A 56,554-nucleotide genomic window follows, 5' to 3' on the forward strand; every position below is an offset into this window, starting at 1 on the left:
CCGCTACCGGTTTTTCGGCTCACGCTGGTTCGAGTGGCTCTTGCTGATGCCGCTGGCGGTGCCGGGCTATGTCGGCGCCTATGCCCTGGTCGATCTTTTGGAATATGCCGGGCCGGTGCAGACCGCGCTGCGCGGGGTGATGGGATGGCAGAGCGCGCGGGACTACTGGTTCCCGGAAATCCGCTCGATGGGCGCCGCCATCCTGGTGTTGTCGGCCTCGCTTTACCCTTATGTCTACCTGCTGAGCCGGGCGGCGTTTCGCGAACAATCGGGCAGCTCCGAAGAGGTGGCGATGTCGCTGGGCGCAGGGGCGCTTGAGCGGTTCCGCCGGGTTGGCCTGCCGCTGGCGCGGCCGGCAATTGCCGCCGGGGTGGCCATCGTGATGATGGAAACGGTAAATGATTTCGGCACCGTGGATTTCTTTGCGGTGCAGACCCTGACCACCGGAATTTTCAGTGTCTGGCTGGAGAGCAACAACGCCGGCGGTGCGGCCCAGATTGCCAGTGTCGTGCTGGCGCTGGTGATCCTTCTGGTAACTCTGGAGAAGGTGTCGCGCCGCAAGGTGCGATTCTTTACCACCGCGCGGCAACACCGCCCGGTGGAGCGCAAACCGCTGCATGGCTGGCATGCGGTACTGGCCTTTTTCTTGTGTTTCGTGCCGCTGTTCGTGGGTTTCCTGCTGCCGGGCGGAGTGATTTTCCTACTGGCACTCGACAACGCCGGGGCCTGGGGTGACCAAGCGCTGTTCGATGCACTTTGGAACACCGTGAGCGTTGGCGGATTGGCCGCTATCGTCACCGTGCTGGCAGGGGTGTTCATGGTCTACGGCGCGCGGATCTCGGGACGGCGGTTGCCCCGGCTGCTGATGCCGGTGACGACGATTGGCTATGCCGCACCGGGGGCAGTTCTGGCGGTGGGAATCCTGATCCCGCTGGCGGTGCTGGATCACCGCCTGGCCGATACGGTCGAGGCGTTGACGGGGCATGATATCGGGTTGGTTCTGACCGGGACTGGATTTGCGCTGATCCTGGCGTACGGTGTGCGGTTCTTTGCCATTGCCCAGGGTGCGGCGGATGCGGCGATGGGGCGGGTGTCGCCATCGCTGCCAATGGCAGCCCGGTCGCTGGGCCGGACCCAGGGGCAAACCCTACGCGAGGTCTACTACCCGCTCATTCGCGGTTCGATCGGCTCGGCTTTGTTGCTGGTGTTTGTCGATTGCGTCAAGGAACTGCCGGCGACGCTGCTTCTGCGTCCGCCGTTCGGCTTCGACACGCTGGCGACCCGGGTACACGAGCAGGCCAGCCTTGAAAACCTGCCGGGTGCAGCCCCGGCGGCGGTTCTGATCATCGCGGTGGGACTGGTCGCGGTAAGCCTGCTGGCGCGGGCCAACAGATAAACGGATTTGGTGAATTTCGGGATTGCGCATTCGCGCACGTCAGCGTAAATGACGGCCCCGAGTGCCCCTATAGCTCAGCTGGTAGAGCAACTGATTTGTAATCAGTAGGTCCGCGGTTCGAGTCCGTGTGGGGGCACCATAAAAATCAAGGGCTTAGTCGAATGTCAGTGCAGCGCGGAGGGAAACCTTGTGCGTTTTTTTGTGCGGTTTGCGAAAAAATGCTAGAATGCGCTTCGTAGACTTGAGATGGCGCCTGAAGGTGTGAGCCACAAAGCTTTGTTCTTTCCGGCATGCCTGATGCCACCGATTGAAGGGAGGTACGTAAAAACGTGGCGAATTCGTACACAGATGAAAGCGGCAAATTCGCACCAGGCAATCCCGGCAAACCGCGCGGCGCACGTCACGCCGCGACAAAGGCGGTGGCGGACCTGCTTCAAGGCGAAGCCGAAGGTTTGACCCGTAAGGCCATCGACATGGCCCTGGAAGGCGATACAGTTGCGCTGCGTCTATGTCTGGAACGCGTAGCGCCGCGCCGGAAGGACACGCCGGTGCAATTTGACCTTCCCCCCATGGAATGCGCTCAGGACGCCGCACAAGCTGCTCAAGCGATTCTTCAGGCTGTCTCTGACGGAGGCCTTACTCCGGTCGAGGCATCAACCGTGATGAGTCTGATCGAGCAGTACCGGCGCACTTTAGAACTGACTGAATTCGAGACGCGCATCCAAGCTTTGGAGATGGGAAGATGAGGTTGCAGGCGCGTTTGGCAAAGATGGAGAAAGCGAATGTGATTGATCGGTCGTACTTGAGTAAACTGACCGATAAAGAACTTGCTGAAGGTTGGAGATTCGATTTGGAAGGAGTGGGGGTGGATTGGGAGGAATTCAAAAAGGATCCGTGTGGCTCACTCGAAAGGCGTTTCGAAGGGTATCTTGACGATGAAGGGTTGTTGGCCAGACTATTGGAACTGATCGATCAAACCGAGAGTTCGTGGTACGAGTTGGCAGATTAGAATATCACACCGTCTTCCGCACTACCTGCAGAGTGATGCAAAACGGCCCATTGCAGACATTCGTCAACGGTGCGGCGAACGGCCGGATTGAGCCCATACTGCTCAATGCTGCTAGGTGTGTGAAGGTCTGTTGTGGTCAAAAAAACGGCCCATTTGAATGGGGAACATGCGGAACAACTCCGAGGATTGCCTTGTCCAATGAAACGTTTCATTGGCTCGAAGGGCGTCGTAAGACGTTGTTGTAACTGCACCCAACGGCTTCAGTCCTCTTTTCGGTAAGCTAGGCTTACGGACTTTACCCAAATTGTTAAATTGGGTCACCATCCATCAAACTCGGGAGGATTGGGATGGCAGACCGCAAGATCGGATTGGGGACGATTGTCTCTTATGGCGTTGGCTCCGTCGCCTATGGGATCAAGGACAACGGGTTTTCCACGTTTCTGATGATCTATTTCAACCAGGTCCTGGGGTTGCCCGCGTGGCAAGTTGGTGTCGCACTTTTGATCGCCATGGTGTTTGATGCGGCGTCCGATCCCTGGGTCGGCTATATGTCAGATCGCTGCAAGTCTCGGCTGGGGCGACGTCATCCGTTCATGTATGGTGCCATTCTCCCGATTGCTTTGGCCTATTTCTGGTTGTGGAATCCCCCTGCAATCACCGGCTTGGCCTTGTTTGCGTTTCTCACTGTCATGGCGGTGGTTGTGCGCTTGGCGATTACGTTCTTTGAAATCCCGAACTCGGCATTGATCGGCGAAATTACCCATGATTACGACAAACGCACGGTGATCACCGGTCTTCGGCTGATGTTCGGCTGGATCGGCGGCGTGGTCATGGCAGTGGTCGTCTACCGCGTATTCCTGCCGGATTCGGTTGATTATGATCCCGGCATCCTGAACCCTCACGGTTATCGCGAGTATGCCTATGCTGCTGCCATCGTGATGTCGATTGCCATGCTGGTCTCGTCGCTTGGCACACACCGCGCCAATGCCCATTTCATGGCACCAGACCCGGAAAGCCAGGGCTATGGCTTCAAATTCATCGAAAACCTGCGCCACATTTTTACCGACACGTCGTTCCGCTCGGTATTTTTGGCGGCACTGTTTGCCAATCTGGTCACCGGTATCGTGATGACCCTGCAGCTTTACTTTGGTGTTTACTATTTCGGCCTTTCAACAACACAGCTGAGCCTGGTGACTCTGACCATGGTGCCGGCGGCCATCATCGCCTATCTCTCTACCGCCTTTGTTGTACGCGGGCGGGACAAGAAATCGGTGGCGGTGCTGCTCTCTTGGTTGGCAATGGTAGCCTCGATCGTGCTGGTGCTGGCCAAGTATCTCGATCTGTTGCCACCGGAACGTTCGACCAACCTGTTTTACATCATCGCAGCCACCACATTCGTGGCCACATCTCTATCGATTCTGCTCAGCGCTGTGACCTTTTCGATGATTATCGATCTGGTCGATGCCGATCACAAGGGCACCGGGCACCGGGCCGAAGGGCTCTATTTCGCAACCTTCTCATTCACCCGCAAGGTGGTGACGGGGCTGGGAATATTTGTCTCTGGCGTAATGTTAAGCCTTGGGGCCAAATCCGGCAATCTGATCACCTATGACACGTTGCATGGCATCGCTTTACCTTATGTCGGCTTATTGATCGCGATTTACCTGGTGTCGATCTTCTTTCTGCGGCGATACAGCCTGACCCGGTCAGGACACGAGGCCAATTTGCAGGCCATCGGCAAGCATGACGTCTAACTTTCTGGCGCCCGAAACGACTGGTCAAGGATTTTCTGCACTTCCGAGATCAGCCGATGCGCCGATGGTGGCAAGGGGCGCTCGTCCAGCCAGGCTGCGACGCCGGAAATAGTACCGCCATCGAATGGCCAGTTCTCCATGGTTAGGCGTTTGACGCGACCGGTTTCCAATTCATGACGCATCACAAACTCTGGTAACACAGCAACGGTATTGGTCTGCAACAACAACTGCCGCAGCAATCCGAAGTCCTGGGACGTCAGAAAGGTGCCTCGCAACGCTTCAAGACTGTCGAACTCGCCCGGGTAGGCGTCAAGGATCCGCCATAAAAACCAGTCGGGCACATCGCCGCCGATCACCGTATGGTTCGCCAGGTCACGCATACGAATACTATCGTGCTCAGCAAGCACGTGGCTGGCGTGACACATCAGGCCGGGCGGTTGCAGGATCAGCTTACGGTACCGAAGTTCGCTTGCTTCGCGGTCTGGCTGCAGTCCGAAATAGACATCGATCTCGCGCTGGATCAGACGCTTTTCCCAACGTTCGCGGTTACAGATGCGCACGGTGAATTGAAGCGACGGATACCGGTTCATCATCCGTGCCATCGGGATCGACAACAGGCTTTCACTTACCGATGGGTCAACTCCGACAACCAGCCGTCCACCTTCGAATTTCTCCATCAGCGCAATATCTCGGCTGGCGGCATCCATTTCGTTGATTGCAGCACGGGCCGAGGCGATCAGCCGCTCACCAAAGGCCGTCGGCACGGTTTTGCCGCGTGTGCGATCAAACAAAGGTACGCCATAGCTGTCTTCCAACCGTTTGATCGACTGGCTGACCGCCGAATGAGAAACGCCCAGTTTTTGCCCGGCTTTGCGAAAGTTCCCGGTGTCGGCCAGGGCGATCAGTTGGCGCAAATACCCGATGTTTTCCAAGGTGTTCTCCCGAATCGGTAAGAAAAGCTTACAACATTTACACAAATGGTAAGCCTGCCAAACTGCGCGTCAAAGGAGCCATGATGTGAAAGATTACTCGGGCAAGACTGCATTCATTACTGGCGGGGCTGGCGGGATTGGCTTGGCATTGGCGAAGGCTCTGGGCCAGCGCGGGATAAGGGTGATGCTGGCCGATGTCGATGCGGGCGGGTTGGCCACGGCCAAAGCCGCGTTGACGGCCGAAGGGGTCGAGGCCGATACGGTGATCTGCGATGTATCGGATGCCAAATCGATGGCCGATGCGGCACAAGCGACACTGGAACGGTTTGGCAACGTGCATTTTGTTGCCAACAACGCCGGTGTTTCCCTTGGCGGCCCGACGGGTGAAATCGCAATCGAAGACTGGAACTGGATCGTCAACATCAATCTGATGGGGGTCGTGCACGGGGTCGAGGCCTTTGTGCCAATCCTGATCGAACAGGGTGAAGGCGGTGCCATCCTGAACACCGCATCGATGGCCGGCCACCTCGCCATGCCTGGAGGCGGGCCATACAACGCGACGAAATACGCGGTGGTCGGCTATTCCGAAACCATCCGTCAAGAACTGGCGCCGCAGGGTATCGATGTCAGCGTGCTCTGCCCCGGCTGGGTGCGCACCGCGATCAACGATGCGGCCAAACTGCGCCCGTCGTTGCAAAACGGTGGCGAAGACCGCGAGGAAACCGAACAGGGCCGCGAAATCGCCGAAGCCATCGCCACGGGCCTTGATCCGAATGTGGTGGCTGACTGGACCCTCAAGCGGATGGATGAAGGGCGGTTCTACATCTTTACCCATCCCGAGTTGCAGCCTTTCGTCGAAGGCCGGTTTGGCGAGATCAGGACGGATATGGAGGCCAGCCGCGCGGTGGCCAATCTGGCGCTGGAACGCGAAGCCGAGGCCAACAACGGCCCGCTGGATGTTCTGATCATTGGCGCGGGCTTTTCCGGAGTCTGTGCCGCGATCCGGCTCAAGCAGGAAGGCATCACCAATTTCAGGGTCTACGACAAATGCGACGGCATCGGGGGCACTTGGTGGCTCAACACCTACCCCGGAGCCGCCTGTGATATCCCGTCGCATTTTTACTGTTACTCTTTTGAGCTGAACCCGGACTGGAGCCGGCTTTACGCGCCCCAGCCTGAAATCCAGAAATACATCGAGGATTGCGCCGTCAAATACGGCGTGCGCGACCGCATTCACCTCGGGCGAAAGATCACAAGTATCACGTTTGACGAGGAACAATCGCTTTGGGCCACCACTTTCTCCAATGGCGAGGTGGTGCGGTCGCGATTTGTCATCAATGGCAGCGGCGGATTGCATCAGCCCTTCACGCCAAAGATCGACGGCGCGGATGAATTTGCAGGCTTACAAATGCACACCGCCCGCTGGGATCACGATTTTGATGCCACAGGCAAGCGGATTGCCGTGATCGGCAGCGCCGCCAGCGCGATCCAGGCGGTGCCACAACTGGCCAAGGTGGCTGATCAGGTCACATTGTTTCAGCGCACGCCCAACTATATCGCCCCACGCGAGGATTTCGCCTATTCACCCGAGGATCAGGCTGCGTTCCGAGCCGACGCACAAAAAATGGAGCAGGTCCGCCACGAAATGTTCGTGGACCGTGACACGCGGCTTTATCCCATCGTGGTTAACCCAGCGATCCGAGAAATTGCGGCCAATGACATCAAGTCTTTCATGCGCTCGCAGATCACCGATGAGAGCCTGCAAGATGCGTTGATGCCCGAGTATGAACTGGGGTGTAAACGCATCCTGATCTCGGATGATTTCCTACCCGCGTTGAACCGGGACAATGTGACTGTCGAAACCAATGGCGTGGCGCGTATCACCAGCAACAGCATTGTCACGGACAATGGGCACGTCGTGCCCGTCGATGCGATTGTGTATGCCACCGGCTTTGACCTTGAGAGTCATAAACACGGCATTCAGATCGCGGGTCGAAACAAACAAACGCTCAGTGAGCTGTGGCAAGAGCGGACGGATGCCTACAAATCCTCGATGATTCCGGGATTTCCGAACTATTTCATGGTCACTGGCCCAAATGCCGGGGTTGGCACAACTTCGGTGGTCTATCTGATCGAACAATCGGTTGATTGGATCATCGATGTGATCAAGCTCGCCGGGCGGAATTCGCTGGTGGAGGTCAAATCCGAAGCCTGCCAGAGTTTCAGCGACGCTCTTCAAGAGCAACTCGGCAATACGGTTTGGGCCTCAGGCTGTGACAGCTGGTACATCGGGTCCAACGGCCGCATCGAAACCCTGTTTCCGGGCAGCGCTCAGGATTTCGCCACCCAGATGGCGCAGGTCACCACCGAGGATTTCATTCTTACCGACGTTCCAGACCGTACGGATCTGCCCACGCCAAACTGGGCACCCCGCCGCGAAGAAGAGGCGCAGACCACCGATCACCTTACTAAGCTTGATCCGACAATCCGCGCCATCATGTTTTCCCCTGATGCCGCCAACAGTCCCAACATGGCCGAGATGACCCCGCCCGAGGCCCGGGCCTATTATCGCGCACTGGTTGGCAAGCTTGAGGCGCCACTGTCGCTGACATGCCCATCCGAAGACCACGTCATGCAATTGCCGGGTCGAGACATTGCCTATCGCATCTATCGCCCCGTGGACGACACGAATGCCCCGGCGATGGTGTTCTTTCACGGTGGCGGCTGGGTCATCGGCGACCTCGACACACATGACAACACCTGTCGCGCCCTGGCACTGGGATCGGGCGTCTGTGTTATCTCGGTCGATTACCGGCTTGCGCCCGAGCACGCTTTTCCGGCTGCGGTTGAAGATGCCCATGACGCGTTTGTCTGGGTGTCACAAAACGCAGACCACTTGGGACTGAACTCCGATCGCATCGGGATAGGTGGCGATTCCGCCGGTGGCAACATCGCGGCCGCCGCGACGCTGATGTTGCGCGATCAGGCCGGGCCGGCCTGTGCCTGGCAATTGCTGGTCTATCCGGCCGTCACCGCACAGCGCGATACTCAATCCGGTCGCGAGTTCGGCAAGGGTTTCGGTCTGGATACCGAATTGACCGACTGGTTCGCGGCGCAATACCTGCGCAGCAATCCGAATCCCGCCGATCCGCGCCTGTCACCGCTGTTGGCTGAAGACCACTCCAACCTGCCTCCGGCCTTTGTTGCCACTGCTGGCTTTGATCCTCTGCGCGATGAGGGTCAATCCTATTCCGAGCGGTTAAAATCCGCCGGGGTCAAGGTTGAGTACCGCAGTTATCCGGACCTTGTTCACGGCTTTGCCAGCTGGGCCGGTCTGGTGCCCTCTGCCCGCGCCGCGTTGACCGAGATGGCTCTTGGCCTGAAAATTCTGGCGGCTCAGGACGCCGCCGCAACCCCCGCCTGACAACCAACTAAGCAAATCAAACAAAAACCACTCGGGAGACCTCAGATGAAAACACTGCTTACCACCGCCGCCATTTTCGTTGCCAGCCAGGCCGCCGCTAACGAACCCTTTGGCATCTGGGAAACCATCAAGGATCCCACCGGCGCCTATTTCCTTGTCGACGTTCAGCCATGTGAAAGCAACGCGGCCAAACTTTGTGGCAACGTTGCCGAAGTTGTCAATTCACCCGCAGAAGAAGCCGTGGTTAAAGCGTTGATCGGGCGCCCGGTGTTTTGGGATTTGGAAAAAATCGAAGAAAACAAATGGGCCAATGGCCAGGTCTGGGACGCGGTGACTGACAAGGTCTACGATTCCCGTGTGACCCTCGGCAAAACCGCCATGCGCGTCGAAGGCTGCGTCATGACATTCTGCGATGGCGGGAATTGGAAACGACCGGCGCAGTGACTGTTACCGGTTGAATCTTTTTAAACTGCAGGCGCTCCCAAGTTTCGCGGCTGTCGCTATCCGCCGAACTGCGGACATTTGCACAAATTGCAAAAATGGGTGCTTTTCCCGCATTGCGGACCTTTGACTATCGCAATGCAAATGACCGCTATGCGGACAAAATCGCCATTCACCAATCCCTCTCGAACGTCCGCTATTTTCAGGCTCATCTTCAGGCAAACGCGACCTGCCTACGGCATATGAGGGCCGGAACCCGCGCAATTCTTGATCAGCCTGAAACCAGGTAAAGTGCGATCCACGGTTGGAACGATACCAGTAACAGGCAACCGATCATCAGGATAACCCAAGGCAGGGCAGCCCGGCACACTGCTCCAAAGCTCTCCTTGAAAGCCGTCATCGCGACGATCAGGTTCAGCCCGAGTGGAGGCGTGAGAATGCCGATCTCAAGGTTCAGGATCATGATGATACCAAGATGCGTCACCCCGATGCCGTAGGCTTCGGCAACAGGGCGCAGCAGCGGCGAGGCAATCGTGATGGCAGATGCCGTGTCCATGAAACACCCCATGATCAGGAGCACGACATTGGTCAGCAGGATAAATCCTGTCTGGCTTTCGATATGTTCGAGAAGGAAACTGATGACGTGATGTGGAATCCGCTGCTCGGTAATCAGAAGGTTCATGCTGACGGCGATGGCAATCAGCGGGAAAAGCGCACCGACCAGCTTGGCAGCATCCACGGTCATATCGAAATACTGGCGGAATTTCAGTTCGCGGAAAAAGAGTGTTTCGATTGCGACCGCATATATCAGCGCAACCGCGGCGGCCTCGGTCGGTGAGAAGTAACCGGAATAGATTCCGCCAAGCAGGATGATCGGCATCAGAAGCGCAGGAATACCTTTGTAAAGGGCCTTTGCCAGTTCCGAAATTGTAAAGCGTTCGCGCGGAATATGGCGGTTGACGGTGATGGCGTAAGTCGAAAACACTACGGTCAGAAGCAGCCCCGGTCCGACGCCGGCCAAGAAGAGTGCGCTGATCGAGCTTTCGGTAATGATGCCGTAGATGATCATCGGGATAGACGGCGGGATGATGATCCCCAGTGTGCCGCCCGCCATAAGGGCCCCGATAGAAAAGCGCGACGAATATCCGTTTGCCGTCAGCGCAGGGTAAAGCACGGCGCCAACCGCCAGCATGGTCACGATGGACGACCCGGAGATGGCCGAAAAGACTGCGCAACTCAGTATCGTGGCCACTGCCAGACCGCCTGGGATAGGACGTGTCAGGGCAATCATCACATCAACCAGCCGTTTGGCGATCGAGCCGCGGCTCATCACAGATCCGACAAGGATAAACAGCGGCACGGCGAGAACCAATTCGCGGTCCATCGCTGACCAGATGTCGGCAATGAAATAGTCAAGCTGGCCTGCGCCCCATACCATGTGGGTATAACCCGCCACGAACATCAGCACGAGAATGAGATTCACGCGCAGAGCGAAAAGAACCACGACTATTGCGAGAAGCAGCCAACCCATTATTCTGCCACTCCCTGTTCGACGGGCAACAAATCGAGCCAGATCCCATAAATAACATGCCGCAGTGCAGACAGGGCAAAACCAAGCGGAATGGCAAGTTGCACGGGCCAGATCAGCACATCGAGCGTCACATCGCGTTCTTCCAGCATCATACCCAGTTCGACAAAGGTCAGCCCGGCCCATGCCAGCATGACAAGGATCGCCGCCGAGGCAAACTGGCCAAGGCGCAAGGCCACGGGTGTCAGCGCGTCCGGCACCACCTTGTCGAGGAACTTAGGACGCAAGTGGCTGCCCGTCGCAGTTGCGACACCAAAGCCTGCCATCGCACAGTAGATCAACGCATAGACGGCGAACTTCACGGCACCGAAAACACCATGTCCGGCAATCTCGCGCCCGATAACATCCGCCGACAAGGCGCCCAGGATCAGCAAGAAGGCGATAAACGCAAAAACCTTCTCGGCTTTCGTGATCCCGTTGGTCACGGCTGTAGCGATACGTTTCACGGCGGATGCTCCAGAGTTGTCGGATGGGCCCGGACCACGTGCCGGGCACCATGCGAGATCAAGCGAGAGATTTACGAGCCGCAGCCTTGCTTGGCAGCTTGAATCGCGGCCAGATAGCCGTCAACATCGCCGCGAAGCTCGGGAAGGATTTTTTCCCAACTTGCAAGCCCCGCCTCTTTCCACGCGGCTTGCTCTTCTTCTGTTAACTCAACGACAGTTCCGCCACTCTTTTTGTGCGCACCGAGCATTTTGGCCTCAAAGCCTTCTACCGCCGCCACGTTCTGCGCCAGCGGCATGGCTTGCGCCCAAGCGTCCGACAGGATTTGCTTTTCCGCGTCGCTCAGGCCTGCCCATGTCTTGGAGGAGATTGCCAGTCCGCCAAGATTGTACGTGTGACGGGTCGGGGCAAAGAAAGTCGCGGTCTTGTTGACCCCTGTGGCCACATAGAAGGTAGGTGCGAAATCAACCGCATCCACAAGACCGGTGCCAAGCGCCGCGGTTGACTCGGCCGCAGCGAGCGGTACCGGGTTAGCACCGACGGTTCCAAAGAAAGTCATGGTCGTTTTCAGCGGCGCGGTGCGCAGCTTGATATTGGCAAGATCACTAGGCGTGCGAATTTCTTTCTTTGCGCCGATGCTTTGCGTGCCCACTGCGGTGAAGCCCAAAAGATGGAACTTCTTGCCGATGGCCACGCGGGTACGATCCATCAGCTTGGGCACAGCGCAACCGGCTTGTGTCGGCGAGTCAAAAACATAAGGCAGCGACAGCAGCGACATTTCGGGCACAACTGCACCCAGGGCCGGAATTGCACCCAGCCACATATCGAGTCGGCCTGTCAGTGTCATCTTCATCGTATCGGCCATTGTGCCCAGCTCGGCGTTGCCAAAATACGAAATCGTCAGATCGCCGCCGGACAGCTCTTCCACCTTCGCAACAAAGCCTATTGCCTGTTTGGCCCAGATCGTGTTGTCCGGTGTGATTGTTCCAAGACGAAGCTCCTTGGCATCTGCCGCAGAGCCGAATGTCAAAGCTGCCGAAAGGGCTACGCCTGCCAGTTTTGTGAAATGTTTCATTTTTCCTCCCTTGGCCCGCGTGGGGCTGTCTTTCCTGAATTCGATGCTAGGGAGCGGCAGCGTGGTGAGTCTGTCACCCGCGTTACAATCTGCCGCCCACCCGGTTTTACGCGTCGCGCAGCTCACGCCGCAGGATCTTGCCCACGGTCGATTTCGGCAACTCTTCGACGAACACCACCTGTTTCGGCACCTTGTAGGCCGTGAGTTCATTGCGACAGAAGCCGACGACATCGGCGTCGGTTACACTGTTGTCCTTGCGGACACAGAACACCTTGACCGCTTCGCCCGTTTTGTCGTCGGGCACCCCGATACAGGCGCTTTCTACAAGGCCATCCATCCGCGCCAGGGTGTCTTCGATTTCGTTCGGAAACACGTTAAAGCCTGACACAAGGATCATGTCCTTCTTGCGGTCAACAATACGGAAATATCCATCGTCTTCGTAGGTGGCGATGTCGCCAGTGCGGAAATAGCCATCTTCTGTAAAGGTATCTTCATTGGCGTGGTTCCAATAGCCCTGCATCACCTGCGGTCCCTTGGCACACAGCTCGCCTGCTTCGCCGCGCGCGACTTCCTCGCCATCGTCTCCCCGGATCGAGATATCCGTCGATGGTAAAGGCAGGCCGATCGTCGCGGTTGCATCCGTCTCGCTCAACAGGTTGGCGGTCAGCACCGGCGAGGTTTCGGACAGGCCGTAACCTTCTGTAATGTGCAGCCCAGTCATCGCCTTCCAACGATCCGACACGGCTTTTTGCACAGGTGCACCACCCCCCATGGCCAACCGGAGAGAGCCGAAATCGCATTTCTCAAAACCCGGTGTCATCATCAGGCCGACAAAAAGAGTATTCACGCCGACAAAGGCCGACACCCGCCACTTGGACCATTCGGCCACAAAGGCCGGCATGTCACGCGGGTTGGGGATGAATACGTTAAAGGCGCCCGCCTTAAAATAGGTCAGGAAGTTCACCATCAACCCCATGATGTGATAGAGCGGCAGGGCCGTGATGATGGTTTCTTCGCCCGGCTTCAGTTCGTCCCCCAACCATTGTGTGAACTGTTCGATATTGGCGGTCAGGTTGCCGTGGGTCAGCATTGCGCCCTTCGACAGGCCGGTTGTGCCACCGGTGTACTGCAGAAAAATCAGGTCGTCTTGGGTGATCTCCGGCTCGGTGAATTCCATCTGCAACCCATCGGCCAGCGCGCGGGGCAAAGGAACAGATGTGCCGCGCAGGGCTTCATGCACGGGTGGGCTGGGTTGTTGCAGCCCGCACAGATCATCAAGGCCCAGGGTGATCACGTTCTTAACCGGTGTGTCCTCGATAATCTCGGCCAAGATCGGCGTCGCCATGGAGAAAAGCACGATGGTTTCCGCGCCGCTGTCGTTCAGCTGATGCTTGAGTTCGCGAGGCGTGTAGAGCGGGTTTACGTTCACCTGAACGGCCCCTGCGCGGATCATGCCAAAGCTGACGACCGGAAACGCCAGAAGGTTGGGCATCATCAGCGCAACGCGGTCGCCTTTCTTGATGCCGAGACTGTTTTGCAGCCACGCGGCAAAGGCGATGCTGAGGTGATCAACCTCGTTGAAGCTCAGGTTGGTGTGCAACGCGTTAAACGCAGGGCGGTCGCCATATGTCGCAACGGTCTCCTTGAGCAAGTCAACGACGGTACCGGTCGTGTTCGCGTTTATTTCGTGCGGGATGCCACCGTATTTTTTCAACCAAGTCTTTTCCATTTTATCCTCCCTTATCCCGCATCGGCGAGGACCAAGTCCGCGCCTTTCTCGCCAATGGCGATTGTGGGGATATTCGTATTCGTTGCAGGCATCGTCGGCATGATCGAACTGTCGATCACCCGCAGCCCTTGCAGCCCGTGCACACGCAGGCGCGCATCGACCACATCCATCTGGCCACTGCCCATTCGGCAGGTGCTGATCGGATGCCACGAGGTCTGGCCGGTCTGTTTCATGAAGTCGATGATCTCGTCATCGCTGTCCATGTCGAAACCCGGTTCAACCTCATCGATAATATGCGCCGCCATGGCCGGATGGCGGGCAATCTCGCGCAGCTTGCGCATGCCTTTCACCGCGGCCTCGGCGTCGCCCTGAGCCGAGAAATAGTTGGCGTTCATCTCGGGATACTCAGCCGGATCGGCCGATTTGACATGAACCGAACCACGGCTTTCCGGATAGATGTGGAATTGCCCCAGCCCAATGCCTGAAAACGGATCGGTGGGTGGGCCGCCGTCGCTGTCGAGATAGCGATCCTTGGCCGAATACATTGCGATTTGCAGTTTCAGATCGGCGTAAGGCGCGGCGTCGTGGCTTTTGGTCATCGCATGCGCCGTCACCGACGGGATCGCCATCAAACCCTGGCGCTTCACGAGGTATTTCAACAAGGTGAACGCGCCGCGCAGCTTGTTCGACATCAGATCGTTGACCGTGACCTTCTTGTTGATCTTGTAGTTGAACCGCGTGTGCAGATGATCGACGAGGTTCTCGCCCACCCCCGGCAATGCGTGAAGCACGTTGATTCCGTGTTTTCCAAGCAGGTCGGGCGATCCGACCCCGCTAAGTTCCAGGATCTTCGGGCTGATGATCGGCCCGGCGGACAGGATCACCTCGCGTCGTGCCGACAGGGTGCGTTGCCCGCCGTCGCCACCGACCACCACGCCGGTGGCGCGCGTGCCGTCAAAGGTGACGCGCTCGCAAGGCGTACCGGTCATCACTGTCAGATTTGGCCGTCCCATGACCGGATGCAGATAGGCCTTGGCGGTCGAGCAGCGCCTCCCCTTGCGGATCGAGAATTGCAGCCAGCCCACGCCATCGGCGCGCTCGTCATTGTAGTCCTTGTTATAGGGAATACCGACGCCCTGCGCCGCCTCGATGAAACTATGTGACACCGGGTCGCGATAGGTGCCATGGGAACAGGTCACAGGACCACCATGACCGCGGCGCTTGCCCGTGCTTTCCGGGGCGTCTTCAAGCTTCTTGAAATAGGGCAAGAGGTCGTCATAGCCCCAGCCTTCGTTGCCCGCCTCGCGCCATTCATCATAGCGTTTCGGCTCACCGCGCACGAAGATCATGCCGTTGATCGACGATGACCCACCCAATACGCGGCCCCGAGGCCAATAGATATTCTGACCCTTCAGCGCATTTTCCGGGTTGGTCCAGTAATCCCAGGCAAAGCGCGGATTCTGCAAAAGCTGGCCCACACCCAGCGGCATGTTGACCCAGAAATGTTTGTCGCTGCCACCGGCTTCGATCAATGCGACGGTGTATTTGCCGTTCTCGCTCAGCCGGTTGGCCAGAACGCATCCGGCCGAGCCCGCACCGACAACGATATAGTCGAAAGCATGGCTCATTTCGACACTCCAAGCGCGCCCATCATCGCCTGCGCCTCGGCGCCCATGCGCTGGAACTGCGTGTCTGGAAACTCAAGTTGCGGGCTTTCGCGGGTGAATTTCGACGGCCTGGCGATCTCCAGCTCAACGAAATGCGGCCCCGGCGTTTCGATCAGCGCCGGACCGCCGGCAACCAACTCTGGCACGATCGAGTAACGGTTCGCCGTAGCATAGCCCGATGCCTTCGCAACGGCGCAGAAATCAAATGCTGCACCACCCGGACGATCAAGATTGGCCACCCCGCCGAACTGGGTATTGTTGTTGAACACCACATGGATCAGGTTTGCAGGCGCCTGATCGCCGATCTGCGCCATTCCCCCCATTTCCATCAACAGGCTTGCATCGCCATCCAGCACCACGACCTTGCGATCCGGCTGGGCGATGGCAAGGCCAAGCCCAATGCCCGAGGCCCCGCCCATCAGCGGCACGCTGGAAATGTTGAGCGGGCTGGGCGAAATTGCCGAAATCATCGGCATGGCCGACATGGTGTGCACGATGATCGTGTTGTCGCCACGCATCTTGGAAATGACGAAGCAGGCTTCGATAACTTGAATGCTCATATCCTGTCCTCCGCTCAGTTCCAGGCCGGGTAATGGCCGATATGCACCACCGCCGCGCGTTGTTTCTCTTTTGCCGTGGCAAAGGCCTCGGCCACTTTCGGCAAGTCATTCACCGTTTCGAGATGAAAGAACGGGACGCCCATCGCAGCCATGACTGGCTCTACGAGGTTTACGCAGGCGCGCTGGCTTTTCGTGATCGGCTGGCCCAGATTGGCGAACTCGCGGCCAAACGCGCCCACCGACAGAACCAACGGAATGCCTGCATCCAGCCCCACCGAGCGCAACGTGTTGAGACAGTTCAGAAGCCCCTGGTTCTGCATCATCACCAGCGGCGACATGCCCCCCACATAAAGCCCCATCGCCGTGGTCAGCGCCTGGTTCTCGGCGCTGCATTCGATGTAGCGCACGGCGCCATCAGATTTCATCGCATCATGCAGCGCGAACTGCACGAAATCCGGCACGGTTGTCACCGCGTTCACACCCTGCACGCGGAACGCGTCATGCAGGGCACTTGCGGGAATCGCATAGTCGGTAATGGCCATGAATGGCATCCTCCCTCTTCAATTCGAAGAGGATCACCCGGATTGACCGCACCAGACTGTCACGCATGTGACAGTGGGCGATACGCCATCAGGTCGGATCGTCCAGCAATCTCTGCATGGCATCCTGGTCGCGCACCCTGATATGCCCGTAATCCAACCGCACCAGCCCTTCACGCTCCATTTCCTTTAACAGGATATTGGTACGCTGGCGCGACAGGTTGATCATCGACGCCAGCGCCTCTTGCGAGACCTTGATGTCGATGCCCCGTTTGCTGGGTTTTTCGATGCCGTGGGACTTGGCCATTGAAAGAAGACGCCATGCCAGTCGCGAGCGCGGCGTCCATGTTGCAAACTGTTCGGCCACATCCAGCGCCATGCGGAATCGCTGGCAAAGGAAACCGACAAGCGCCTCCTGGATATCGCGGTTTTCCCACATCAGGTCGCGCAGGTCCTTGGCGGGAACGGCAAGCACTTCGACATCCGTTTCCGCTAGCGCGTCGTGGCTTTCCTTCACACCGTCAAGGCACGGGTGAACGCCCCAGAAATTTCCCGGCTCGACAAAAATCGAAACGAACTCGCGCCCCGAAATTGTATGCGCCGAAAGCCGGGCCGTGCCTTTTAACAATACAAAGAAACGTGGGTCCTGCTCTCCGCGCTGAAGGATCAGCGCGCCCTTGCCAAAAGATTTAACCGATCCCTTGCCCATCAGCGCTGCAACCGCGCTTTGCGGCAGCGGCTGTTTCAGGATCTTGCTTTTGGCGATGAGGTCTGTGACCTCTTGTACGGTCCAAGGCATTTCGCACCACGGGTTTGATTGGGCAAGACTAGTCCCGGAATCCGGTTTTCACAAAGCAAAGTCGCCTTGAAATGTCACGCAAGTGATAGTTTGAAGCGCATCCGTCCTGAACTCTGTCCCAAAGCGGGAGGAACACATGGCCGAAAATGACAACGATCTTTTGAAGAACGGTGACCCGGGCGCGAACTGGAAAGGCAAGATGGGCAGAACGTTTGCCGACTCCGAACCCTATTGGCCCGATCCCGTCACAGCGCCCGAGGGGGCACCAAATATCGTCGTGGTTCTGCTCGACGATCTGGGTTTTGCCGAAATGGGCTGTTTTGGCGCCGAGATCGAAACCCCCAACTTGGATCGGCTCGCGGCAAACGGCCTGCGGTTCAATAATTACACCACTGTGCCGATGTGCGCGCCCGCCCGCGCTGCAATCATGACCGGTAAAAACCCGCATTCCGTGGGGGTTGGCTGGCTCACCCACGCGAACCCCGGTTATCCGGGCTTTCAGGCCGGTGAGATTTCCAAGGATGCACCCACGTTCCCCGAGCTCTTACGCGATGCGGGCTATTCCACCTATGCGGTAGGCAAATGGCACAACGCTGCCGATTACAACCTGACGGCGGCGGCCGACAAGTCCTCATGGCCGCTGCAACGCGGGTTCGATCGATTCTACGGTTTTTTAGGGGCGGAAACGAATTACCACGCCCCCGGCCAGATCGTGGAAGGCAACGAACTTCTACCCACCGAGGATTATGGCAAGGATTACTACTCGACGGATGATTTCACCGACCGTGCGATTGCGATGCTCAAGGCACACAAGACCGCCGCGCCGGACAAGCCGTTCCTGATGTATTTCGCCACCAACGCGCCGCATACGCCGCACCATGCCAAGCCCGCCGACATGGCCAAATACAAGGGCCGCTACGACGCGGGCTGGGATACTATCCGGCGCGAACGCTACGCGCGTCAGAAGGAACTGGGCGTGATCGGCGACTGGGAGCTGCCTGAGCTGTCCCCAGGCGTGCCGAAATGGGAGGACATGCCCGAGGATCAGTTGGATATCATGGCCACCTACATGGAAATCTACGCCGGTCTTGTCGACAATATCGACCAGAATATCGGCCGCCTCGTCAGCGTGTTGGAAGACATTGGCGAGATGGAAAACACGTTGATACTGATCACTTCGGACAATGGTGCCTCGTCCATTGGTGGCGAGGATGGTGCGGCCAATTTCACCGAAAAGCGCGTAACCCAGCAGGAAAACCCCGAGCTTGCCCGCAAGATGATGGAAAGTGGTGCGCTTGGCGCGGTCAACACCTCGCCCGCCTATCCCAAGGGATGGGGCAACGCTGGCAACACGCCGTTCAGGTTTTTCAAACGCACACCGATGAATGGCGGCATTCGTGTGCCCATGGTGGCGCATTGGCCGGAACGCATTGCTGACAAAGGCGCGGTTCGCGGCGAATGGGTGCATGTAACCGATGTGATGCCGATGCTGCTTGAGCTGCTGGGCCTGCAATACCCCGCGCAGTTCAACGGCTACCGCACCCGCACGCTGAACGGGGTCAGCTTTCTGGATGTTCTGCTGGATGGCAGCGCCAAATCAAAGCGTTCGGATCAGTATTACGAGCTGGAAGGCAATCGCGGCTATATCTCGGGCAAATGGAAAATCGCTTCGCTCCAACCCCCGGGCGAGAAGATCGACCTCGACAACTGGCTGTTGTTTGATATCGACGTCGACCCGACCGAGGTCACCAACCTTGCCGCCGATCACCCGGATATCCTGCGGGACCTGATCAAACGCTTCGATCAGGATGCGTTCGAAAACTATGCCTATCCGCTTGATAATCGAACACTTGTTCGCGCGCTGACCCACGATCCGCACCGGATCAAGGATGTGAACCGCCCTTATACCTTCTATCAGGGTGCGGAAAGCACGCAGGCAATTCAGGCCTCGGCGTTGTTTGCCGACCGTGACTACGAGCTGACCTGCGCCTTTGAATACGAAGACGGGATGGAGGGCGTGTTGTTTGCCCTGGGCGACAGCCTGCGCGGCTTTTGCGCCTTTGTCCTGGGCGGCGAATTGGTGGTGCATCACAACGGCGGCTTCCTTGTGAAGCGCGATTTGCGCCTGCCTTTGACGGCGGGCAAACAAATGCTCACCATCTCGCACAAGGCCAAGGGCCGCCTTCAGGGCGCGGCGCATATCACGCTTGACGATGGTGCCAATGGTGATCTGAACATGTCGCCCTGCATCCTTCTTCTGAATGGAGAAGGTTTCGACGTCGGTCTAGATCGAAAGACCAAGGTTTCAGCGGAATGCGAGGGCCGTGGCACGTTTGAATACCCAGGCCGCATCGATTGGGTCAAAGTCACCCCCGGTGCGCAAGCCCCCGGTTCGATGGTCAACCGCGCCGAAGAGCTGGCTCAGAAGGATTGGTAGGCGCCATGAGTTCTGACATCGAAACCCGCATCCGCAACAGCTTCCCTCAGCTTGCGGAACAAATGGATGCCATCCCGCAAGCCTTTGCGCCCGGGTGGCTGAAGACGGCCGCCACGCAGAACATCGGTGAGGGAGATTTCGGACCCGACATCTTCGAAGATCCTTTGGCGCGGCTCTGCACTTCGGTGAACGAGGATGCCGACCTCAACGCCTATGGCCGGATGCTTCTGGCTGGCATGATCCGTACCCAGTTGGAAAACCGCCTGCTGATGCAGCGTTTGCGGGCGGCGGGTAAACTGGGCCAACTTCCAATCGCGCCGATCATCGTCACCGGCCTGCCCCGCACCGGCACGACCTTCCTGCACCGGCTTCTGGCCTCGGATCCGCGCCATGCATCGCTGCCCTATTGGCAGCTTATGCGCCCCTTTCCCCGCGGCCCGAACGACACGCCGGAGGTCCGTATCGACGAGGCAAAGACCGTTCTGGACGTACGCCGCGCGATCACGCCCGAGCTGGATGGTGTTCACCTGATCCGCGCTGAAAGCCCCGAGGAATGTATGTTCGTGACCGCGATGAGCCTGCAGTCACGCCTCTATTGGAACCTCGCGCCGGTCTATTCCTTCATGGAGTGGTACAACGCCGCGGACAGAACCGACAAATACCGCGAATATGTCGAGGCCCTGTCCTATCTGCAATCCCTATACCCGGATCGCAGGCTGATACTGAAAGCCCCCGATCACGTTGATGGGGTGAGCGAACTTCTCGATGTCTTCTCCGAGGCTATAGTCGTACAAACTCACCGGGACATGACCGATCAATTCGGTAGCTACATGAGCTTGGGCCGTGTCACCCGTAGCCTTGCCGTGCGCAAGCTCGACAACGCACGCGAGACTGAAGCGGTCCTGAACCTCACCGACAGCTCCATCGCGCGCAATCTTGAAGCGCGTTCAAGGCACCCAGGCAAGATTCTGGACATCCGTTACGACGATTTGACAACCGACCCTCTTGGATGCGTCAAGGCGATCTATGCTCACGCGGGCCTCACATTCACCGATCATCAGCGCGCAAGCCTCGCGTCGCATCTGCAAAGCAACACTAAGGGCAAACATGGCGCGCATGACTATGATTTGTCGGAATTTGGGTTAACTGCGGCGGCGATCAAAGAGCGGTACTCAGATTATGAGACCAAGTTCCTGACTTGAGATGCATTAATACGTTCCTACGGGTTCAGCCAACGCAAACCAGACATTCGTTTCTGTCGCAGCATCCTGCAGATTGGGCTCGATGCTGCCTTTCGCTGCGGTGTCCAGCAACGGCGGCTAAGCGGGATAATCGGACTTCGGCAAGACCGAGATGACGGTGATCGAGGTCGGGCTGGCCTGCGGGTTCGAAAACCAGGGTCATTTCGGGCGTCTCTATCGCGGTGCATATGGGGTGAGTCCATCGCAGCAACGAGCACGGTTGAGTTGACGTTTCTGACGCTTTGGCACGGCATTTCGAAGCAAGGGCCACGAATCCCGCCAGCCCCTTGCATTTCAGGCTTGATCCCCCCTTTTGCCCACATTAGGAAGACGCAGATTTATTCGGGCCGCCTTGGGCGGCCTGCTCAGCTTATGCAAGGATGCAACATGCAAGTCACCGAAACCCTGAACGAGGGCCTCAAGCGCGCCTACCAGCTGATGCTGACGGCGCAGGAACTGGACGACAAGGTCAACGAGAAGCTGCTTGAAGCGCAGCCCGAGGTCGAGATGAAGGGCTTCCGCAAGGGCAAGGTGCCGATGGCGATGCTGAAGAAGCAGTTCGGCGACCGGGTCATGGGTGAAGCGATGCAGGAGAGCATCGATGGCGCAATGGCCAAGCATTTCGAAGACAGCGGTGACCGTCCGGCGATGCAGCCGCAGATGACCATGGTCGACGGCGAGAACTGGAAAGCCGGTGACGACATCACCGTCGAGATTTCCTACGAAGCTCTGCCCGAGATTCCCGAGGCCGACCTGAAAGCGATCAAGCTGGAAAAGATGGTCGTCAAAGCAGGCGACGACGAGGTCAAGGAAGCGCTGGAAAGCCTGGCCGAGACCGCACAGGATTTCGAAAGCCGCAAGAAGGGCTCGAAAGCCAAGGATGGCGACCAGGTCGTGATCGACTTTGTTGGCAAGGTGGACGGCGAGGCCTTTGAAGGTGGTTCGGCCGAAGACTATCCGCTGGTGCTGGGATCGGGCTCGTTCATTCCGGGCTTTGAAGAGCAGCTGGCTGGCGCGAAAGCTGGCGAGGAAAAAGACGTGACCGTCACCTTCCCGGAAGAGTACCAGGCTGAGGCACTGGCCGGCAAAGAGGCGGTGTTCTCGTGCACCGTCAAGGATGTGAAGGCGCCCAAGGCGGCCGAGATCGATGACGAACTGGCCAAGAAATTCGGGGCCGATGACCTGGAAGCCCTGAAGGGTCAGGTTGCCGAGCGTCTGGAAGCAGAATATGCCGGTGCGTCGCGCGCGGTGATGAAGCGGGCGCTACTGGATGAGCTGGACAAGACCGTCAGCTTCGACTTGCCGCCGAGCTTGGTCGAGGCCGAGGCCGGTCAGATTGCCCACCAGATGTGGCATGAGGAAAACCCCGAGGTGACCGATCACAACCACGATACCATCGAGCCGACTGAAGAGCACAACAAGCTGGCCGATCGCCGGGTGAAACTGGGCCTGCTGCTGGCCGAGCTTGGTCAGAAAGCCGAGGTCGAAGTGACCGATGCCGAGATGACCCAGGCGATCATGAACCAGGCCCGCCAATACCCGGGCCAGGAGCGTCAGTTCTTTGAATTCGTGCAACAGAACGAGCAGATGCAACAGCAGCTGCGCGCGCCGATCTTCGAAGACAAGGTTGTCGACTACGTGTTCGAGCTGGCCACCGTGTCGGATAAGGAAGTGACCAAGGCCGATCTTGAGAAAGCTGTCGAGGCGATGGACGACGAGTGACCCTCGTTACACCGAATTGAAAGGGCCGTCCTATTGGGCGGCCCTTTTCCTTTGGGGGGGGGCTCGCCGCGCACTGCTTTGCGCGTCTCACGAGACTGGCCTGTAAGGGCCGGGCGAGCAGGTTGTTAGAGCGCGGAGAGAGCGGAAGACACGGCGGCTTGCAGTTGTGCCGTCGGTTCAATCCCGATGCTGAGCCGTAGGAATCCCCCCGAAACATCATCGCCCCAGCGTGCCCGACGGTCGCCCGAGGAATGCAGTCCGCCGAAGCTGGTGGTGGGGGCAAAGCCCGCCAGTTCAAGGAAGCGATCGGCGGTGGCGGCATCCGTGAACCGCAGGCCGATCAGGAAGCCCTGATCCGAGGTCTGAGGGTGGGGTTCGGGATAGGTGACATCCGAGGTGTGCGGCGAGGCCTTTAGGACCGGCAGAAGGGCGCGGGCGTTGCTGCACATGCGTTCCAGGCGGATTTCCAGGGTCTCGAGGCCTCGGATCAGCATCCAGGCCTCTTGCGGGCCAGGGTTGAGGCCCATCAGCGTGCGCACCGATTGGACCCGTTCCATCAACGCGGTGTTGCGGCTGGCGACATGGCCCATCAACAGATCAGAATGGCCACCCATCGCCTTGGTATCGGAGACGATCACTGCATCGGCGCCGAGGTCCAGTGGGTTTTGCAGAAGCGGCGTACAGACCGTGTTGTCGACCGCCAGCATTGCCCCGGCGGTTCGGCAACGGGCAGCAAGGGCGTCAATGTCGATGACAGTGAGGCCGGGGTTCGAGGGGGTCTCTATGATCACCATGGCAAAACCGGTGAGATCAGTGTCGGCGATGGTGTCGGCGGGGCAGGTCGCAAGCTGTACACCGAAGGGGGCCAGGACCTCGGAGACGAGGTTGCGCGCGGCGTAGTAGCCGTCGGACAAGAGAAGCACCCGATCACCCTGTTTCAGCGCAGCCATCAGCAGGCCCGCATAAGCGCCCATGCCTGAGGGGAAGCTGAGGCAGGGGGCGGCTTCGAGGTGGGCGAGGCGCTGTTCCAGCGCCTCCAGCGTGGGCGAACTGCCACGGCCATAGGTGCGCGATGGCTCGGGCTGCTCGGGCAGTGCGAAGACCGAGCTCATCACCAGCGGGTCAGGGACGGGGTCGCCTTTGGCAAGGCGTGCGCTGCGATGATGCAGCATGTCGAAAAGGCGGGTTTTGCTCGTGTCACTCATGGTCTGGACCCTTGGGGAATTGCGCCGCGACTAAAGCGCTTCGAAACTAACTTGAGAGATAAGTTTGTTTCGAAGCGCCCGCGACATTGAGAGGTTGCGCGCGTTTCGAGAAAAACGCTGAGACAGGTCTTTGTCGAAACGCTTTATGGGCCGGGTTGCGCAGCGTCACAAGCCCCGATGCGTTGACGGAAGACCGGGGCGGCGGCAGGCTGTGGCGACACAGGAGGATCACCATGGATCATGTAGGTTTCACCGGCGAGGAGTTCCGCGCCTTTCGCGACGTGCCGCGCGACGGGCCTATTCACATGCTGAACTTGGTGGCGTTGCGCGACAGGGCCGACTATCCGGACGGGCGCGCGGCCACGGGGGCCGAGGCCTATGCCGCCTATGGCCGCGAGACGGCGCATATCCTGGAGGGCTTGGGGGGCCGGATCGTCTGGAGGGGTAAGATGGAGGCGATGCTGATCGGGCCGCAGGAGGGCGAGGCGTGGGACTTGTGCTTCATTGCGGAGTATCCATCAGTTGATGCGTTTGTTTCCATGATCAAGGACCCGGAGTATCGCGAGGCGATGGTGCATCGGCAGGCCGCGGTGCGGGATTCGCGGCTCATTCGGATGGAGCCTTTGGGGGCAGGGGAGAATTTCGGCGGGTAGGAATGGTGCGTGAAATCACGCACCCTACGTCAGCGTATTGATATGGGCAGGCTGGCGTAGCCACGGAAACGCGCAAGCGGGACAAGGGATTTCGGGCCTGCCGACTGTAACTTCGGAAACCGTTCGACAAACCGGCCTACCGCAATGCGTCCTTCAATCCGCGCCAGTGTGGCACCTAGGCAGACATGGATCCCGGTGACAAAGGCCAGATGCGGGTTTGGTTTGCGGGTAATGTCGACGCGGTCGGGATCATCGTAAACTGCCGGGTCGCGGTTGGCCCCGGCAATCGAGGTGTGGATATAGGTGCCCTTGGGCAGGGTCCGGTCGACAAGCTCGATATCGGTCGAGGCGAGGCGGTTGCCGATCTGAAGCGGAGACTCGACGCGCAGGAATTCTTCGATCGCGGTGTCGATCAGGGTCGGGTCTTCGCGCAGCAGGCTGTGCTGGCCGGGTGCATCCAGCAGCACGGCGATGGAATTGCCGACGAAAGATGTTGTCGTCTCGTGACCTGCGTTCAGCAGGAAGATGCAGTTCTGGATCAACTCTTCCTGAGTCAGGGTTCGGCCATCATGCTCGCCGAAGATCAGCGCTTCCAGAACCTCGCCCTGTTTGGCACCATCGGGGTTGGCGCGGCGGTGATTGATCAACTCGTCTAGGATGACGGCAAACTCGGCAACGGCCTCGTTGCCGGCCTTGAGCCGATCAGCGGGGACTTCCGGGTCAAGCGCCCCGAGGATCGACAGGGAATAGCCTCGCAGTTTCGGGCGCAGATCTTCGGGGATACCGAGCATGAAGGAGATGATCTCGGTCGGCAGGACCTTGGCGAAATGCTCGATGAAGTCGAACTCGCCCAGGTCTTCGGCACGGTCAAGCAGCCGGGTTACGATGTCCTCGATCAGCGGCTCGAATTCGGCCAGCTTGCGTGGGGTGAAGGCCGAGGCCAGGAGTTTGCGCACAACCGTGTGATAGGGCGGATCGTTAAAGACAAGGCTGGTGGTGTGATGCTCGTACAACGGGCATTGGCCGAATTTGCGACCGAACTCTTCCTTTTTGTCCGACAGCATGTCGCGCGACTGGTAGACCTTGAGACAGTCGGCATGGCGGGTAATAAACACAGAACCGTCGGGGTTTTCATGCACTGGGCTTTGGGCGCGTAATACATGCAGGGTCGGGTAGGGGTTTTCGATAAAGCCCGGCCCGATGGCAAGAAGGTCGAAATCGGAAATGTCGCTGCTCATCTGTCCCTCCCAAGGCCTTGGGGCAGGGTAGGCGGGCAATCCGGCAACGGCAAGATGTGAGGTCAGGGGCGCAGGCCGGTTTCTTTGAGAAGGCCCAAGCGTTTGGCTTCGTAGTAATAACCGCGGGCATACCACATCACCGCCTTGTCCATGTCGCCCCCCGAGACCAGCCAGGCGCCGCGCAGGTATTTCACCGCGTATTTGAGGTTGGTTTCGGCATCGAGAAGGTCCGATGGCTGGCCACGAAACCCCATGGTGCGGGCGGTTTCGGGCAGGATTTGCATCAGGCCGTAATACGGGCCGTTTCGTGCGTGGGGGCGGTGAGTGCTTTCACGGATGATCACCCGTTGCACCAATGGCAGAGGCACTTGGTAGAGTTTGGCATATTTGACGATCAGGGCGCGCAGCTCGGGTGTTTCGTTGGGATAGAGCAGAGTGGTTGGAGTGGGCGATGAGGCCGCCGGGTTGGGGCGTGAACGATTGGAACAGCCGGTCAGAGCAAGGGCGGCAGCCGCGAAAAGAAGGGTGCGGCGTGTCTGATGTGTCATGGAAACCTCCGGTCATTGGCTGGCGAAGGATGTGCCTTGGGCCCGGGGATAATGCAAAGAGGCAGTTCAGGGCCTGCGGAAACCCGCTTAGCCGTCCCCGATTGGCTCCATTGCCTCGAGACGATCAAGTGCGGCGTTTATGTCGTTGAACGGCAGGTTCGAAATCTGTGAAAGTGGGCGATCCCACCAGCGTGCGGCCTGTAACCGGTCGATGATGTCCCTCTCAAATCGGTAGCGGATGACCTTGGCCGGCGATCCACCAACGATGGCGTAGGGCGGCACGTCTGTATTCACGAGGCTGCCAGCGGCAATGATGGCGCCATTGCCGATGGTTACGCCACGCAGGATCGTGACCTTGGTGCCGATCCAGACATCATGACCGATCACTGGGCCGGGCTTGTAGGAAAACGGCACGCGCTGGATGGCTTGCCATTCGGGTTGGCCGCGAAAGTGGTTGCGGCCATATTGGAACGGGTGGGTCGACAGGAAATCGGTTGGGTGATCCACCGCGCCAATCTCGACATAGCGGGCGATGGAACAGTAACGCCCGATATGAGATTCGCGTTCGCAAACAGAGTATTCCGAGAGATAGCTCATCCGGCCGATGGTGCTTTTGGCTTCGACTCGGACAAAGCGATTCAGGCGCACCGGGGCCTCAAGGCGGGCCTTCTTGTTGACGAAAGCCTCGGGGTGAATGACATGTTCCATGCTCTGCCGGGCCTGCTTTCTTGCGCGCATGACCTGCGAGGGAACCGCAGGGCCTTGTGCCATCCGATGTAGCGCAACAGGGGAAAACCGGTCAACAAAAAGGCCGCGTCCCGGGGGCGCGGCCTTTTCGCTGTTCATCTAGGGTGAAACTCAACCTTCGTTGGTTTCGTCCTCGTCCGCAGTTTCTTCGGTTTCGACACCGGCGGTTTCGGCCAGGTCTTCGTCCTCGGAGGCGGCAGCGCCGATATCGTCGAACAGTTCGGCGATCTCGAAATCGGCGGCAGCTTCTTCTTCTGCGGCCAGTTCCTGGATCGACTTGCCCGAGGCCTGAAGTTCGGCTTCTTCCAGCGAACGCGCAACGTTCATCTGGATGGTGGCCATGACTTCGGGGTGCAGGTGGACGTGCACGTCGTGCAGGCCCAGGTCCTTGATCGGACGCGCAAGGGCAACCTGTTTCTTGTCGATCGAGAACCCGTCTTCGGTGGCGGCATCGGCGGCGTCACGCGGGGTGACCGAGCCGTAAAGCGCGCCAGCGTCCGACGCCGAGCGAATCACGATGAACTGTTGTCCGTCGAGCTTCTCGGCCAGGGCTTCGGCTTCTTTCTTGGTTTCCAGGTTGCGCGCTTCGAGCTGCGACTTGCGCTCTTCGAAGCTGGCCACGTTAGCGGCCGACGCGGTCAGCGCCTTGCCTTGCGGCAGCAGGTAGTTGCGGGCAAAGCCGGGCTTGACGTCGACGACGTCACCCATCTGGCCAAGCTTGGCAACACGTTCGAGAAGGATCACTTGCATGTCAGGGTCTCCTTACTTCACGGCGTAGGGCAGAAGCGCCAGGAAGCGGGCGCGCTTGATGGCGCGGGCCAGCTCACGTTGCTTCTTGGCCGAAACGGCGGTGATGCGCGAGGGCACGATCTTGCCACGCTCGGAAATGTAGCGTTGCAGGAGCTTGGTGTCCTTGTAGTCGATCTTCGGCGCGTTCTCACCCGAGAACGGGCAGACTTTACGACGGCGGAAAAATGGTTTTGCAGCCATGGTTTATCGTCCTTTTCTCAGGTTTCTATCAGCGGCGCTCGCGACGGTTGTCGCGTTCGTCACGTTTCTGCATCTGGATCGACGGGCCTTCGCCGTGTTCGTCGACCTTGATGGTCAGAACCCGCATGACGTCATCGTGCAGACGCATCAGGCGTTCCATTTCCTGGACGGCCGGTGCCGGGGCATCGGTGCGCAGGAAGGCATAGTGGCCCTTGCGGTTCTTGTTGATCTTGTAGGCCATCGTCTTGACGCCCCAGTACTCGTTCATCACGACGCTGCCGCCGTTGTCCGCGAGTACGGTGCTGAAATGTTCGACGAGGCTTTCGGCCTGCGCGTTGGACAGGTCCTGACGCGAGATAAAGACATGCTCGTAGAGCGGCATGTGCATTCCCTTCATTTTCAAGCGCATTTCAAAGGAGGGCCGATGCATCTTCCGCGGCTCCTCCACGAGAGACTGCGCGGTTCATAAATCCGTGCGGAAGACTGGCGGGCTATACGATGGTTTGTGCTTGCTTGCAAGTGTCGTTGCGCATGGATTCGCCGGTATGTGTGGCAAGTGCTTTCGGCATGGTTTCGTCACATTTTAGGGGATTTTGTCGCAGATTTTCCAAAATCGCTCCCTACTGCCGTCGTTATGTTGACCGAACCTGACCCAAAGAGGGAGCGGGCAAACCGGTCCTATGGGAAAGGTAGGTAAACCTGATGGTTGCGATCTCTGATGTCATGCAGAAAGAAACCGGTGCCGGTCTGTCGATTGCAGGCCACGCCCCGAGCGGTGTTTTGAGCGGCATCCTTGGTGCGGCACTGTGTTTTGCCGCCTTTGGTCTGTGGCTGGTCCCAGGGGCAAGCTTTGATCCGGCACTGCTGCTGATCAAACTGGGTCTGTCAGTGTTCTTCGGCCTTGGTGGTGCCATGTTCCTTTTGGCCGCACGCCGTGTTCACCACCCCGAAGTTTACCTGGATGGGCGGAAGGGGATCCTGCGCCTGCTGACGCGCGATGATCGCGGCCACGTCGAAAGCGAAGTCGAGGTCAGCTACGACGAGTTGAGCGAGGTTGATTTCCGCGATGGCATGCTGATTGCCCGGGATCATCATGGTCGCTCGGTGGTCGAGATGCCGGTCGAGAATGTCGGTGATCTGGATGAGATCCGCGCCGAGTTGGGCCCTGCCTTCAGTCGGACCTGCTGAACACAGCTACACCAAAGAACAAACCGACCGCCGGTCCTGTGATGCAGGGGTGGCGGTTTTTACGTTTCTGGCCTGACGAAAGGTCCCAGTGCTTGCCCCGGGGACATTGCAACGCGCTGCGCGGCGCGCTATCCCGGCCAAAAGGCAAATGACGGGAGAGGCATATGAGCCGCGCATTCGTATTTCCGGGCCAGGGGGCGCAAACCATTGGCATGGGCAAGGCACTGGCCGAGGCTTACCCGGCCGCAAAAGCTGTGTACGACGAAGTCGACGCCGCGTTGGGCGAGAAACTGACCGATCTGATCTGGGAGGGGGACCAGGACGAACTGACCCTGACGCAGAACGCGCAACCGGCGCTGATGGCGACATCGCTGGCGGCTGTGCGGGCGCTTGAGGCCGAAGGGGCGGACATGTCCCAGGTCGCTTTCGTGGCCGGCCACTCACTGGGGGAATACTCGGCGTTGGCGGCGGCGGGTGCCCTTTCGATCAGCGACACGGCACGATTGTTGAGAACTCGTGGCCAGGCGATGCAAGAAGCGGTCCCCGTGGGTGTGGGCGCCATGGCGGCGCTCTTGGGGCTCGATTTCGACGCGGCGCGGACTGTTGCCGAAGAGGCCGCCCAGGGCGAGGTCTGCCAGGCGGCGAATGACAATGACCCGGGACAGGTTGTTGTATCGGGTCATAAGGCGGCGGTGGAACGTGCGGTAGAGCTGGCCAAGGAAAAAGGTGCGAAACGGGCGGTTCTGCTGCCGGTGAGCGCACCGTTTCATTGTGCGTTGATGCAGCCTGCGGCGGATGTGATGGCCGAGGCGCTGGAGAGCGTGGACATCAAGGCTCCTTCAATGCCTTTGATCGCCAACGTACGGGCCGCGCCGGTCAGCGACCCGAACGAAATTCGCAAGCTATTGGTGGAACAGGTCACCGGATCGGTGCGCTGGCGCGAGTCGATTGCTGCGATGAGCGCAGCGGGCGTGTCCGAAATCTGGGAAATCGGAGCCGGAAAGGCGTTGTCAGGGATGGTGCGCCGGATCGACCGCGCGATTGCCTGCAAGGCCGTGAGCACACCAGACGATGTTAAAGCTGCTGTAGAAAGCGCAAACGGATAAGGGGCGCGGCGGCGCGCGCCGCCGCAAGTCCGCGCCGCGCGGTGCGGGGTACCCGAACGGAAAGGAAAAACCATGTTTGATCTGACGGGAAAGAAGGCGCTGATCACTGGCGCATCGGGTGGTATCGGCGGGGCGATCGCCAAGGCCCTTCATGGCGCGGGCGCCACGGTGGGCCTGAGTGGTACGCGGGTAGAACCGCTTGAAGCACTGGCGTCTGAGCTGGGTGAACGCGCCCATGTGCTGCCCTGCAATCTGAGCGATCCGGACGCCGTGGACGCGCTGCCAAAGCAGGCGACCGAGGCGATGGGCGGGGTCGATATTCTGGTGAACAATGCCGGCATCACCCGCGACCAGATTTTCATGCGCATGTCGGACGAGGATTGGCAGAATGTTCTGGACGTCAACCTGACCTCGACCATGCGGCTGTGCCGGGCGTCGATCCGGGGCATGATGAAGGCGCGTTGGGGGCGGATCGTCAACATCAGTTCGATCGTGGGCGCCACCGGCAATCCGGGGCAGGCCAACTATGCCGCCTCAAAGGCCGGCATGGTCGGGTTGACCAAATCCATCGCTTACGAGGTCGCCAGCCGGGGCATCACCGCCAACGCGGTTGCGCCTGGGTTCATCGCCACTGCAATGACCGACAAGCTGACCGATGATCAGAAAGACAAGATCAACGCGCAGATCCCGGCATCACGGATGGGGACCCCGGAAGAGATCGCCGCGGCGGTGCTTTACCTGGCCTCGGACGAGGGCGGTTACGTGACCGGCGCGACACTGCACGTCAACGGCGGCATGGCAATGCTTTGACCATTTGGTCGGGGCAGGTGCGAAAGCGTTTGCCTTGGCCGCGCCATATGCTATAGGCGGCGCAGATTCACTTGACGCGGGAAACCCCGCGCCGTGATGTCCCGCCTTGCGCGGGTTTGAGAGCCGCCCCATATAGGGGCAGAACCTCGAAACCCCGTGGGGCGAGGGCAAGAACCGGGCCAGGTTGGTCCAGAGAACATGAGGAATGCAATATGAGCGACGTCGCAGACCGCGTTAAGAAAATCGTTGTGGAACACCTGGGTGTTGAAGAGGCCAAAGTTGTCGAGAACGCCTCGTTCATCGACGATCTGGGCGCAGACAGCCTCGACACAGTGGAACTGGTCATGGCCTTCGAAGAAGAGTTCGGCATCGAGATCCCGGATGACGCGGCCGAGACCATTCAGACATTTGGCGACGCGTGCAAATTCATCACTGAAGCTGCCTGATCGCAGATTCGGTGCCGCGCGGATTGCGCGGCTGGAAATTGGCCCCTGCCTTTTTGGTGGGGGCCATTTTTGTTTGTGGTGCTCGAAACCCCGATGCCAGACGGTTCCGCGACGTAAATGGTGAGCGTTGTGACGATTCGGGCAAAGTCACGCCCTGCGCTATGATGGGATTGTCTTATGGCAAGCACCTGCACAGCAAAGGGCGAAGGGCATCATGATCATTTATCCCACCATGGAACTGCAAAACGGCAAATGCGTCACCCTGCATCGCGGACGTCTGGAAGAGCCGTCAATCTATCATGTCGATCCAGTTGAAACCGCTATTGGGTGGGCAGCCGAGGGCGCCGAGTGGGTTCATGTCACGGATTTCGATGCTGTTGCAGGGACCGGCAACAATGACGAGTTGATTGAAGAAATCATCCGCCGCACGGCCACATCTGTTCAACTTGCCGGTGGTTTTCGTACGCGTGAACGGGTCGAGCAATGGATCGACAAGGGTGCCGGGCGGATCGCACTAGGTACGATGCCGGCACGCGACCCGGAAACATTCAAGGTACTGGCGCGGGATTTTCCTGATCAGATCGTACTTGCCGTTGATATCTGGCAAGGCCAACTTATGACAGACGGTTGGAAGCAGCCCGCCGCAATTCAGCCCGAAGTCTTCTTGCAGCAATTCAGCAACGATCCGCTTGCGGCGGTCATGATCACGGACATTGACAGCGATATAGATCAGCCGGACGAGTCGCTTGGCGTGATCTCTTCGTTGGCCGGGCAGACGCCTCACCGGGTGATTGCCAGTGGGTCGGTGCGTGAAATTGACGACATTGCGCGGCTGAAATATGTTCCGAACATTGACGGAACCCTCGTGGGCCGGGCGCTGTTTTCACGTGACGTGAACCTGGCGGAAGCGCTTGAGATTGCTAAGCCCAAGCCTGAGAAAACCGCCGATTTCATATAGGTCCTTGCAACCCGGATCCAGGTGCCTCGAGGTGGCGGCGCGCTGCTGCCGGGGCTGAGATTGCTTCGGCTTTGCAGCCCGTGACAAACGGATTATGAGACCGTCGCCGAAGTCTTGCCGACGAAGATTGCTAAGCTGCGTCGATAACTGCACCGCCGGCAGAGGTCTTGAGATCGTTTGCGGCGAGGATTGCGCCCAGCTGAGACTCTGACAATGGCGGATGGAACTCGAGTCCGGAGTATTCGCCATTGCTCCACGCGACACGGGCGGCAAGGGATAGTGACGACACCATCAACCTGCATGGCATCCCTTTTGCCAGTTCCTGGTGCAAATTGGCTTTTGCGCCCCTAACGCCAATGTCGAGAATCTTGGCCTCGACAGTTTGGTTCGAGGCCGTGAATAGGGCAGGTATCTTGCAGGGATGGCGTATGGATTGACGTCGTTCCCGACGCTGAAAGAACGAGATCATCACGACGGCGAGTGCACACAGCAGCAAACCGGAGACCACGATCAGCCAATCGTACAATTCCTGCTTGATATTCAGACGATCCAGCCGCGCCAGCATCGGAGCCGGCGACCAATCTGGGTTGGCGCGACACCGAAGATTCCCAACGATATCACGCAATGGTTCATTGATTTCCGGACCGATGAGCTTTTGCGCCATTTGGCTTGCTGCTGCGGGACCGCGTTTCTTTAAGGTAGCGATCAGGGATTTGTTGCGCGCAATGTATTGCACAACAGATTTTTCCTGATGTTTCATGCCGCGCGACCGCAATTCCAGACGCAACTCGGCCAAAGAATACCGGTTGATCAACTGCAATGCAGAATTCGCCTACCTTTTGGAGGATTCGTTCGTGGCCGAGTCGGCAAGGTTGGAGGAAACCACAAAAACATTGGTCAGCCAGGATTCGAAATCGCAGCTACCATCGGCCTCGGCGGGTTGACCTGAAAAGACCCAGGTCAAAAAAAGCAGGAATTTTCCGATGTTCTGGAGCATTTACGTTTGCACCTCCGGCATTGCCGTCTTTTTAGCTGTGCAGGATGAACAACCCTTTAAGCACGGCAGAGATGATCAATTGATCAGGCAGCAAGCTTGAGCCGGAACACGGGCTTGAAGAGACTTGCTCTTGCTCAGAACCGCCAAGCCCAGTAAACAGCCCAGCAATAATTCCTTTGGGGAAGGGGCATTCTCATGCGTCGAGTGGTTGTCACAGGGCTTGGTCTGGTTACGCCTTTGGCCGACGGGGTCGAAGAATCCTGGAAACGGCTTTTGGCCGGAGAATCGGGTGCCGGCCCGATCACACAATTTGATCCCGAACGGGTGACGACGAAATATGCCTGCGAGGTAAAGCACGGCGATGGCAGCGACGGTACATTCAATACCGAAAACTACATCCTGCCCAAGGATCGCAAGAAGATCGATGATTTCATCCTCTATGGTATCGCTGCGGCGGACCAGGCGATCAAGGATGCGGGCTGGATGCCCGAGGACGAAGAAAGCCTGCTGCGCACTGGTGTGATGATCGGGTCGGGCATTGGCGGTCTGAAGTCCATCGAGCAGACCACCCTGATGATGGCCGAAAAAGGCCCGCGCCGGGTGTCACCGTTCTTTATCCCCGGTGCGCTGATCAACCTGATCTCGGGGCAGGTCAGCATCCGTTACGGCTACAAGGGGCCGAACCACGCGGTGGTGACGGCCTGTTCGACCGGTGCGCACGCGATTGGCGACGCGACCCGCCTGATCAAATATGGCGACGCCGACGTGATGATCGCCGGTGGTGGCGAGGCTGCGATCTGTGAAATCGGCATCGCCGGGTTCAATGCCTGCAAGGCTCTGTCGACCAAGCGCGGCGACGATCCGAAATCCGCCAGCCGCCCCTATGACGAGGACCGTGACGGGTTCGTGATGGGCGAGGGGGCCGGCGTCGTGGTTCTGGAGGAATACGAACACGCCAAGGCGCGTGGCGCGACGATTTACGCCGAGGTCGCGGGTTATGGCCTGTCGGGCGATGCCTATCACATCACCGCCCCCAGCGAAGACGGCGACGGCGGCTTCCGCTCGATGAGCGCGGCGATTGCCGATGCCGGGATCGAACCGGGTGATATTGATTACATCAATGCGCACGGGACTTCGACCATGGCCGATGTGATCGAGCTGGGCGCAGTGGAGCGCCTGTTGGGCGATGCGGCGGGCACTGCGACGATGTCTTCAACCAAGTCGATGACCGGGCATTTGCTGGGTGCTGCGGGCGCGATCGAGGCGATCTTCTCGATCCTGGCAATCCGCGATCAAGTGGTGCCGCCGACAATCAATCTGGACAATCCGGTTGAAAGCAAGTTGGACCTGGCGCCCAATGCCAAGCGTGAACGCGAAGTGAATGTATCGCTCTCCAACAGCTTTGGCTTTGGCGGGACCAATGCCAGCGTGATTTTCCGAAAGGTCTGACCTTATGTGGCGGCATATTGCCTCGAACGCGCTCACGCTGTTGATCGTGATCGTGTTTCTTCTGGGCGGCATGATCCTGTGGGGACAGTCGCAATACGTGGCCGAAGGGCCGCTGGGGGAACAAATCTGCCTGCGGGTTGAACGCGGCAGCAATGTCAGCCGCGTGTCGAAATCCTTGGAAAACGAAGGCGCGGTCACGTCCGGCACGATCTTTCGGCTGGGTATGGATTACGGCGAGTTGTCGGGCAAGCTGAAGGCCGGCTCCTACCTGGTGCCGGCGGGATCGTCGATGTCCGAGATTGCCGATATCGTCACCCGGGGCGGTGCCAGTACCTGCGGGACCGAGGTGGTTTATCGTATTGGCGTGACGCGGTCGAGCATTCGGGTGCGTACCCTCGACCCGGCGACCAGTCGCTTTGTCGAAATGGCCAGCTTCAATCCGGTCGAAGAACCTGCGCCGGATGAATTCGTCAAGGTGCGGGCCCAGAACGATACGCGCTACCGCATTGCCATGGCCGAAGGCGTGACAAGCTGGCAGGTGGTGGATGCGCTGAAACGCGTGGATGTGTTGGAAGGCGAGGTGGCCGAGCTGCCGCCCGAGGGGATGCTGGCGCCTGACAGCTATGAGGTGCGTGTCGGGGACAAGCGTGAAGACCTGCTGAAGCAGATGCAAGAGGCACAGGAGGTGCTGCTGGCCGCCGCCTGGGAAAGGCGGGACCGCGATGTGCCGTTGACCTCGCCGGAAGAGGCGCTGGTCCTGGCCTCGATCATTGAGAAGGAAACCGGTGTGGCGGCCGAGCGCCGTCAGGTGGCAAGCGTGTTCGTCAACCGGTTGAACCGGCGCATGAAGCTGCAGACCGACCCGACGGTGATCTACGGCATCACCAACGGGCAGGGAGTGCTCGGCCGCGGTCTGCGCCAGAGCGAGCTGCGTAAGGCAACGCCTTACAACACCTATGTCATTCCGGCCCTGCCGCCGGGGCCGATTGCAAATCCCGGCAAGGCGAGCATCGAGGCGGCGCTGAATCCGGACAGCACGGATTACATCTTCTTTGTCGCCGACGGCACTGGCGGTCACGCTTTCGCCGCGACGTTGGACGAGCATAATGCCAATGTCCGCAAGTGGCGCGAAATCGAGAAGCAGCGGGCCAACGAATAAGGGTGATTCCCCGGCTTCGGGTGACGTGGCAGGGGAATTGCGATCTTGGGCCAAGGGCGCGCTGCGGAGGGGATCACCCTAAGGTCGGGCCTGAGTTTCCCTTTGACGTCAAACTGTTGCTCGTACTTCGGCATCGGTCACCCTGTTTCCCAGAATCCCGGATATCCCACCTGTGATCGCAATATATCGTGGGGGTTGAGGGGCAACGCATACGATATATAGTGGAGGGAATAACAGGGCGGATGGCAACGCCCGGAACACGCGGGAGCAGTTGGGCCATGGATGGTGATTTCAGGACGGATTTTGTACGTCAGCCGGGGGCGTTGAAGCAGTTCCCGGCCTTGGTGCTGAACGCGGACTACCGGCCATTGAGTTACTACCCGCTTAGCCTTTGGCCCTGGCAGGAGGCGGTCAAGGCGGCCTGGCTCGAGAGGGTGGATATCGTGGCGGAATATGACCACATTGTCCGCAGCCCGAGTACCGAAATCAGGGTGCCGTCAGTGGTGGTTCTGAAAGACTATGTCAAACCCAGAAAGCGCGTGGCCTTCACGCGCTTTAATCTTTTTCTGCGGGACGAGTTTTGCTGCCAGTATTGCGGCTCGCGCGGCGATCTGACCTTTGATCACGTTGTGCCGCGCGCGTCGGGCGGCGTGACCAGCTGGGAGAACGTGGTGGCGGCCTGCAGTCGCTGTAACCTAAAGAAGGGTTCAAAAAGCTTGCGCCGGGCGGGGATGACGTTGCGCAAGCCGCCAAGGATGCCAATGGCGGAAGAGCTGCGTAATCAGGGGCGCAAGTTCCCGCCGAACCACCTGCATGAGAGCTGGATGGATTTTCTGTACTGGGATGCGGAACTGGACGCCTAGACCATGAAAAAGGGCGCCCGTTTGTGACGCCCTTTTTTGAAATTCGAACCGTTAGATCGGATCAGGAGCTGGCGACCGGGGCAGGGGCTGCCTTTTTGGCGGAACCAGCGGGGGTGAGAGGATCGTCCTGACGCTGAACCGAGCCTTCGAAATGCGCGCCGCTTTCGATAGCGATGGTCTTGTGGATGATGTCGCCTTCGACGCGGGCCGTCGAGGTCAGGCGGACCTTGAGGCCGCGTACACGGCCAACGATGCGGCCATTGACCACGACATCATCGGCAACCACTTCGCCCTTGACGGTGGCACCTTCGCCAACGGTCAGCAGGTGAGCGCGGATATCGCCTTCGACGGTGCCTTCGATCTGGATGTCGCCGGTGGTCTTGAGGTTGCCCGAGATATGCAGGTCAGCCGAGAGAATCGATGCCGGCGGCTTGGCCTTGGGCGTGGCCGGAGCGGCCTTGGACTTGAACTCGCCCGGTGCGGCAGGCGCTGCTGCAGGTTTGGCTGCAGCGGGGTCCGCGGGTTTTGCGGTGTCCGGCTTGGCGCCGGGCTCGTTGATTTTGCTTTTAGAAAACATTGTTTGCAGCCTTGATGTAGATCATGGGGTTAACAGCTTTACCACCGACACGTACTTCGTAATGCAGGTGCGGGCCTGTGACACGTCCAGAGGCTCCCATATCACCGATGCGTTGCCCGCGCGAGACCCTTTGTCCAACCTTAACGCGAATTTTATTCATATGGGCATAGCGGGTTTCGATGCCGAACTCGTGTTGGATCTTGACCAGACGGCCATAGCCCGAGCTCCAACTGGCGTGGACAACAACACCGTCAGCAGTGGCATAAAGCGGAGTTCCGACCGGTCCAGCAAAATCGACGCCCTTGTGCAGGCGGCGTCCGCCGGTTTTCGGGTCACGGCGATACCCGAAGCCGCTGGTAAAGCGGAAGCTGGATTTGACCGGGACCGCGAAGGGCGCCTTGGTGGCGGCGATGCGGTACAGGTTCAGCCGGTCCATCTGATTGAGGATACGGTTGGCACGCTTGGTATCGGCGCTGGGTTCTTCGCCTTTGGTCGAGAAGGTCAGCGGCGTCAGCGGCCCACCCTGGCCGGAATAGCCGCGGCGCACCTGTTTCAGGATCGAGTCGGTGTTCATGCCTGCGGCCTTGAACATCTTGTCCAGCGGCTTGACCGAGATTGTCATGGCGTCTTCGAGCTGGCGGAAGATCTGGTCGTTCTGATCCTGCATGATCTTGATCTTGAACGCCATTTCGTCGGCCTCGTGAAGCGCGTCCTGAGCGTCGGCGATGATCTTGTCCCGCTCAGCGGCGGTGTCAGCCAGTGCGCCCTGAAGGGCAGAGATGGCGCCGTCCATCGCGGGGCTTCCGCCGACTGACGCGCCCTGGGCACCGGTTTCGGCCATGGCGAGCTGTGTTTCGTTCAGCGATTTGCGCGCGCTGTCACGTTCTTTCATGGTGCGGCGCAGCGTCGTCTGGATCACCTCGATCCCGGTTTCCAGCTCGCGACGACGGGTTTCCGAGGTCAGAAGCTCGGACTGCATGGTCGAGATTTGTTGCAGGGCGGTGTTGAACCGTTCCTGAGCGGCGATGGCCTCTTCGGCGCGGGTGTCGCGTTCGGCTGCCAGGAAGTTCAGCCGCGCCTCGTAGGTGCGTTGATCACGTTTGGCTTGTTCGCGGAAATTGCCCGAGCCGATCGAGTCCATCAGCAGGATCGCTGTGGCGATGATCGCCCAAGCGACGATTGACGAAGCTCCGAGAAAGCCTAACACCTGAACGCCGGGGCGCAGGCGGATGAACCGCGTGTCGCTGTCCGAGCGCAGAAAGACACGGCGCTCGGGAAAAAACCTCTCGAGAACCGTGTGAATGCGAATTGCCATACGTGAGCGCAAGATACTGTCCTTCAAGTCCCATCCCAATTGGCGCGCCATCCCCCAAGACCATGCGCCCCAAATGTGATTACCCGTAGGGTAAGAATGACGCAAGAAATTTAGGCCAAGTGATTCGCTCTGTCGCAGTTTCCGGGGCTGTTCAGGCGAAAAACCGCCCAAATCTCAATGCGTTTTGCGCCCAGGCGGGGTTTCCTCGGCCAGCGGCCAGTAGAAATCGGGGGGCAAACCAGCCTCGGCGCGTTTCTCTTCGTTGAAGGGTGGTTTGAGCGCACCGTGGAAATAACGCCGCACCAGGCGGTGAAACTCGTCTTTTGGGTCGAGTTCGTGACGACCGCACAGGAAGTGGAACCATTTCGAACCATAGGCGACGTGGCCAACCTCTTCGGCATAGATAACCTCGAGGGCGGCAACGGTGACGGTTTCATCCGCTTTGCGGAAGATCTCGATCATGCCTGGGGTCACGTCGAGCCCGCGCGCTTCGAGCACCATCGGCACCACGGCGAGGCGGCCCATGATATCGTCCACGGTGTCCTCGGCGGCGCGCCACATGCCGGCGTGGGCGGGAAGCGCTCCGTAATGGCTGCCCATGGCTTCAAGACAGTCGCATATTAGGTTGAAATGCTTGGACTCTTCGTCGGCGGCCTTGACCCAGTCATCGTAGAAACCAAGCGGCATTTTCACTTTGGTGAAACGCGCCACGATGTCCCAGTGCAGGTCCACCGCATTGAGTTCGATATGGGCCACCGCATGTAACAGCGCAATGCGGCCCTGCGGGCTGCCGGGGCGGCGGCGCGGTACGTCGCGTGGATCGAGTAACTCGGGCTTTTTCGGGCGGGCCGGGTGCAGTGGCGGGTCGGCCCGGCCGATCTCCAGCGGCGTGCCGGTTTCGCGGGCAGCGAACCATTGGGCGGCGTATTTGTGCGACAGGGCGGTTTTCTCGCGGCCATCGCCGCAAGTCAGGACCGCGTTGGCCATCTCGGCAAGGGTCAGCACCATTCAGAGCGCCTTGGCCGCGTCAAGCACGGCTTCGGCATGGCCGTCGACCTTGACCTTGCGCCATTCGGACACGATCTGGCCGTCGGCGTTGACCAGAAAGGTTGAGCGCACGATGCCGAAGAACGTCTTGCCGTACATCTTCTTTTCCTTCCAGACATCGAACGCCTCGCAGGCGGTGCTGTCGGCGTCCGACAGAAGCGGTATGGTCAGGTCCTGCTTGGTGCGGAACTTCTCGTGGCTGGTCAAAGTGTCCTTGGAAACGCCGAAAACCTTCACCCCAAACGCGTCGAATTCAGGCTTGAGCGTGGAAAAGGCAATCGCCTCTTTGGTGCAGCCCGCAGTGTTGTCGCGCGGGTAGAAGAACAGCACGAAGGGTGCGCCTTTCAGAGACGATAGGGAATGGGTTGCACCGTCATCGCCGGGCAAAGAGAAGTCGGGGGCGGGGCGGGGCAGATCGCTCATTGGGGGGTCCTTTGGGCAAATTGTTACCGGTTTGGCACCGGTTCGTGGAAAATCCGGTTTCATATTAATATGTAAGGGGCGACAATAGAATATAAGAAGCGCATCCACGCTGTGCGGCGACCCGAGAGCAGATGACCGAGAGTACTAAGGATAAGTCCAGCGACGATCCGGACACCGATGCGGTGGACGAAGCCGAAGGCGTTCAGGTTGAAGAACCTGCCGAGGAGCAGGGGCCGTCCGAAAACGAGCGAGTCGAAGCGGAAGACATTGTCGATGACGATGAACAGGTCGATGCGCAATCCGACGCGGGCGACGTCGACGACGAAGATATCCCGGCTGATGCTGTAGAGAATGACGTTGAAGAGATCAAACCCAAGAGGCGCAGACGCCGTCTGCTGTGGGGGCTGTTCTATACGTTGGTCGTGCTGGCGGGCCTGGCTGTTTTGGCAGGCTACATGATCGTCGGGCGACCCTTGGTCGCGCCAGACTGGTTGCGCGAACGGATCGAGACTCAGGTTAACCAACAGTTGGGCGCGGTGCAGATCGGCCTCGGGCAAGTAACGCTTGTTGTCGAAGAAGGCTGGCATCCGCGGGTGCAGATCCATGATGTGGACTTTGCCGACCTTGAAGGGCGGCCCTTGCTGACGCTGGCCGATGTCGAGGGGACGTTGGCGCTGAGGCCGCTGCTCAGTGGGCAGGTTCAGCCGGCGCGCGTGTGGCTGACCGGGGCGCAACTACAGCTGCGCCGCGATGAAACCGGCCAGGTTGGGCTGAGTTTCGGTGAGGGTGGTTCGAGCATCCAGCAGGCGGCCAGTTTCGTGCAGTTGATCGAAGAGGTTGACCGGGTTCTGGTCAGTCCGACGCTTGCCGATCTGCAATCGATCTCGGCCGACGGGCTGACCGTGCGCTACGAGGATGCGCGGGCCCGCCGCGCCTGGACCGTCGATGGCGGGCGGGTCAACCTGATCCGGAAGCAGGACAACCTGACCTTGCGCGGGGATTTTGCCCTGCTCAGTGGCGGGGCCAGCGCGGCAACGGTTGAAATGAGTTATGAAAGCCGGATCGGCTCGGCCGCTGCCCGGTTCGGGATCAGCTTTGCCGATGTCGAGGCCGATGACATCGCCGCCCAGTCGGCGGCATTGTTGTGGCTCAATGTGCTGAGGGCGCCGATTTCCGGGTCGTTGCGGGGGTCTACGGGCGAGGACGGCGAATTGGGGCCGGTCTCGGCCACTCTGCAGATTGGCGACGGGGTGCTGCAGCCCACCGATGAAACCCAGCCGATCCCGTTCCGGGCGGCGCGCAGCTATTTCACCTATGATCCGCAGCGCCAGAGCATGCGGTTCGATGAAATGATCGTGGACAGCGAATGGGGCAGCCTGCAAGCCGAAGGCCGGGTGGTGCTAGGGCAACTTGAAAACGGCTTGCCCAAGGACTTCACCAGCCAGATGCGGATCAGTCAGCTGAGCGTCAATCCGCAAGACATGTACCCGGTGCCGATCCGGTTCAGCGACGTAACCATGGATATGCGGATGACGCTGGATCCGTTCCGCGTGACCCTGGGCGAGATGACGCTGCGCGATGGGGCGTCCCAATTGCTGATGCGCGGTGAGCTGAACGCGCGCGAAACCGGGTGGGACCTGAGCTTGAACGGCAAGCTGGACCGTCTTGCTCCCGAGCGCCTGGTTGAGTTGTGGCCGGTCAGCGTGGTTCCGAATACCCGAAATTGGATCAATGCAAACGTTCTGGGCGGGGATTTGAACAACGTGCAGATCGGATTGAATGCGCAGGCCGGAAAGAAGCCGGTGATCTATCTGGGGTGGGAGTTTGACCAGCTGGACACGCTGTTCATGAAGACAATGCCGCCGATACTGGGGGCCAAAGGCTATGCCAGTCTGTATCGCAATACGTTGACCATCACCGCCGAGTCGGGGCGGATCCAGGCAGATCAGGGCGGTGCGGTGGACATTGCGGGCACGGTGTTCGTCATTCCGCAGGTGGGCGAAGAGTTCGCGCCCGCTTTTACCCAATTGCGCACCAAAAGCACGATCACTGCGGTGCTGTCACTGCTCGATCGTGAGCCGTTCCGCTTCATTTCCAAGTCCGGGCAGAAAGTGGCCATGGCCGATGGTATTGCCCGGGCGCAGGGACGCGTTGATTTCCGGCTGAAAAAGAACCTGCCGGTGGAAGAGGTGGACTATGTGGTCACGGCCGATCTTTCCGATGTACGCAGCGAAACGCTGGTGCCGGGCCGGGTTCTTGCGGCCTCAGCCCTCAAGGCGCAGGCAAACAAGACCGAGCTGCGCATCACCGGTGAGGGGCGTATCGGCAAGCTGCCGTTCGAGGGCCGGTTCGTGGCACCGCTGGGCCCGAGAGCGGGAGGTAAATCGCGGATCGAGGGCACGGTCGAGCTGTCGCAGCGATTTGTAGATGAATTCCGCCTGGGTCTGCCGAAAGGCAGCGTCTCGGGGACGGGGCGCGGCGCGGTCAAGATAGACATGGAGCGTGGCAAGAGACCGGTGTTTTCGCTCACGTCCAACCTGGCAGGGCTGGCGTTGCGGGTGCCGCAGATCGGTTGGTCGATCGGCCAGAAAACCCGCGGTACGCTTGAGGTTGCTGGACGATTGGGTGATCCGATGGAGGTGAGCGAGATTACCCTGAACGCACCGGGGCTGCGTACCACCGGGCATTTGGAACTGGGCCGGGGCGGCACGTTCAAGGCGGCGCGGTTCGACCGGGTGCTCGCCGGGGATTGGCTTGATGCGCCGGTTGCATTGGTCGGTCGGGGGGCTGGCAATTCGCCCGAGGTGGTGGTGTCCGGTGGAACGGTCGATCTGAGCCAGACCGAGATCGGTGCGGGCAGCGGATCGGGCGCGGCCCAGGATGGCGGGCCGATGACCATCAGGCTGGAGCGGCTCAAGATCAGCGAAGGCATTTCGCTGACCGGGTTCTCCGGCAGTTTCACCACGGCCGGAGGAATGCGAGGCAATTTCGCTGGCAAGGTCAACGGAGGAGCGCCGGTGACCGGAAGAGTGGTGCCGCAGCACGGGCGAAGTGCCTTCGAGATCACCTCGAACAATGCAGGGGGTGTGTTCAAATCCGCAGGCCTTTTGCCCAATGCCCACGGTGGGTCGATGAAGCTGACCCTTGCACCCGGCGGCGGTACCGGCGTGTACGAAGGGCAGTTAAATGCGAAATCTGTCTGGCTGCGCAAGGCACCGGCGATGGCCGCGCTGTTAAACGCGATCAGCGTCGTGGGGCTGTTGGAGCAACTGTCTGGCAACGGCATCCTGTTCGGACAGGTAGAAGCGCGATTCCGTCTGACCCCGACGCAGGCGATCATCGCCCGATCAAGTGCCACCGGGGTGTCGATGGGTATTTCCATGGACGGTTATTACAACCTGACTTCGGGGGCGATGAACTTCCAAGGGGTGGTCTCGCCTTTCTACGTGCTGAACGCAGTAGGCGCGGTGCTGACTCGCAAGGGCGAGGGGCTGATCGGGTTCAACTACAAGCTGGTCGGGACCACCGACAATCCGAAAGTCAAAGTAAACCCATTGTCGCTGTTGACGCCGGGCATGTTTCGCGAGATTTTCCGCCGCCCGCCTCCAAAGTTGAATCAATAGATACAGCACATGAAACTGAGTGATTTCGATTTCGATCTGCCCGAGCGGCTGATTGCCACCCGTCCGGCCAACCCACGCAGTTCTGCGCGGCTGTTGGTGTCTGATGGTGATCGGATCACCGATGCGCATGTGGGTGATCTGATCGATTGGCTGCGCCCTGGCGACCGGCTGGTGCTAAACGATACCAAGGTAATTCCGGCGCGTCTCAGCGGTGAGCGTGTTCGGGTCAGCGATGTGGGTGAGACCCGAGGCAAGATCGAGGCGACCCTGCTGGAGCCGCGTGCCGACGGGCATTGGGCAGCGCTGATCAAGCCCTTGCGCAAGCTGCGGGTTGGCGAGCGGATCGAGTTCGGTGCCGGCTTGATCGCCACCTGTGCAGAAAAGGGGGAGGGGCAGGCGATTTTGTCCTTCAATCTTGAGGGGGACGCGTTTGACATGGCGCTGAACGAGGTCGGCGCGATGCCTCTCCCGCCCTATATCGAGGCGTTGCGCAAGGCCGATGAACGCGACCACGAGGATTATCAGACCGTCTGGGCCGATCGCCCCGGTGCGGTTGCAGCGCCAACGGCCAGCCTGCATTTCGATGAGCTGCTGCTGCAAAAGCTGCGGGATAAGGGAATTGAATTTACCCATGTGACCCTGCATGTGGGCGCGGGGACTTTCCTGCCAGTTAAGGTGGATGACGTCACCTCTCACAAGATGCACGCGGAATGGGGAGAGGTCAGCACGCAGGCCGCGGCGGAAATCGCCGCTACCAAAGCCGACGGTGGCAGGGTAATCCCGGTCGGAACCACGGCGCTGCGTCTGATCGAGACCGCCAGTCGGGGCGGCGGCATTGCCCAGTGGAACGGTGATACGGACATCTTCATCTATCCCGGGTTCGAGTTTCAGGTCACCGACGCGTTGATGACCAATTTCCACCTGCCCAAATCGACCCTGTTGATGCTGGTTTCGGCCTTGATCGGACGTGACCGGGTAAGGGCGGTCTACGATCATGCAGTCAAGGCCGAGTACCGGTTCTTTTCCTATGGCGATGCCTCGCTGCTGATCCCCTGACGGCAGGATGATACGACCGAAACGACGCCCAAGGAGTCGCAAAATGGCGTGACCGGTATAATCTGGCTGCGATATGCGGGCGGTCAGACAAGGAGACGCGCATGCTACAGGTTATCTCGTCCAGTTGGGCCTTGCTGCTTGGCATGATGCTCTTGATGGTTGGCAACGGCCTTCAGGGCACACTTCTTGGTGTGCGTGGTGACATTGAGGGCTTTTCGACTTTCGAGATGTCGATCGTGATGTCGGCCTACTTCCTTGGCTTCCTGGGCGGGTCGCGGTTGACGCCAGGGCTGATCCGTAGGGTCGGGCATGTGCGGGTGTTTGCGGCGATGGCCTCGTTCATCTCGGCCGTGCTTGTGCTCTATGCTACCTGGGCCAACCCTTGGTTCTGGGTGGTGATGCGGGTGATTGTGGGTTTCTGTTTCTCGGGTGTGTATGTGACCGCTGAAAGCTGGCTCAACAATGCGGCCACCAACGACACGCGCGGCAAGGCGCTGTCGCTTTACATGATTGTTCAGATGGTGGGCATCGTTGCGGCGCAGGGGCTGCTTCTGACCGCCGATCCGTCTGGCTTCATGCTCTTCATTATCCCGTCGGTGCTGGTTTCGATTTCGTTTGCACCGATTCTGTTGTCGATCTCACCGACGCCTGCCTTTGAAAGCTCGCGTCCCATGAGCCTGAAAGAGCTCTACATGCTGTCGCCGTTGGGCTGTGTCGGCATGTTCCTACTGGGCGGGATCTTCTCGGCCCAGTTCGGGATGAGCGCGGTCTACGGGGCCGAGGTGGGTCTGAGCCTTGGGCAGATTTCGTTGTTTGTGTCTGCCTTTTATATCGGCGCGACGCTGATGCAGTACCCGCTGGGCTGGTTCTCGGATCGGATGGACCGGCGAGTCCTGATTTTTGCCGTCTCCGCGCTGGGTGCGGCCGGGGCGCTTCTGGCAATGTTCGGCGGCGGCTCGTTCCAGGTACTGCTGGCGGCGGCCTTCATCATCGGAGGTACTTCGAACCCGCTGTATTCGCTGCTCATTGCCTATACCAACGACTTCATCGATCTTGACGACATGGCCGCCGTGTCCGGCGGGCTGGTGTTCATCAACGGGCTAGGGGCAATTTCCGGACCTGTCATAACCGGCTGGAGCATGGGTATTTTTGGCCCACCAGGGTATTTTCTGTTCATCGGTATGATGTTGGCAATTTCCGCCGTCTACGCGGCCTGGCGGATGACGCAGCGGGCGGCGCCTGCCGTGGACGAAACCAGCGGTTATACCCCGGTGACGATGTCAACCTCGGCGGTGGCGGTGGAACTGGCCATTGAAGAAGGTGCCGAAGATACGGAGCAGGGTTCAGAGTCAAATTAACCACAGAGTCATAAAATGTCGCATACGGACATAAAACTTTACTATTCATTCGCAAAGAAAGATGTGTAACGTCTGTGTAAAGAGTGGATCACGGTGAGTGGAGGAGGCGAACCGATGACAGGTCCGGACGAGATTCTGAAGTTCTGGCTCGACGAGGTTGGGTCCGAAGGTTGGTATGCGCAGTCAGACGCACTTGATACCAAAATACGCGAACGGTTTTTGCCGGTTTATCAGGCCGCCTGTGAAGGGTCGTTTTCCCTTTGGCTGACCTATCCTAGCGGTACCCTGGCCTACATCATCCTGATGGATCAGTTTCCGCGTAACATGTTCCGGGGGGAGGCGAAGGCCTTTTCCACCGACGACTTGGCCCTGGCTTCGGCCAAGGTGGCGATCAACAAGGGCTGGGACATGAAGATCGACGAGCCGGCGCGGCAGTTCTTCTACCTGCCGCTGATGCACTCGGAGAGCCTTTGTGATCAGGAGCGCTGTGTCCGGCTGATGAAGGAACGGATGCCCGAAGCCGGGACCGCGAACCTTTTGCATGCCAAGGCACATCGCGAAGTGATCCGCCAATTCGGCCGTTTCCCCTATCGCAACGAGGCGCTGAGCCGTAAGACAACCGGTCCGGAAATGGACTATGTTGGGGCCGGGGGTTACGGTGAGACCATGCGGCAGATGCAGGCCGCCAGATAAAACAACCTCAATATCAATGGGTTAGGCCGCGCATAGCTGTTATGCGCGGCCTTTTTGTTTTGCTGGATTGTCGCGTGTAAATAGATAGTTTAATATCAAACTAAATTTGGAATCGGAGTTTTGTCAAAATGGCGGACAGCACATTCGACATTATCGTGATCGGAGCGGGACCGGGGGGATACGTTGCCGCGATCCGCGGCGCGCAGCTTGGGCTCAAGGTGGCGATTGTCGAGCGCGAGCATATGGGCGGTATTTGCCTAAACTGGGGCTGTATCCCGACCAAGGCGCTGCTCAGATCGGCTGAGGTGTTTCATCTGATGCATCGGGCCAAGGAATTCGGCCTGAGCGCGGACAAGATCGACTTCGATCTCGACGCGGTCGTTCAACGTTCGCGCGGGGTGTCGAAACAGCTGAATGGCGGGGTCGGCCATCTGCTGAAGAAGAACAAGGTCACCACCGTTATGGGCGAAGCGCGTCTGACCGGCAAAGGTCAGGTGACAGTTAAAACCGATAAGGGTGAAGAGGTTCTTAAGGCCAAGAACATCGTGCTGGCCACCGGTGCCCGGGCGCGCGAATTGCCGGGGCTCGAAGCGGATGGCGATCTGGTCTGGACCTACAAGCACGCGCTGGTGCCGCCTCGGATGCCGAAGAAGTTGTTGGTTATCGGATCAGGCGCGATCGGGATCGAATTTGCCAGTTTCTACAACACCTTGGGGGCCGACACGACGGTAGTCGAAGTAATGGACCGGGTGCTGCCGGTGGAAGACGAAGAGATTTCCGCCTTTGCCAAAAAGCAGTTCGTTAAGCAAGGCATGAAGATCATGGAAGGTGCCATGGTCAAGAAGCTGGATCGCGGCAAAGGCAAGGTTACGGCCCATATCGCCGTGGGCGGCAAGGTCGAAATACAGGAATTCGACACGGTGATCTCTGCAGTGGGGATCGTCGGCAATGTGGAAAACCTGGGTCTGGAAGAGCAGGGTGTGCAGATCGACCGCACCCATGTGGTGGTGGACGAGTACTGCGGCACCGGGGTCGATGGCCTCTATGCGATCGGCGATATTGCCGGTGCGCCGTGGTTGGCTCACAAGGCCAGCCATGAAGGGGTTATGGTGGCCGAGAAGATTGCCGGACAGAAAGTACATCCAGTGCGGCCCGAATCCATTGCGGGATGCACCTATTGCCATCCGCAAGTCGCTAGCGTCGGTTATACCGAGGCCAAGGCCAAGGAGTTGGGCTATGACATCAAGGTCGGGCGCTTCCCATTTGTTGGCAACGGTAAGGCGATTGCATTGGGCGAGCCCGAGGGCATGGTAAAAACCGTGTTTGATGCCAAGACCGGCGAGTTGCTGGGCGCCCATATGGTGGGGGCCGAGGTGACCGAGATGATCCAGGGCTATGTCGTGGGCCGGACGTTGGAAACCACCGAAGAAGAACTGATGCACACGGTCTTCCCGCATCCCACCCTGTCAGAGATGATGCATGAAAGCGTGCTCGATGCTTACGGGCGGGCGATCCACTTCTGAGATCGTTGGCAGGCAAAATGAAACCCTCGGAAAGCTTGCGTTTTCCGAGGGTTATCTTTTGATCCTCAGGTCAGATCAGGCCCGTTCCGTAGCCCCGCCGCCGCGCACCCAGTCATGCAATCCGCCAAGATTGCGCACGTCCTTGAAGCCCATCTGGGTCAGATAGCGCGCCGCCTGGCTGGACCGTGCACCGGTGGCACAATAGACGACCAGCGGCTTTTCTGTATCCAGCGTCTTGTCGAACTCGGGATGACGCGGATCGCATTTCGCTGTCATCTGCATCATCGGGATGTGCTTGGCCCCCTTGGCCTTGCCCGTGACCGCCAGTTCGTTCATCTCGCGAATATCAATCAGCTGCATCGAGCCGTCGCCCGCGCCTTTCACAGCCTCTTCCGGGTTGATGCGGTTTCCGCCGCCACCGAACAATCCAAACATGTTAGCCTCGTTTGCGTTTCCTGTGGGCATGAACGCCCGTTGAACAGGGATATAACATTCAATACTTCGCATGTTAAGGGGTGACGGGAAAAATCTCCGTGAGGTGAATTGCGATGTTCTGCTTACGTTCGCATTTTTTGGTTGGAAGATAGGCGAGGCTGCTTTATCTCAGGGGAACGCTTACCGGGGGGTCAAATGGCCGAGCTGAAACATATCGAGGTGCGCGGAGCGCGCGAGCATAACCTCAAGGGCATCGACGTGGACATCCCGCGCGATCAGCTGGTCGTGATCACCGGGCTGTCGGGGTCGGGCAAATCCTCTTTGGCGTTTGATACGATCTATGCGGAAGGGCAGCGGCGTTACGTTGAATCGCTCAGCGCCTATGCGCGGCAGTTCCTCGACATGATGGAAAAGCCGGATGTGGATCATATCGCGGGGCTTTCCCCGGCGATTTCGATTGAGCAGAAAACGACGTCGAAGAATCCGCGGTCCACGGTTGGGACTGTGACCGAGATTTACGATTACCTTCGATTGCTGTTCGCCCGGGCCGGGACGCCCTACTCACCGGCCACTGGGTTGCCGATCGAGGCACAGCAGGTGCAGGACATGGTCGACCGGATCATGGGTCTGGAAGAGAGCACGCGCGCCTATCTTCTGGCGCCCATCGTGCGCGACCGGAAGGGCGAATATCGCAAGGAATTCATCGAGTTGCGTAAGCAGGGTTTCCAGCGGGTCAAGGTAGATGGGGCGTTCTACGAACTGGATGAACCGCCGACTCTGGACAAGAAGTTCCGCCATGACATTGACGTGGTGGTCGACCGGATCGTGGTACGCGAAGGTATGGAAACCCGGCTGGCGGATTCACTGCGCACGGCGCTGGACCTGGCGGATGGAATCGCGGTGCTGGAAACCGCACCCAGCGAGGGTGATCCGGAACGGATTACTTTCAGTGAGAATTTTGCCTGTCCGGTCAGTGGCTTCACCATCCCGGAGATTGAACCGCGTCTGTTTTCCTTTAACGCGCCGTTTGGGGCCTGTCCGGATTGTGACGGGTTGGGGGTCGAACTGTTCTTTGATGAACGTCTCGTTGTGCCTGATGCGACGCTGAAAATCTATGACGGGGCGCTGGCGCCGTGGCGCAAAGGCAAGTCGCCCTATTTCCTGCAAACCATTGAAGCGATTGCCAAACACTACGAGTTTGATCGCAACACGGCGTGGAAGGACCTGCCGAAACATGTGCAACAGGTGTTCCTCTATGGCTCGGGCGATGAAGAAATCCCGTTTCGCTATGACGAGGGCGGGCGGGTCTATCAGGTCACGCGTGTGTTTGAGGGGGTGATCCCCAACATGGAGCGGCGCTATCGCGAGACCGATTCGAGCTGGATTCGCGAAGAATTCGAGCGTTACCAGAACAACCGTCCTTGCGGGGCCTGCGACGGGTTCCGGCTTCGCGATGAGGCGCTGGCGGTTAAGGTGGGCGACCTGCATGTCGGCCAAGTTGTGCAGATGTCGATCCGTGAGGCGCTGGACTGGATCGCGGATGCGCCGAACCATTTGTCCGCCCAGAAGAACGAGATTGCCGCCGCGATCCTTAAGGAAATTCGCGAGCGGTTGGGATTCCTGAATAACGTGGGATTGGAATACCTTACGCTGAGCCGTTCAAGTGGCACCCTGTCGGGCGGCGAGAGCCAGCGCATCCGTCTGGCCAGTCAGATCGGCAGCGGGCTGACCGGGGTTTTATATGTACTCGACGAGCCCTCCATCGGCTTGCACCAGCGCGACAACGACCGGCTGCTTGGTACGCTCAAGAACCTGCGCGATCAGGGCAATACCGTGATCGTGGTGGAACATGACGAAGAAGCCATCCGCGAGGCAGATTACGTGTTTGATATCGGGCCCGGTGCCGGGGTGCACGGCGGGCAGGTGGTGAGCGAAGGGACGCCAAAGGAAATCCTGGAAGACGCGGCGTCGGTCACAGGGCAGTATCTGTCAGGTGCGTTAAGCATTCCTTTCGATCCCGTCCGTCGCAAGGGAAATGGCAAGAAGGTGACGGTGGTCAAGGCCACGGGCAACAACCTGAAAAAGGTCACGGCGGATTTCCCACTGGGCAAGTTCGTCTGTGTGACCGGCGTGTCGGGCGGGGGGAAATCGACCCTGACCATCGAGACATTGTTCAAGACCGCGTCGATGCGGCTGAACAATGCGCGCCAAACGCCGGCGCCCTGTGAAACGATCAAGGGGCTGGAGCATCTCGACAAGGTGATCGACATTGACCAGCGGCCCATCGGGCGCACGCCGCGCTCGAATCCGGCGACGTATACGGGCGCGTTTACGCCAATCCGCGACTGGTTTGCCGGGCTGCCCGAGGCCAAGGCGCGCGGTTACAAGCCGGGACGGTTCAGTTTCAACGTCAAGGGCGGGCGCTGCGAGGCCTGTCAGGGCGACGGCGTCATCAAGATCGAGATGCATTTCTTACCGGATGTCTATGTCACCTGCGAGACCTGCAAGGGCGCGCGCTACAACCGCGAAACCCTAGAAATCAAGTTTAAAGGCAAGAGCATAGCCGACGTTCTTGATATGACGGTTGAAGAGGCGCGCGCGTTCTTCAAGGCGGTGCCGAGCATTCGCGACAAGATGGAAGCGCTGCACCGCGTGGGGTTGGATTACATCAAGGTCGGTCAGCAGGCGACAACGCTTTCGGGCGGTGAAGCGCAGCGGGTCAAGCTCAGCAAGGAACTGGCGAAACGCTCGACCGGGCGGACGCTTTATATCCTCGATGAACCCACGACGGGGCTGCATTTCGAGGATGTGCGCAAGCTTTTGGAAGTGCTGCACGAATTGGTCGAACAGGGCAACACGGTGGTGGTGATCGAACACAATCTCGACGTGATCAAGACCGCCGACTGGATCATCGATATCGGCCCGGAAGGCGGCGATGGTGGGGGAGAGATTGTCGCGACTGGCACCCCCGAAGACGTAGCCCTGGTCGAGCGTAGCCATACCGGACATTACCTTGGCCCGATGCTGGCGGCAGCCAAAGCAGCGGCGGAATAGGCAGCGTACGGTCGGGTAAACGGGCAAAATTTACTGAAAATCAGCTGGCTGGCATCCGTCTGGTTCCCGTCGGCTATCTGTCGGGCGTTCGGTGGCGCAGGGTTTCGTTCAGAAAGAGGTTAACCGGGCGTACGCTCAAGCGCGAGATCCATCAACCGGGCAAAATCTGTTGTGTTTAGGCTATCGAAGTCCTGGCTGAGATCAGCGAGTTCGCTGGCGTGAGCCTTGCCCAGCACCGGGTCGGCGAAGAGGTGGTACTTATACAGGATCTCTGCATCCGAAAGCGGCAGGTCCCGATCGCCGCGCGGGGTGCGGGGTGGGGCGGTGTGGCGGGTGCCGTCGGTCAGCTCCAGCGTCACTTCGGCCCAGCGTTTGCCGACGCTGATTTCGGTCAGGTGGGGATCGTCGATCAGGCGTGTGACGTTGGAAAGGCGGAGGATGTCGGGGTCGCGCAGGGCGTCCTCGGCCAGTTCCGGCACGCCGACCTGACCGCGCACGATCATGGCGGCGACCGGGAAGGCGATGGAATAGGCGAAATCATCGGGTGTTTCGGGTTCATGACCGGCAAGACGCGTGGCGTTGTGAAAGGTGCGGATTTCGACGCTTGCGATCTGGCTGTGATGCAGGTTGTGCCGGGCCATCAGGTCAGCAACGGCGTCGATCGAGGGGTGGGCCCAGCGGCAGCAAGGATAGGCTTTGTAATGGGTGTCCTCGACCAGCCGCCAGTTGGTGCCGAGATCGGTCCAGAACGCGGCCTCTTCCTCGCCTTCGCAGGTCAGCGCCGGGGCACCGGTGAAGCCGAGCTGTGCAAGGTAGGCGGCTGTGACGCCAGAAGGTGCGCCCCAGCCGACCCCGTCACGGAGCATCGTTGGGTGGTCGATGCAGCGCATCATTTGCGAGCGGGGGCCGTGATACTCGCCGATCCCGGCGGCGTGGCGGATGGCCTCGGACGCGCAGCCCAGTTGGCGGGCGACGGCAGTGGCGACGCCGACGGCGGTCCAGGCGCCCGAAGTGTGGTAATCCGCGCAGGTGGCATGTTGGGCAAGGCCGGCGCGGTAGCTGACCTCGTAGGCAATGGCGAGGAGGGTGGCAAAGGATTGGCCGTCAACCGGGCGGTCCTGACTGGTCTCGGCGTCGGCGACGGCAAGAAGGGACGGGAAGATGGCCGACCCTGCATGACCCTTGCAGGGGGTGGTGCCGTCATGGGCATCGATACTGTCGATTGTGAAGGCCCCGGCCATGGCGGCTCCGGCGGGGCTGACGGTGTGGCCATCCATCAACATGCGTGCCGGGCCCGCTTCGGTGACTCCGAAAAGGGCGGTGGCGCCTTTACGGGCGATGTCGGACAGGCGAGTGGTGGATCCGATGGCCGCCACGCCCATGGTGTCGAGGAAGGATCGGCGCAGGGTGATGAGAACTTCGGGTGGCAACGAGGAGTATGTCAGGTTGGCGGCGAAGTGGTGGAAGGGCATTGGCATGGGGCGCGGCCTTTGGCTGTTTGTTTCAGCCTAGCGTTGGGCGCGGGCAAGGAATGCCTGAAACCGACATGCGGCGGCAAAAGGAAAAAGGGCCCCACGAGGAGGCCCCTTCCGGTAACGTCGCTTGCATTAGCGAGGCTTATTTCTTCATCGAGCAGGTGTTCATGCCCAGGATTGCGTAGGGCGGGCACCAGCCAATGAGGCCGGTGGCCAGCGGGATGATGCCGAGCAGGTAGAGCCAGCTATAGGCGCCGTCGCCGCCGATGAAATAGCCGAGGATCAGGGCCGCGCCGATCACGATGCGCAGGATACGGTCAATGCCGCCAACATTCTTGGTCATGGGGGTCTCCTTTTTACGTCCAATTGCAGGCAGGATACCCGATGGTTAACCCCTTGTCTGTGACAGGGTCACACAGCGTCCGAGGCAATGTCATCAAGCGCCGCGGGATCAAGGATTTCGACCGTGCCGCGCCCGGTCCTGACAAACCCGCGCCGGGCCCAGGCATCGAGGCGGCGCGAGATGACTTCGCGGGCAGAGCCGACCTGGGTTGCAAGCTCGGCCTGGGTGATCGAGATGGGGCCGGTCGTGGTGTTCGCGAGCGCCACAAGCCGTTCGGCCAGGCGGCATTCGACCCGTTGAAAGGCCACCTTTTCCAGAAGCTGCATCATCAGCTGCATCCGGTCGGCAAAGGCGCGGAAGACGATGGTGCGGAATCCGGGGGAGGTATCGACCAGGGTCAGGAATTTGTCACGGGGCAGCAGGACAAGTTCGGTGGACGTGCTGGTGACAGCCTCGGCGGTGTAGTCGCTGCCGCCCAGAAGACCCATGGTGGACTGGATACAGCTTTGGCCGGGGACAACCGAGTAGAGCAGGATCTCGCGACCTGAAGCGCCGGTCAACGAGACATCAACACGGCCCGACAGCACGATAGCATAGCCCTTGACCGCCTCGCCAGGGTGAAACAACACCGCGCCCGCGGGAAGTTGCATCGGCGTCAGGCGGGCAAGAACCGATCTCGCATCGGGATCGAGCCGGTTCAGCGGGGCCGCTTTTTCAAGCCAGGTCATATGGTTGCAGATATCCCACAAGGAAGCTGCGGGAAGTTTATCCCGTGACGGCCTGTGGGCAAGGGGCTTGTGGTTTTAATCCAGCAGGGCCGCAAACGCGCGAATGAAATGAAGAACCTCTCCGGTGTCGCGGTCAACGCGGTAGAGATAGTCACCGACACGGTAATAGCTGTGATCGGGATCAAGCCGGTAGCGGGCCGGATTGTGCAGGAGGTCATAGTCGGCCGTGATCCGGTCGCCCACGCGGTAGCGTTTGTTTTTGGCCAAACCCGGCGGCACGCAGGCCGGGCTCTTCTTGGCGAGGCCGGGCGGGCAGGCGGCGGTGCCGGGCGAGGCGGCCTGAACCGATGCCGGGGGGCGTTTGTTGTTCTTGCCCTTGCCTTTGCCATTACCATTGCCAGCGATGGATTGAGCGGGAAGAAGGACGAGCGAGAGAGCAAAAAGACCTATGGGGATCGCGCGCATTTGGGGCCTCTTGTGACAAATTCGAGTGCGGCCGAGTATAAGCACGTTCACGGAAGATGCGATCCGGCAGGCGTGTCCCCGGCAAGGATTCGCCGGGGGCGTGAGCGGGAAGAAGCCGGGTCAGCCCCGGCCGCGCTTTTCGAAACGGGGCAGCATGGCCGAGAAATCCATGCCAAGACCGTCTTCGGCCTCGACAAACATCTCGTAAAGCCTGGTTGCGTGTTCGCCCAAGGGCGTGTCTGCATCGGCGGACTCGGCGGCCTGTTGGGAAAGGCGCAGGTCCTTGAGCATCAGCTCGGCGGCAAAGCCCGGTTTGTAATCGTTGTCCGCCGGAGATTGCGGGCCGACGCCGGGGGCAGGGCAATAGGCGTTCATCGTCCAGCTATAACCCGAAGAGGTGGAGACCACGTCGAACATTTTCTGACGATCAAGGCCAAGCTTGTCGGCCAGCGCAAAGGCCTCGCAGGTGCCGACCATTGTGATGCCGAGGATCATGTTGTTGCAGATCTTGGCGGCCTGACCGGCGCCGTTGTCGCCGCAATGCACAGCCTTCTGGCCCATGATGTCGAAGAGTGGGTTGGCCTTTTCAAAAGCGGCAGTCGAGCCGCCGGCCATGAAGGTGAGCGTGCCACCGGCAGCACCGCCAATCCCGCCCGAGACGGGGGCGTCGACCGGCAGCATGCCTGCGCTTGCCGCCTGTTCGGCCACAGCGCGGGCGCTTTCAACATCGACAGTCGAACAGTCAATGAAGGCGGTTTCAGGGGCCATCGCCGGGATGATCTGATCGGCGACGGTGCGCAGGATCTGGCCGTTGGGCAACATGGTGATGACGGCGTCCTGATTTGCGGCTGCTTCGGCGGCGGTGGCGGCCTTGGCGACGCCCTCGATGGTGACGTCAGCGGTGTCGAACCCGGTGACGTTATGGCCTGCCTTGGCGAGGTTGGCGGCCATCGGCCCGCCCATGTTTCCCAGTCCGATAAATCCGATGTTCATGGCAGGTGTCCTTTCAGAAAGTCAGTTCGTTGTCGCCCAGCGGGGCCAGCATGGTTTCAACCGCGCCCCTTGGCAAGTCGTGAGCGTCATGCTGCCATTGCGGGTTGCGGTCCTTGTCGATGATCGCGGCGCGGATGCCCTCGATAAAGTCGCCATGTTCCATCGCGCGGAAGGTGAAGCGGTATTCCATTTGCAGGGCTTCTCGAATGGTCGCGGTTCTGAGCTGCCGCATCATTTCGAGGGTGCAGGCGGTCGAGAGGGGAGAGGAACGCAGCAGGGCCTTGAGGGTCTTGCCTGCGAACTCGGTTTCCGAAGCTTCAAGCGAGGCGACC

Annotated in this window: 54 protein-coding genes and 1 tRNA gene (2 of these 55 cut by a window edge); 27 read left to right on the forward strand and 28 right to left on the reverse strand. The window is 59.5% G+C overall.

Annotated elements, in window-relative coordinates; translation table 11 throughout:
* From RXV86_RS17105 to RXV86_RS17125, 5 genes are all read left to right on the forward strand, one after another.
* Positions 1–1,396, forward strand: the 3' portion of a protein-coding gene (locus RXV86_RS17105; protein ID WP_316301472.1) for an iron ABC transporter permease. The gene continues 263 nt to the left of window position 1, outside the view; the window shows 1,396 of its 1,659 coding nt (coding positions 264–1,659); its start codon lies off the left edge, out of view; the stop codon is at positions 1,394–1,396.
* Between the two features lie 63 nt (positions 1,397–1,459).
* A tRNA-Thr gene (locus RXV86_RS17110) sits at positions 1,460–1,535 on the forward strand.
* 190 nt (positions 1,536–1,725) lie between these two features.
* Positions 1,726–2,142 carry a DUF5681 domain-containing protein gene (locus RXV86_RS17115; RefSeq protein WP_316301473.1) on the forward strand — a complete coding sequence of 139 codons (417 nt, stop codon included), beginning with the start codon at positions 1,726–1,728 and terminating at the stop codon, positions 2,140–2,142.
* Positions 2,139–2,405, forward strand: a complete 267-nt coding sequence (locus RXV86_RS17120) for a hypothetical protein (protein WP_316301474.1) — start codon at positions 2,139–2,141, stop codon at positions 2,403–2,405. The genes RXV86_RS17115 and RXV86_RS17120 overlap by 4 nt, the downstream gene beginning before the upstream one ends.
* Before the next feature lie 347 nt (positions 2,406–2,752).
* Positions 2,753–4,159 carry an MFS transporter gene (locus RXV86_RS17125; RefSeq protein WP_316301475.1) on the forward strand — a complete coding sequence of 469 codons (1,407 nt, stop codon included), beginning with the start codon at positions 2,753–2,755 and terminating at the stop codon, positions 4,157–4,159.
* On the opposite strand, the gene RXV86_RS17130 is transcribed toward RXV86_RS17125, so the two are convergent.
* Positions 4,156–5,091 carry a LysR family transcriptional regulator gene (locus tag RXV86_RS17130; RefSeq protein WP_316301476.1) on the reverse strand — a complete coding sequence of 312 codons (936 nt, stop codon included), beginning with the start codon at positions 5,089–5,091 and terminating at the stop codon, positions 4,156–4,158. The two genes, RXV86_RS17125 and RXV86_RS17130, sit on opposite strands and share 4 nt — an antisense overlap.
* 85 nt (positions 5,092–5,176) lie before the next feature.
* Between RXV86_RS17130 and RXV86_RS17135 the strand changes: the two genes are divergently transcribed.
* Positions 5,177–8,515 carry an SDR family NAD(P)-dependent oxidoreductase gene (locus tag RXV86_RS17135; protein WP_316301478.1) on the forward strand — a complete coding sequence of 1,113 codons (3,339 nt, stop codon included), beginning with the start codon at positions 5,177–5,179 and terminating at the stop codon, positions 8,513–8,515.
* A 45-nt stretch (positions 8,516–8,560) separates the two neighbouring features.
* Positions 8,561–8,959 (forward strand): DUF2147 domain-containing protein, encoded by a 399-nt coding sequence (locus RXV86_RS17140; protein ID WP_316301480.1) that lies wholly within the window; start codon positions 8,561–8,563, stop codon positions 8,957–8,959.
* Between the two features lie 268 nt (positions 8,960–9,227).
* On the opposite strand, the gene RXV86_RS17145 is transcribed toward RXV86_RS17140, so the two are convergent.
* From RXV86_RS17145 to RXV86_RS17180, 8 genes are all read right to left on the reverse strand, one after another.
* Entirely contained in the window at positions 9,228–10,487 is a 1,260-nt protein-coding gene (locus RXV86_RS17145; RefSeq protein ID WP_316301481.1) for a TRAP transporter large permease, read from the reverse strand.
* Positions 10,487–10,990 (reverse strand): TRAP transporter small permease, encoded by a 504-nt coding sequence (locus tag RXV86_RS17150; RefSeq protein ID WP_316301482.1) that lies wholly within the window; start codon positions 10,988–10,990, stop codon positions 10,487–10,489. Before RXV86_RS17150 ends, RXV86_RS17145 begins: the two co-directional genes overlap by 1 nt.
* A gap of 71 nt (positions 10,991–11,061) precedes the next feature.
* Positions 11,062–12,063, reverse strand: a complete 1,002-nt coding sequence (locus RXV86_RS17155; RefSeq protein WP_316301483.1) for a TRAP transporter substrate-binding protein DctP — start codon at positions 12,061–12,063, stop codon at positions 11,062–11,064.
* A 106-nt stretch (positions 12,064–12,169) separates the two neighbouring features.
* Positions 12,170–13,792 carry an AMP-binding protein gene (locus RXV86_RS17160; protein WP_316301484.1) on the reverse strand — a complete coding sequence of 541 codons (1,623 nt, stop codon included), beginning with the start codon at positions 13,790–13,792 and terminating at the stop codon, positions 12,170–12,172.
* An 11-nt stretch (positions 13,793–13,803) separates the two neighbouring features.
* Positions 13,804–15,420, reverse strand: coding sequence for a GMC family oxidoreductase N-terminal domain-containing protein (locus RXV86_RS17165; protein ID WP_316301485.1), 1,617 nt, complete (start codon positions 15,418–15,420; stop codon positions 13,804–13,806).
* The gene (locus RXV86_RS17170; RefSeq protein ID WP_316301486.1) at positions 15,417–16,019 is read right to left on the reverse strand and encodes a thiamine pyrophosphate-dependent enzyme; all 603 of its coding nucleotides are present in this window, start codon (positions 16,017–16,019) and stop codon (positions 15,417–15,419) included. Before RXV86_RS17170 ends, RXV86_RS17165 begins: the two co-directional genes overlap by 4 nt.
* Positions 16,020–16,033: 14 nt before the next feature.
* Positions 16,034–16,561 carry a thiamine pyrophosphate-binding protein gene (locus RXV86_RS17175; protein WP_316301487.1) on the reverse strand — a complete coding sequence of 176 codons (528 nt, stop codon included), beginning with the start codon at positions 16,559–16,561 and terminating at the stop codon, positions 16,034–16,036.
* A gap of 88 nt (positions 16,562–16,649) precedes the next feature.
* Positions 16,650–17,357 carry a Crp/Fnr family transcriptional regulator gene (locus tag RXV86_RS17180; protein WP_316301488.1) on the reverse strand — a complete coding sequence of 236 codons (708 nt, stop codon included), beginning with the start codon at positions 17,355–17,357 and terminating at the stop codon, positions 16,650–16,652.
* A gap of 136 nt (positions 17,358–17,493) precedes the next feature.
* Here RXV86_RS17180 and RXV86_RS17185 point away from each other — a divergent pair, with 136 nt between their 5' ends.
* The 4 genes from RXV86_RS17185 to tig all read left to right on the forward strand — a co-directional run bounded on the left by RXV86_RS17185 (position 17,494) and on the right by tig (position 22,757).
* Positions 17,494–19,794 carry an arylsulfatase gene (locus RXV86_RS17185; protein ID WP_316301489.1) on the forward strand — a complete coding sequence of 767 codons (2,301 nt, stop codon included), beginning with the start codon at positions 17,494–17,496 and terminating at the stop codon, positions 19,792–19,794.
* Between the two features lie 5 nt (positions 19,795–19,799).
* Entirely contained in the window at positions 19,800–20,996 is a 1,197-nt protein-coding gene (locus tag RXV86_RS17190; protein WP_316301490.1) for a sulfotransferase, read from the forward strand.
* 151 nt (positions 20,997–21,147) lie between these two features.
* Entirely contained in the window at positions 21,148–21,264 is a 117-nt protein-coding gene (locus RXV86_RS22080) for a helix-turn-helix domain-containing protein (RefSeq protein WP_367575566.1), read from the forward strand.
* Positions 21,265–21,422: 158 nt separating this feature from the next.
* On the forward strand, positions 21,423–22,757 hold the full coding sequence (tig, locus tag RXV86_RS17195; RefSeq protein WP_316301491.1) for a trigger factor: 1,335 nt from the start codon (positions 21,423–21,425) through the stop codon (positions 22,755–22,757).
* A 125-nt stretch (positions 22,758–22,882) separates the two neighbouring features.
* Here the strand turns inward: tig and RXV86_RS17200 are convergent, their stop codons facing one another.
* The gene (locus RXV86_RS17200; protein WP_316301492.1) at positions 22,883–23,962 is read right to left on the reverse strand and encodes a PLP-dependent transferase; all 1,080 of its coding nucleotides are present in this window, start codon (positions 23,960–23,962) and stop codon (positions 22,883–22,885) included.
* A 233-nt stretch (positions 23,963–24,195) separates the two neighbouring features.
* Here RXV86_RS17200 and RXV86_RS17205 point away from each other — a divergent pair, with 233 nt between their 5' ends.
* Complete coding sequence (locus RXV86_RS17205) at positions 24,196–24,615, forward strand: DUF1330 domain-containing protein (protein ID WP_316301493.1); 420 nt, start codon at positions 24,196–24,198, stop codon at positions 24,613–24,615.
* Between the two features lie 29 nt (positions 24,616–24,644).
* Here RXV86_RS17205 and RXV86_RS17210 read toward each other — a convergent pair whose 3' ends face one another.
* The 6 genes from RXV86_RS17210 to rpsF form a co-directional block, all read right to left on the reverse strand.
* Positions 24,645–25,853, reverse strand: a complete 1,209-nt coding sequence (locus RXV86_RS17210; RefSeq protein ID WP_316301494.1) for a cytochrome P450 — start codon at positions 25,851–25,853, stop codon at positions 24,645–24,647.
* 62 nt (positions 25,854–25,915) lie between these two features.
* Positions 25,916–26,401 carry a lytic transglycosylase domain-containing protein gene (locus tag RXV86_RS17215; RefSeq protein WP_316301495.1) on the reverse strand — a complete coding sequence of 162 codons (486 nt, stop codon included), beginning with the start codon at positions 26,399–26,401 and terminating at the stop codon, positions 25,916–25,918.
* An 87-nt stretch (positions 26,402–26,488) separates the two neighbouring features.
* Positions 26,489–27,109, reverse strand: a complete 621-nt coding sequence (locus RXV86_RS17220) for a CatB-related O-acetyltransferase (protein WP_316301496.1) — start codon at positions 27,107–27,109, stop codon at positions 26,489–26,491.
* A 150-nt stretch (positions 27,110–27,259) separates the two neighbouring features.
* Positions 27,260–27,898 carry a 50S ribosomal protein L9 gene (rplI, locus tag RXV86_RS17225; RefSeq protein ID WP_316301497.1) on the reverse strand — a complete coding sequence of 213 codons (639 nt, stop codon included), beginning with the start codon at positions 27,896–27,898 and terminating at the stop codon, positions 27,260–27,262.
* A 12-nt stretch (positions 27,899–27,910) separates the two neighbouring features.
* On the reverse strand, positions 27,911–28,138 hold the full coding sequence (rpsR, locus tag RXV86_RS17230) for a 30S ribosomal protein S18 (protein ID WP_009805008.1): 228 nt from the start codon (positions 28,136–28,138) through the stop codon (positions 27,911–27,913).
* A 28-nt stretch (positions 28,139–28,166) separates the two neighbouring features.
* A complete protein-coding gene (gene rpsF / locus RXV86_RS17235) occupies positions 28,167–28,520 on the reverse strand; it encodes a 30S ribosomal protein S6 (protein WP_316301590.1) in 354 nt (117 codons plus the stop codon).
* 320 nt (positions 28,521–28,840) lie between these two features.
* Here rpsF and RXV86_RS17240 point away from each other — a divergent pair, with 320 nt between their 5' ends.
* The 5 genes from RXV86_RS17240 (at position 28,841) to RXV86_RS17260 (ending at position 32,646) form a co-directional block, all read left to right on the forward strand.
* Positions 28,841–29,326: a hypothetical protein gene (locus RXV86_RS17240; RefSeq protein WP_316301498.1), complete on the forward strand. Its 486-nt coding sequence runs from the start codon at positions 28,841–28,843 to the stop codon at positions 29,324–29,326.
* A gap of 164 nt (positions 29,327–29,490) precedes the next feature.
* Positions 29,491–30,432: an ACP S-malonyltransferase gene (gene fabD / locus RXV86_RS17245; RefSeq protein ID WP_316301499.1), complete on the forward strand. Its 942-nt coding sequence runs from the start codon at positions 29,491–29,493 to the stop codon at positions 30,430–30,432.
* A gap of 72 nt (positions 30,433–30,504) precedes the next feature.
* Positions 30,505–31,242 carry a 3-oxoacyl-[acyl-carrier-protein] reductase gene (gene fabG / locus RXV86_RS17250; RefSeq protein ID WP_316301500.1) on the forward strand — a complete coding sequence of 246 codons (738 nt, stop codon included), beginning with the start codon at positions 30,505–30,507 and terminating at the stop codon, positions 31,240–31,242.
* A gap of 212 nt (positions 31,243–31,454) precedes the next feature.
* On the forward strand, positions 31,455–31,688 hold the full coding sequence (locus tag RXV86_RS17255) for an acyl carrier protein (RefSeq protein ID WP_316301501.1): 234 nt from the start codon (positions 31,455–31,457) through the stop codon (positions 31,686–31,688).
* Positions 31,689–31,902: 214 nt separating this feature from the next.
* Positions 31,903–32,646, forward strand: a complete 744-nt coding sequence (locus RXV86_RS17260) for a 1-(5-phosphoribosyl)-5-[(5-phosphoribosylamino)methylideneamino] imidazole-4-carboxamide isomerase (RefSeq protein WP_316301502.1) — start codon at positions 31,903–31,905, stop codon at positions 32,644–32,646.
* Positions 32,647–32,776: 130 nt separating this feature from the next.
* Here RXV86_RS17260 and RXV86_RS17265 read toward each other — a convergent pair whose 3' ends face one another.
* Positions 32,777–33,406 (reverse strand): PilZ domain-containing protein, encoded by a 630-nt coding sequence (locus RXV86_RS17265; protein ID WP_316301503.1) that lies wholly within the window; start codon positions 33,404–33,406, stop codon positions 32,777–32,779.
* Between RXV86_RS17265 and RXV86_RS17270 the strand changes: the two genes are divergently transcribed.
* From RXV86_RS17270 to RXV86_RS17285, 4 genes are all read left to right on the forward strand, one after another.
* Complete coding sequence (locus tag RXV86_RS17270) at positions 33,405–33,590, forward strand: hypothetical protein (protein ID WP_316301504.1); 186 nt, start codon at positions 33,405–33,407, stop codon at positions 33,588–33,590. The genes RXV86_RS17265 and RXV86_RS17270 overlap by 2 nt on opposite strands.
* Positions 33,591–33,838: 248 nt before the next feature.
* Positions 33,839–35,092 (forward strand): beta-ketoacyl-ACP synthase II, encoded by a 1,254-nt coding sequence (fabF, locus tag RXV86_RS17275; RefSeq protein WP_316301505.1) that lies wholly within the window; start codon positions 33,839–33,841, stop codon positions 35,090–35,092.
* Between the two features lie 4 nt (positions 35,093–35,096).
* Positions 35,097–36,251, forward strand: a complete 1,155-nt coding sequence (mltG, locus tag RXV86_RS17280; protein WP_316301506.1) for an endolytic transglycosylase MltG — start codon at positions 35,097–35,099, stop codon at positions 36,249–36,251.
* A gap of 278 nt (positions 36,252–36,529) precedes the next feature.
* On the forward strand, positions 36,530–37,114 hold the full coding sequence (locus RXV86_RS17285) for an HNH endonuclease (protein WP_316301507.1): 585 nt from the start codon (positions 36,530–36,532) through the stop codon (positions 37,112–37,114).
* A 61-nt stretch (positions 37,115–37,175) separates the two neighbouring features.
* On the opposite strand, the gene RXV86_RS17290 is transcribed toward RXV86_RS17285, so the two are convergent.
* From RXV86_RS17290 to RXV86_RS17305, 4 genes are all read right to left on the reverse strand, one after another.
* Positions 37,176–37,691: a polymer-forming cytoskeletal protein gene (locus RXV86_RS17290; protein WP_316301508.1), complete on the reverse strand. Its 516-nt coding sequence runs from the start codon at positions 37,689–37,691 to the stop codon at positions 37,176–37,178.
* Complete coding sequence (locus RXV86_RS17295; RefSeq protein WP_316301591.1) at positions 37,681–39,018, reverse strand: DUF5930 domain-containing protein; 1,338 nt, start codon at positions 39,016–39,018, stop codon at positions 37,681–37,683. Before RXV86_RS17295 ends, RXV86_RS17290 begins: the two co-directional genes overlap by 11 nt.
* A 162-nt stretch (positions 39,019–39,180) precedes the next feature.
* The gene (locus tag RXV86_RS17300) at positions 39,181–40,014 is read right to left on the reverse strand and encodes a ferritin-like domain-containing protein (protein WP_316301509.1); all 834 of its coding nucleotides are present in this window, start codon (positions 40,012–40,014) and stop codon (positions 39,181–39,183) included.
* Positions 40,015–40,476: a peroxiredoxin gene (locus RXV86_RS17305; protein ID WP_316301510.1), complete on the reverse strand. Its 462-nt coding sequence runs from the start codon at positions 40,474–40,476 to the stop codon at positions 40,015–40,017.
* Positions 40,477–40,607: 131 nt separating this feature from the next.
* Here RXV86_RS17305 and RXV86_RS17310 point away from each other — a divergent pair, with 131 nt between their 5' ends.
* The 5 genes from RXV86_RS17310 to lpdA all read left to right on the forward strand — a co-directional run bounded on the left by RXV86_RS17310 (position 40,608) and on the right by lpdA (position 48,729).
* Positions 40,608–44,099 (forward strand): AsmA-like C-terminal region-containing protein, encoded by a 3,492-nt coding sequence (locus RXV86_RS17310; RefSeq protein ID WP_316301511.1) that lies wholly within the window; start codon positions 40,608–40,610, stop codon positions 44,097–44,099.
* 9 nt (positions 44,100–44,108) lie between these two features.
* Positions 44,109–45,155 carry a tRNA preQ1(34) S-adenosylmethionine ribosyltransferase-isomerase QueA gene (gene queA / locus RXV86_RS17315; protein ID WP_316301512.1) on the forward strand — a complete coding sequence of 349 codons (1,047 nt, stop codon included), beginning with the start codon at positions 44,109–44,111 and terminating at the stop codon, positions 45,153–45,155.
* A 101-nt stretch (positions 45,156–45,256) separates the two neighbouring features.
* A complete protein-coding gene (locus tag RXV86_RS17320) occupies positions 45,257–46,513 on the forward strand; it encodes an MFS transporter (protein ID WP_316301513.1) in 1,257 nt (418 codons plus the stop codon).
* A gap of 114 nt (positions 46,514–46,627) precedes the next feature.
* On the forward strand, positions 46,628–47,206 hold the full coding sequence (locus tag RXV86_RS17325) for a DUF924 family protein (protein ID WP_316301514.1): 579 nt from the start codon (positions 46,628–46,630) through the stop codon (positions 47,204–47,206).
* A gap of 128 nt (positions 47,207–47,334) precedes the next feature.
* Positions 47,335–48,729 carry a dihydrolipoyl dehydrogenase gene (gene lpdA / locus RXV86_RS17330; protein ID WP_316301515.1) on the forward strand — a complete coding sequence of 465 codons (1,395 nt, stop codon included), beginning with the start codon at positions 47,335–47,337 and terminating at the stop codon, positions 48,727–48,729.
* A 75-nt stretch (positions 48,730–48,804) separates the two neighbouring features.
* Here lpdA and RXV86_RS17335 read toward each other — a convergent pair whose 3' ends face one another.
* Positions 48,805–49,164 (reverse strand): rhodanese-like domain-containing protein, encoded by a 360-nt coding sequence (locus tag RXV86_RS17335; protein WP_316301516.1) that lies wholly within the window; start codon positions 49,162–49,164, stop codon positions 48,805–48,807.
* A gap of 195 nt (positions 49,165–49,359) precedes the next feature.
* Between RXV86_RS17335 and uvrA the strand changes: the two genes are divergently transcribed.
* Positions 49,360–52,218: an excinuclease ABC subunit UvrA gene (gene uvrA / locus RXV86_RS17340; RefSeq protein ID WP_316301517.1), complete on the forward strand. Its 2,859-nt coding sequence runs from the start codon at positions 49,360–49,362 to the stop codon at positions 52,216–52,218.
* Positions 52,219–52,337: 119 nt separating this feature from the next.
* Here the strand turns inward: uvrA and RXV86_RS17345 are convergent, their stop codons facing one another.
* The 6 genes from RXV86_RS17345 to RXV86_RS17370 form a co-directional block, all read right to left on the reverse strand.
* On the reverse strand, positions 52,338–53,690 hold the full coding sequence (locus RXV86_RS17345; RefSeq protein WP_316301518.1) for an MmgE/PrpD family protein: 1,353 nt from the start codon (positions 53,688–53,690) through the stop codon (positions 52,338–52,340).
* Positions 53,691–53,835: 145 nt separating this feature from the next.
* Positions 53,836–54,036 carry a DUF2892 domain-containing protein gene (locus tag RXV86_RS17350; RefSeq protein WP_316301519.1) on the reverse strand — a complete coding sequence of 67 codons (201 nt, stop codon included), beginning with the start codon at positions 54,034–54,036 and terminating at the stop codon, positions 53,836–53,838.
* Between the two features lie 68 nt (positions 54,037–54,104).
* On the reverse strand, positions 54,105–54,764 hold the full coding sequence (locus RXV86_RS17355) for a Crp/Fnr family transcriptional regulator (protein WP_316301520.1): 660 nt from the start codon (positions 54,762–54,764) through the stop codon (positions 54,105–54,107).
* 75 nt (positions 54,765–54,839) lie between these two features.
* Entirely contained in the window at positions 54,840–55,229 is a 390-nt protein-coding gene (locus RXV86_RS17360; RefSeq protein ID WP_316301521.1) for a hypothetical protein, read from the reverse strand.
* A gap of 120 nt (positions 55,230–55,349) precedes the next feature.
* Positions 55,350–56,222, reverse strand: coding sequence for a 3-hydroxyisobutyrate dehydrogenase (mmsB, locus tag RXV86_RS17365; RefSeq protein WP_316301522.1), 873 nt, complete (start codon positions 56,220–56,222; stop codon positions 55,350–55,352).
* A gap of 13 nt (positions 56,223–56,235) precedes the next feature.
* On the reverse strand, positions 56,236–56,554 hold the 3' end of the coding sequence (locus RXV86_RS17370) for an enoyl-CoA hydratase/isomerase family protein (RefSeq protein WP_316301523.1). It continues 707 nt past the right edge of the window; the window shows 319 of its 1,026 coding nt (coding positions 708–1,026); its start codon lies off the right edge, out of view; its stop codon occupies positions 56,236–56,238.

The organism is Aliisedimentitalea sp. MJ-SS2 (genome assembly GCF_032586155.1).
Lineage (GTDB): Bacteria > Pseudomonadota > Alphaproteobacteria > Rhodobacterales > Rhodobacteraceae > JAWHTC01.

Bases quoted from the DNA above. Each gene is read 5' to 3' on its own strand.
- RXV86_RS17190 (WP_316301490.1), top strand. From the start codon at position 19,800: ATGAGTTCTGACATCGAAACCCGCATCCGCAACAGCTTCCCTCAGCTT.
- RXV86_RS17210 (WP_316301494.1), bottom strand. From the start codon at position 25,853: ATGAGCAGCGACATTTCCGATTTCGACCTTCTTGCCATCGGGCCGGGC.
- uvrA (WP_316301517.1), top strand. From the start codon at position 49,360: ATGGCCGAGCTGAAACATATCGAGGTGCGCGGAGCGCGCGAGCATAAC.
- RXV86_RS17160 (WP_316301484.1), bottom strand. From the start codon at position 13,792: ATGGAAAAGACTTGGTTGAAAAAATACGGTGGCATCCCGCACGAAATA.
- RXV86_RS17355 (WP_316301520.1), bottom strand. From the start codon at position 54,764: ATGACCTGGCTTGAAAAAGCGGCCCCGCTGAACCGGCTCGATCCCGAT.
- RXV86_RS17175 (WP_316301487.1), bottom strand. From the start codon at position 16,561: ATGGCCATTACCGACTATGCGATTCCCGCAAGTGCCCTGCATGACGCG.
- RXV86_RS17170 (WP_316301486.1), bottom strand. From the start codon at position 16,019: ATGAGCATTCAAGTTATCGAAGCCTGCTTCGTCATTTCCAAGATGCGT.
- RXV86_RS17140 (WP_316301480.1), top strand. From the start codon at position 8,561: ATGAAAACACTGCTTACCACCGCCGCCATTTTCGTTGCCAGCCAGGCC.
- mmsB (WP_316301522.1), bottom strand. From the start codon at position 56,222: ATGAACATCGGATTTATCGGACTGGGAAACATGGGCGGGCCGATGGCC.
- RXV86_RS17320 (WP_316301513.1), top strand. From the start codon at position 45,257: ATGCTACAGGTTATCTCGTCCAGTTGGGCCTTGCTGCTTGGCATGATG.
- RXV86_RS17145 (WP_316301481.1), bottom strand. From the start codon at position 10,487: ATGGGTTGGCTGCTTCTCGCAATAGTCGTGGTTCTTTTCGCTCTGCGC.
- tig (WP_316301491.1), top strand. From the start codon at position 21,423: ATGCAAGTCACCGAAACCCTGAACGAGGGCCTCAAGCGCGCCTACCAG.
- RXV86_RS17165 (WP_316301485.1), bottom strand. From the start codon at position 15,420: ATGAGCCATGCTTTCGACTATATCGTTGTCGGTGCGGGCTCGGCCGGA.
- RXV86_RS17290 (WP_316301508.1), bottom strand. From the start codon at position 37,691: ATGTTTTCTAAAAGCAAAATCAACGAGCCCGGCGCCAAGCCGGACACC.
- RXV86_RS17325 (WP_316301514.1), top strand. From the start codon at position 46,628: ATGACAGGTCCGGACGAGATTCTGAAGTTCTGGCTCGACGAGGTTGGG.
- fabF (WP_316301505.1), top strand. From the start codon at position 33,839: ATGCGTCGAGTGGTTGTCACAGGGCTTGGTCTGGTTACGCCTTTGGCC.
- RXV86_RS17200 (WP_316301492.1), bottom strand. From the start codon at position 23,962: ATGAGTGACACGAGCAAAACCCGCCTTTTCGACATGCTGCATCATCGC.
- RXV86_RS17255 (WP_316301501.1), top strand. From the start codon at position 31,455: ATGAGCGACGTCGCAGACCGCGTTAAGAAAATCGTTGTGGAACACCTG.
- RXV86_RS17215 (WP_316301495.1), bottom strand. From the start codon at position 26,401: ATGACACATCAGACACGCCGCACCCTTCTTTTCGCGGCTGCCGCCCTT.
- mltG (WP_316301506.1), top strand. From the start codon at position 35,097: ATGTGGCGGCATATTGCCTCGAACGCGCTCACGCTGTTGATCGTGATC.
- RXV86_RS17350 (WP_316301519.1), bottom strand. From the start codon at position 54,036: ATGACCAAGAATGTTGGCGGCATTGACCGTATCCTGCGCATCGTGATC.
- RXV86_RS17285 (WP_316301507.1), top strand. From the start codon at position 36,530: ATGGATGGTGATTTCAGGACGGATTTTGTACGTCAGCCGGGGGCGTTG.
- queA (WP_316301512.1), top strand. From the start codon at position 44,109: ATGAAACTGAGTGATTTCGATTTCGATCTGCCCGAGCGGCTGATTGCC.
- RXV86_RS17360 (WP_316301521.1), bottom strand. From the start codon at position 55,229: ATGCGCGCGATCCCCATAGGTCTTTTTGCTCTCTCGCTCGTCCTTCTT.
- rpsR (WP_009805008.1), bottom strand. From the start codon at position 28,138: ATGGCTGCAAAACCATTTTTCCGCCGTCGTAAAGTCTGCCCGTTCTCG.
- RXV86_RS22080 (WP_367575566.1), top strand. From the start codon at position 21,148: ATGACGGTGATCGAGGTCGGGCTGGCCTGCGGGTTCGAAAACCAGGGT.
- RXV86_RS17265 (WP_316301503.1), bottom strand. From the start codon at position 33,406: ATGAAACATCAGGAAAAATCTGTTGTGCAATACATTGCGCGCAACAAA.
- fabD (WP_316301499.1), top strand. From the start codon at position 29,491: ATGAGCCGCGCATTCGTATTTCCGGGCCAGGGGGCGCAAACCATTGGC.
- lpdA (WP_316301515.1), top strand. From the start codon at position 47,335: ATGGCGGACAGCACATTCGACATTATCGTGATCGGAGCGGGACCGGGG.
- RXV86_RS17205 (WP_316301493.1), top strand. From the start codon at position 24,196: ATGGATCATGTAGGTTTCACCGGCGAGGAGTTCCGCGCCTTTCGCGAC.
- RXV86_RS17335 (WP_316301516.1), bottom strand. From the start codon at position 49,164: ATGTTTGGATTGTTCGGTGGCGGCGGAAACCGCATCAACCCGGAAGAG.
- RXV86_RS17260 (WP_316301502.1), top strand. From the start codon at position 31,903: ATGATCATTTATCCCACCATGGAACTGCAAAACGGCAAATGCGTCACC.
- RXV86_RS17270 (WP_316301504.1), top strand. From the start codon at position 33,405: ATGCCGCGCGACCGCAATTCCAGACGCAACTCGGCCAAAGAATACCGG.
- RXV86_RS17180 (WP_316301488.1), bottom strand. From the start codon at position 17,357: ATGCCTTGGACCGTACAAGAGGTCACAGACCTCATCGCCAAAAGCAAG.
- RXV86_RS17345 (WP_316301518.1), bottom strand. From the start codon at position 53,690: ATGCCCTTCCACCACTTCGCCGCCAACCTGACATACTCCTCGTTGCCA.
- rplI (WP_316301497.1), bottom strand. From the start codon at position 27,898: ATGCAAGTGATCCTTCTCGAACGTGTTGCCAAGCTTGGCCAGATGGGT.
- RXV86_RS17305 (WP_316301510.1), bottom strand. From the start codon at position 40,476: ATGAGCGATCTGCCCCGCCCCGCCCCCGACTTCTCTTTGCCCGGCGAT.
- RXV86_RS17120 (WP_316301474.1), top strand. From the start codon at position 2,139: ATGAGGTTGCAGGCGCGTTTGGCAAAGATGGAGAAAGCGAATGTGATT.
- RXV86_RS17185 (WP_316301489.1), top strand. From the start codon at position 17,494: ATGGCCGAAAATGACAACGATCTTTTGAAGAACGGTGACCCGGGCGCG.
- fabG (WP_316301500.1), top strand. From the start codon at position 30,505: ATGTTTGATCTGACGGGAAAGAAGGCGCTGATCACTGGCGCATCGGGT.
- RXV86_RS17125 (WP_316301475.1), top strand. From the start codon at position 2,753: ATGGCAGACCGCAAGATCGGATTGGGGACGATTGTCTCTTATGGCGTT.
- RXV86_RS17310 (WP_316301511.1), top strand. From the start codon at position 40,608: ATGACCGAGAGTACTAAGGATAAGTCCAGCGACGATCCGGACACCGAT.
- RXV86_RS17155 (WP_316301483.1), bottom strand. From the start codon at position 12,063: ATGAAACATTTCACAAAACTGGCAGGCGTAGCCCTTTCGGCAGCTTTG.
- rpsF (WP_316301590.1), bottom strand. From the start codon at position 28,520: ATGCCGCTCTACGAGCATGTCTTTATCTCGCGTCAGGACCTGTCCAAC.
- RXV86_RS17220 (WP_316301496.1), bottom strand. From the start codon at position 27,109: ATGGAACATGTCATTCACCCCGAGGCTTTCGTCAACAAGAAGGCCCGC.
- RXV86_RS17300 (WP_316301509.1), bottom strand. From the start codon at position 40,014: ATGGTGCTGACCCTTGCCGAGATGGCCAACGCGGTCCTGACTTGCGGC.
- RXV86_RS17240 (WP_316301498.1), top strand. From the start codon at position 28,841: ATGGTTGCGATCTCTGATGTCATGCAGAAAGAAACCGGTGCCGGTCTG.